Consider the following 55,779-nt stretch of genomic DNA (forward strand, 5'->3'; position numbering starts at 1 on the left):
CGCGGCTGGTCGTGAAGCCCAGTTTGCGTACAGCTTCCTGTTGCAGGGTGGAGGTCGTAAATGGTGCCGCAGGACTGCGGCTGCGTTGTTTTTTCTCAACGCGGGTCACCGTGGTTTTGCCTGCCGAGGCCAACAACAGTTTGCCGACAATGTCAGCCTGCTGGTCGTGATTGGTGACCGTGAATTGCTCTACTTTCTGGCCATTGAGTTGCACCAGTTTGGCATCAAACCCATGCGCATGCTTGAGCGCACTCATATGGATGCTCCAGTATTCCTGACTGGTAAACGCCTCGATTTCGAGCTCGCGTTCAACAATCAGACGCAAGGCCGGGCTTTGTACACGCCCTGCAGACAGGCCGCGGCGGATTTTTTTCCACAACAAAGGCGATAAATTAAACCCAACCAGATAATCCAGCGCACGGCGGGCTTGCTGCGCATTGACCAGGTCCATGGAAATATCGCGCGGATGGTCGATGGCATGCTTGACAGCGGTTTGTGTAATCTCGTTAAACTCTACCCGCTTAAGCAGTTTGTTTTTGATGAGTTTTTTCTCATTGAGAATCTCGGCAATATGCCAGGAGATGGCTTCGCCTTCGCGGTCCGGGTCGGTGGCCAGATAAATGCTGTCAGCACTTTTAACCGCTTTGGCAATCGCATCTACATGCTTGCTGTTGCGGTCTATGATGTCGTACTTCATGGCAAACTGCTGGGCCGGATCGACTGCGCCATTTTTCGGAATCAGGTCTCTTACATGCCCGTAAGAGGCCAAGACCTCAAAGTCGCCGCCCAAATACTTTTTTAGGGTTTTGGCTTTGGAAGGGGATTCTACAATCAGCAGTTTGGACATTGCGTAGTCTGTTTAAGCGTTGGCTAGATAATAGCAAGCGTTGCAACGGCTAGACAACCTTCCATGCAAGAAAGTGCCGTTTTATACGCTTGCCATCCTCAAAAGTTGTTTTATTCTTCAGTGGTCACCGCAACTGGAAACGGTTTGCGCGCAAAAGCAATGTGTTTTTCGTCCTGCGTGGCAATGGTGAGCGCCATCTCGTTGCTCGAAAATTTCTCATGATCAAACATCGGATCTTCATCCTCTTCCTTGGCTTGGCTCAAATGCTTGAAGTCATATAAGTCAAAATCTGCCAAATGGGAGGGTTCCACATTGCCAATGGCGCGGAAAATATTATTGATACGCCCGGGTTGCTCACGCTCCCAGTTGTTGAGCATGTCTTTTACTTTTTGACGTTGCAGGTTTTCCTGGCTGCCACATAAGTCACACGGAATAATCGGGAATTGCATCCCACGTGCATAGGAAGCAATGTCTTTCTCGGCGCAATAGGCCAGCGGGCGGATCACCATGAATTCGCCACGGTTAGTCGCCAGCTTGGGCGGCATGGCTTTCATTTTTGCGCCATAAAACATATTGAGGAACAAAGTCTGCACGATGTCATCGCGGTGATGGCCTAAGGCAATTTTGTTGGCGCCTAGCTGTTGGGCTGTCGTGTAAATAATGCCGCGGCGCAAGCGTGAACAGAGGCTGCACGTGGTTTTGCCTTCAGGAATTTTTTCCTTGACGATGGAATAGGTGTCGGCTTCGACAATGCGGTACTCTACGCCCAGCTTCTCAAAGTAGGTCGGTAGAATATCGGCTGGAAAGCCAGGTTGCTTCTGGTCGAGGTTCATCGCAATCAGTTTGAAGTTGATTGGTGCTCGCTCTTGCAGCGCCAGCAAAATCATCAGCATGGCATGGCTATCTTTACCGCCACTCATGCATACCAGCACGGTATCGCCATCCTCAATCATGTTGTAATCACCAATGGCTTTACCGGTGGCACTAATCAACTGGTTGCGCAGTTTTAAAAAATTCTGGCTGACATCGTCAGGATAATGTTTGATCTTCATAGGCGCGCATTATAGCGGAAAGCGGCGCTTTAAAATGGTAAGTGTTTGATTATTTGAGGTGATTTTGTTTTATTCCAGCGTAACATCCGCATCGCATCGCGTGTCTGCGGCAATCCAGCGCCTGAATAATCTGCTTGCCACAGGATTGAGCCGGGCTGGCAGCCAGCTTAAAAACTGCGCTGGCGCACTGACCATGCCGCAAAAATAACGTTTTTCCACCTCACTCCAAGTCAGGGCGCGACACGGCGTTTGGTGCGGCCAGAGCAAGGTGAGGCTGACCGGGCAGGGCTCAGCAGCACAACACACCCCGCAGCCGTTACAATTGGCACCTAATGCTGGTTTGCTTGGCGCGGCTGCGTGAATGGTGATTGTTTGCTCTTTTATCCGCATGGCTGAGTTACATACTTAAATGCCGGCCGCCATCCACAGCCAGCACATGCCCGGTGATGAAGGGAGCGTCATAGACTAAAAATTTGACCGCTTTGGCAATGTCAACGGGCTCGCCGGTGCGTTTGAGCAAGGTCTGGTTAATCACCTGCTGGCGGTAAGCTTCATCAAATTCCTGATTGTCTTCAGGCCATAAAACCGGCCCAGGGGCGACAGCATTGACGCGTACATTCGGCGCCAGCTCCTGCGCCAGTGATTTGGTCAGGCTGACCAAACCGGCTTTTGCCGCGCTGTAAACGATATAGTGTTTTTTGGGGCGTTCAATGTGCATGTCCGTAATGTTCACGATACAGCCCCGGCTGGCATACAGCGCATCGGCGGCTGCCTGGCTCAAAAACAGCGGTGCCTTGAGATTGCTACCGGTCAGTTCTTCCCATTGCTGTTCATCTATATTACCCAGTGCGGTGGGGTAGTAGCTTGACGCATTGTTAATCAGCACATCCAGCCGGCCGTAGGTCTCTAGTGTGGCATGGATCAGTTTGGGGAGTTGCGCCGTCTGCAATAAGTCCGCTTGCATAATCGCGAGGCTATCCGCCCGCGTGTGGTTGAGTTCACGCTGCAGTGCTTCGGCTTCGGCGCGGCTGGTGTTGTAGTGCAGCATGACGTCGGCCCCTTGCTGGTGCAAGGTGCGTGTGATCGCTGCGCCTACCCGCTTGGCACCGCCGGTAATCAATACGACTTTATTATTGGGGCTGAATTTCACGGTGTACTCTTTTCTAAACGGCTCACATTATAATGATTGAATGACTGTTCAACCCATTTCTTCCCGCCTGCCTGTGCCGGATGTGCATATGCAAGCGCACAGTGACGCCCTGCATCAGCAGATCAAAACACACATCGAGCAACAGGGCGGCTGGATCTCCTTTGCGGATTACATGCAGCAGGCCTTGTATACGCCGCACCTCGGATATTACAGCGGCGGCGGTAATAAGTTCGGCGTCGGTGGTGATTTTGTGACTGCACCCCAAATTTCGCCTTTGTTTGCGCAAGCCATGGCGAATCAACTCGCCCCTGTGTTAGCGGAAACGGGCGGAGCGATTCTAGAGCTGGGAGCAGGTACCGGAAAATTGGCGCACGGTTTGCTGCACGCACTGCATGCCCAGCAGCAGTTGCCACACTACTATATCTTAGAGGTGAGTGCCAACTTACGGATGCGCCAGCAACAATATTTGCAAAAAGACTTACCGGCCGCGCTTTATGCGCGTGTGCAATGGCTGGAAACATTGCCTGAACGTTTTACTGGCGTGGTGGTTGGCAATGAAGTGCTGGATGCGATCCCGGTGCAATTGGTGCAGTGGCAGGGTGGTCACTGGTGGGAACGCGGGGTGGGCTATGAAAATGGCTTTGTATGGCAAACACGCGCTTTGCAAAGCAGCGCCTGCGTTGCACATATTGATGTTAGCCAATTGCCTGAGGGCTATCTGACAGAAGTGAATCCTGCGGCACAAGCGCTGGTTGCCAGTCTTGCCGATCGCTTGCAGCAAGGGTTGATTCTGTTTCCTGATTACGGCTTTAGTGCCCGCGAGTACTACCATCCGCAACGCAACCAGGGCACCTTGATGTGCCATTACCAGCACTATGCGCAGGATAACCCTTTCATCTATCCTGGCTTGCAAGACATTACCGCCCATGTCGATTTTACTGCCATGGCCGAAACGGCCCTGGCGCATGGGCTTGATTGTGCCGGGTATACCAACCAAGCCCAGTTTTTGATCAATTGCAGCATTCTGCGATTGCTGCAGCAGGTCAACCCAGAAGACAGTGCCCATTATTTGCCGCAAGTGGCTGCCGTACAAAAGCTGCTGTCACCTGCCGAAATGGGGGAATTATTCAAGGTGTTGGCTTTGAGTAAGGGAATATCGTTGCCCCTGATAGGGTTCATGCAAGGGGATAAACGACATCAGCTTTGAATGACGGGCTGGTTGCAAGAACGAAAGTTTGAATGATAGGCGTTGTCCATTATTGAGGGCGTCGCTCTTAATTATGGTGGATTGCAGGCGCAAACTATTGCTGTGAGTGAGAAATCACAGACTGCAAAAATCACAAAATTAAAACTATCTGCTCAAGTATAATGCGGCCCATGAATGAATTAGATCAAAACCTTCCGATTGATGAAGCACCGTATCAACGCCGTATCCGTAGTTTTGTGCTGCGCCAGGGCCGGTTGACCAAGGGGCAGGAGCGGGCGTTGCAGACGGCCTGGCCGCAATTTGGCATTGAATATACGCCGCAACCGCTTGACCTGAACCAGGCATTCGCGCGTAGCGAGAGCAAAAAAATCCTTGAGATCGGCTTTGGCATGGGGGATGCGACGGCAAAAATTGCACAAACTTTGCCTGATTGCGACTTTCTGGCGGTGGAAGTGCATACGCCTGGTGTCGGCAGCCTGCTCAAATTAATGCAAGAAGGGGATATCCAGAATATCCGTATTATTCAGCATGATGCCGTTGAAGTATTGCAACACATGTTGGCAGATGGCGCGTTGGATGGGGTACACATTTTCTTTCCTGATCCGTGGCACAAAAAGCGCCATCATAAACGTCGCTTGATCCAGGCTGAATTTGTAAATTTATTGTGCTCAAAATTGAAAGCGGGCGCTTACATTCACGTGGCCACGGATTGGCAAGAATATGCTGAGTGGGTGCTTGAGGTGTTGCGTGCGGAGCCGCAATTGCAAAATACTGCGGTAGAGTATGCCGAGAAGCCGTCCTACCGCCCACTCACCAAGTTTGAAAATCGCGGCCTTAAACTAGGCCATGGGGTGTGGGATCTGGTATTCAAACGCATCTAGGATTAGCCGCGGCAACAAACACAGGCAGGCGTATCGCCTGCCTTTTTTATGCTCTGCCCGGGTTTATTCGTCTGCTGGCGGGTTCGCTTCAGCTGCTGATTCTCCACTGAAAAACCATTCGCCCAGCACTTTTTCGGCTTCATCCACCCCTTGCTTTTTCAGGCTGGAGAATAGCTGCACGGTAATGGCATTGCCCCAATTGGCCTGGAGCTCTTTGCGGACTTTGTTTAAAGTAATGGTGGATTCGCTACGGGACAATTTGTCACTTTTGGTCAGCAATACGTGCACCGGTTTGCCACTGGGGCAAAACCAATCCAGCATTTGGCGGTCTAGTGGCGTGAGCGGGTGTCGGCTGTCCATCACCAATACCAGGCCGGCCAGGCTGCTGCGTTCGCTCAGGTAGCGTGACAGCACGTTTTGCCAATGCATGCGCATGGCTTCCGGTACCTTGGCGTACCCGTAGCCAGGCAGGTCAACCAAATGTTTGTCATCGCCTAAGGTGAAAAAATTAATCAGTTGGGTGCGGCCGGGCTGCTTACTCACAAACGCCAGCCGGTTGTGGTTGGCCAAGGTGTTCAGTGCACTCGATTTTCCGGCATTCGACCGGCCAGCAAATGCCACCTCAATGCCACTGGCAGGCGGCAGGTCCCGCAGGTGGTGTGCGGAAAGGTGAAAGCGGGCATTTTGGAAAACAGGCATGGTGGTGTTGAGCTGACTCAAGATTTGTGGACTATTCAGGCTTGCATGCTATCACGAACAGGCTTTGTTTGATAAAATGCTGCAGAATAAAAACGTTGGGGCATTCAGATATGTTAAAGAGTTTTAAAGCGGGATTGTTTTTATTGCTGGCAACCGGATTGCAGCCTGTTTTTGCTGAGGAAGCGGCCCCTGCGGCGGCGGCACCAGCAGCGGCGCCAGCGGTGAATGGACCTGAAAAAATTGTGCAAAACGTCTGTGCGGCTTGTCATGGCGCGGATGGTAACAGTGTGATCACCACCAATCCTAAACTGGCGGGACAACACCCTGAGTATCTGGTGAAGCAGTTGACCAATTTTAAAGAAGGTACCCGCGCCAACGCGGTAATGTCAGGTATGGCAGGTGCGTTAAGCCAGGAAGACATGGAAGGCTTGGCCAAATACTTTTCCAACCAAAGCATCAAGCTCAATAAAGCGAAAAGTAATGGTAAGGGCTCACTGGGTGAAAAGATTTATCGTGGCGGGATTGCTGCCACGCAAGTGCCAGCCTGTGCGGCGTGCCACGGTGCGACTGGCGCTGGCTTACCCAAGCAGTTCCCTCGCCTGGCTGGGCAGCATGCAGATTACACCTTGCAGCAGCTGCGCACTTTCCGTACGGGTGAGCGTGCGAATGCGCCGATGATGATGACCATCGCTGGCAAAATGAGCGATGCAGAAATGCAAGCAGTTGCAGACTATATTCAAGGTTTGCGTTAATTTTTGACTGCTCAAAAAAGGTGGCTTTGGCCACCTTTTTTACTGTCGCCGTATGCAACCTTTGTTATTTTGTGTCGTCCACAACAGCGAGCCTTGCGTTAAGCTGACGAGTAGCTAACGTCCCACTTTATCTATCTTTTTGAAGAGAACGATTTGAAATCACCCGTTTCATTTTCTCAGCGTGTTTATGAGTTGCTCAGCTCCATGCGTTTTGCCGTGAGCTTGTTAACGCTGTTGGGGATTGCGTCGATTATTGGCACGGTGCTCAAGCAGAATGAGCCCTATACCAATTACATCGTCAAGTTTGGCCAGTTCTGGTTTGAATTGTTCGAATTGCTGGGCTTGCTGGATGTTTATCATGCGGCCTGGTTCTTGGTGATTTTACTGTTCTTGGTGATTTCAACCACCCTCTGTGTGCTGCGGAATACACCACTCATGCTCAAGGAGTGGAAAACCTATAAAGAGCATGCGACTGAAAAATCCTTGCGTTTATTTGAGCACCAGGCCAGCCTGGCGACCGCCTCAGCAGCGCCGGCCTTACAGTCACAGTTGTCCGGTTGGTTAACGGCAGAGCGTTACACGTTCAAAGCCACACCACAAAATAATGGCGACGTGTTAATTGCCGCCAAACTGGGGACACATCAGCGACTCGGTTATATTTTCACTCATGCCGCGATTGTGGTGATTTGTTTTGGCGGGCTGCTGGATGGCAATTTGCCATTCAAGGTTCAGGAGTTACTGGGGTATAAAAAAGTCGAAACGCGCGATATCCCCTCGCGCCAAGTGCCTGCCGAGAGCCGGTTGGGTGTAGGTAACCTGTCTTTCCGTGCCAATATGACCTTGCCTGAAGGCGAGCGTGATAATGTGTCTTTTTTGCGGGTGCGCGATGGCTATCTCGTCCAAGAATTACCGTTTACCGTCATGCTCAAGGACTTCCGTATCGAGCATTACCCGACCGGAATGCCTAAGTCCTTTGAAAGCGATATCCGCATTATCGATCCAGACCTGAAGCAACCGATTGACGCCACGGTCAGAGTGAATCATCCTTTTATTTACAAAGGCATTGCGATTTACCAGTCTGACTTTCAGGATGGCGGCTCGCAGCTCAAATTCAAACTGTGGGATTTGGCAGCAAACCAGCCCGATGGCTTTGACGTCGATGGCGTGATCTTGCAAAAAGGCTCGCTGGGTGAAGGTGCGCAAAAGCTGACCGTTGAGTTCAATGAGTTCAGGCAGTTTAATATCCTCAATCTCTCTGCAGACGGTAAAGGCAAGCCGCACAATGTGGGGCCGAATACCACCTTTAAACTGCGTAATGCCAGCGGCCAGGCGCGCGAGTATGTCAATTATATGCAGCCTCTGATGCTGGATGGCCGTGCTTACTTTGTCTCTGGCATGCGTGAAACGGTGCAGGAAGACTTCAAGTATTTGCGGATCCCGGCAGATGACGAAATGGAAATCACCGGCTTTATGCGTTTGCGTCAAACCTTGCGCGATGACAAGTCGATTCAGGCGATTGCGCAGCAGGTGGCCGCGCAAATGCCGGGCAACAACCCAACATTAAGAGCTCAGTTTGAACAAAGCTTGCAGCAATTGCTGCAGACCTTTAAGCGCGGCGGTTACACTGAGTTGTCACGAATTATTGAAAGTGCTGTGCCCAAAGACCAGCGCGAGCAGGCTGCGCAAACTTACCTCAAGTTATTAAACCGTGCAGCGATGCAGGCGTATCAAATGAGCCGTGAACAACGTCATTTAGCCCCCATCGCTGAGGACCAAGCAAGTGCCATTTTTATTCAGGATAGCCTGAATGCGATGAATGACTTATTCTTTTATGGCACGCCGTATTATTTTCAGCTTAAGAATTACACACTTAAACAAGCCAGTGGTTTCCAGTTAACGCGCTCACCTGGGCAGAATTGGGTGTACCTGGGCTCGGTGATGTTGGTGCTTGGCATCTTTGCCATGTTTTATATTAAGGAACGTCGCTTGTGGTTATTGATCAAACCCGCACAGCACGAAGTTCTGGTGGCCATGTCGTCTAACCGTAAAAATATGGATTTGGATCAGGACTTTGCGCGCGTGCGCCAGCAGCTTTCAACGCTGTTGCAAGCACCTTCAGCATAATGCGTCATTGAATCGGGGAATAAGATGAATTCGTCAACATTATCTAAGCCAGTGTCATTCTGGCAGTCGTTAAGCAAGTTTGATTGGGTATATGCCATTCTCCTGCTGGCAGGGGCTGTCTTTTCGTATCAGCGCTATGCAGGCTTCATGGATATCTATGAGGTCAGCTTTTTGTTTGGTGCGGTGGCGGTATTCAGTTATTTAGGTTGGCGCTGGTCAGCCATTGCGCGCCTGGTGTTGGGTGTGGCGGTGTTGAGCTTGATCGGTGTCTATGTTTATCAAGGCGACTTGAATAATGGCGGTCAGCGCTTTTGGCTCAAATTTCTATTGGCCAGCCAGTCTGCCATTATGTGGATGAATGTGCTGTTTGTGTTGGCCATGCTCACTTATTGGCTGGCCATGTTCCAGAAATCAGAATTCACCGCAAAAGTGGCCTCTGCCCTGACTTGGGCAGCAACTTTATTTGGGTTTGTTGGCCTGATGGTGCGTTGGTATGAGTCCTACCTGATTGCACCCGATATCGGGCATATTCCGATCAGTAATTTATATGAAGTCTTTATCCTGTTTTGCCTGATCACGGCCCTACTGTACTTGCATTATGAGCAGTTGTTTAAAACACGCCAGCTAGGCGGGTTCGTGCTGGTGGTGATTAATGCCGCGGTGGGCTTTATTCTCTGGTACACCTTTGACCGGCATGCTAACGAAATTCAGCCTCTGGTGCCGGCTTTGCAAAGCTACTGGATGAAGATCCATGTTCCGGCCAATTTTATTGGCTATGGCGCTTTCTCGCTGGCGGCCATGGTTGCCGGCGCTTATCTGCTGGCTAAGCGAGGCATTCTGGCAAGCCGGTTGCCCGCGCCACATGTGCTGGATGATTTGATGTACAAGGCGATTGCGGTGGGTTTTGCCTTTTTCACGATTGCGACGATTTTAGGTGCAATGTGGGCTGCAGAGGCTTGGGGCGGCTACTGGTCATGGGATCCTAAAGAGACTTGGGCGCTGATTGTCTGGTTGAATTATGCGGCATGGTTGCATTTGCGCCTCATGAAAGGCTTGCGTGGCAGCATGCTGGCCTGGTGGGCGTTGGTGGGGCTGCTGGTGACAACGTTTGCATTTTTGGGTGTGAATATGTTTTTGAGTGGCTTGCACTCTTACGGTACGCTCTGATTAGCGCCAGTCATCAAAACGGGCAGATGTGTAAACATCTGCCCGTTTTTTTTGTACCCCTCTTGTTTTATTTGTTAAATATATTTAATTGATGTTAAAGTTGATTCTGCGCAGCGCGAGATTCATAGGCCTGCGCAGCAACGCCTTAGGACATGCTTTTAAAAACGAATTTAAGCTATCAGGAGGATTTAACATGAAAACACAACAAGGGTTTACATTAATTGAATTGGCGATTGTGCTGGTAATCGCCGGATTGCTTTTGGCGGGGGTGATGCGAGGGCAGGAGCTCATTGCAAATGCCAAGGTAAAAAGTCTGGCCAGTGACTTCAGGAATGTCCCAACTTACTTTTATGGATACCAAGACCGCTTTCGTGTGTTACCAGGAGATGATCATGCGGCGGATATTCATGTCAACGGCACCAATGCCAGTACTAATGGGCAGTTGCAAAATGGCTTGATTCAGGGAGACTGGGATTCCAAGACCGCGACTGATGAATCGTTTTTAATCTGGCAACATTTGCGCTTGGCAGGGTTGGCGACTGGATCGACGGATACTACCAGTGCGCAGTATGCCCCGCGGAATAGTGAAGGTGGTCAAGTGGGTGTCAGCAGCGTGGCAGCGTTAACGGCGGTATCGGCAGGGGCTTTTAACAGCGCACACGCCATGTGTTCTGATGCGATTTTAGGGCGATATGCGGCGCAATTAGACACCATGCTTGATGATGGAGTCGGCAATACCGGAGCTATGCGCGTGGTGGTGAATGGTACGCCCAGTGCCGGTGTTGCAGCACCAGTAGCGGCTACGCCTTATTTAGTTTGCATGAGTTTTTAGTGTAGAATACAACACATTGCTGATACAAAAAGCCTGGTTTCTCAGGCTTTTTGTGTTATGTAGGATACATACATCATTTCAATTTGAATCTGTTTTAGAATAAGAGCCGATTTACAACTCCCACTTCCTATGGCGAACGCAATTGTAGAAATTCAAGACCTGTCTTTCGGTTATAAAGGCCGATTGTTGCATAAAGGCATCAACATGACGTTCCCCAAGGGTAAGGTGGTTGCCATCATGGGTGGCAGTGGGAGCGGCAAGACTACCTTATTGCGATTGATTGGCGGCCAATTAAAGCCAACCAAAGGTCAGGTGCAGGTGGCTGGTGAGGTGGTGCACCAGCAGGACAGAGAAGGCATTTACCGCTTGCGCCGGAAAATGGGCATGTTATTCCAACATGGCGCGTTATTCACCGATTTATCCGTCTACGAAAATGTCGCCTTTCCCATGCGTGAACATACCAGTTTGCCCGAAAGCATGATTCGCGACCTAGTGCTGATGAAGTTGAATGCGGTCGGTTTGCGTGGTGCGCATGCGTTAATGCCCACAGAATTGTCGGGCGGGATGGCTAGGCGCGTCGCACTGGCTCGCGCAATTGCACTGGACCCGAGCATTATCATGTATGACGAACCATTTGCCGGACTCGACCCGATTTCCATGGCGGTGATTTGCGACTTGATCCGCAGTCTGAACGATGTGCTGGGCGCGACCTCTATCATCGTCACGCATGATGTTGAAGAAACTTTCCAGTTTGCAGACTACGTTTATTTTGTCGCTGACGGCGTGGTGGCTGCTGAAGGGTCACCTGATGACTTGCGCCGGTCAGAGTTGCCATTTGTACATCAATTTGTCCATGGTGAAAAAGATGGTCCGGTTCCCTTCCATTACGCAGCACCTGAGTATCATGCCAGTTTGTTAAGAGGGGCGCGTTAATGATCGTACATAAAATTAAGCGTCTGCTGACTAAACTGGGAGCGGGTTTTATCAATAAAATCTGGCGTTTGGGTGCCGGTGGGCGCTTGTTGTGGCTAACGCTGATTTCATCCGGTGAGAGTTTCCGTCGTTTTCGCCTCACTATCCGCGAAGTTTATTTTACTGGCGTCCTCTCGCTGATCATTATTCTGGTCTCTGCTTTTTTTGTCGGGATGGTGCTTGCCTTGCAGGGCTATAACACGCTGCAAAAATATGGCTCGTCGGAGGCGATTGGCGTCTTGGTTGCCTTGGCCCTGGTGCGTGAACTGGGCCCGGTGGTCACCGCCTTGTTATTTGCCGGGCGTGCCGGTACAGCCATTACCGCTGAAATCGGCTTGATGAAAGCGACAGAGCAACTTTCTGCCATGGAAATGATGGCAGTCAGTCCCATCGCACGTGTTATTGCCCCACGGTTTTGGGCGGGCGTCATCGCCATGCCGGTCTTGGCTGCGTTGTTCTCGATGGTAGGTATTTTGGGCGGCTATTTGGTGGCTGTGCCGCTGATTGGCGTCGATGCCGGCGCATTCTGGTCACAGATGCAAGCCAATGTCGATTGGCAATTCGACATCCTGAACGGCGTGCTGAAGAGCCTGGTGTTTGGTGTCGCTTGTACCATGATTGCCTTGTTTGAAGGCTATGATGCGCCACCGACTGCTGAAGGCGTGAGCCGTGCGACCACGCGGACAGTGGTGACCTCATCGCTGGCAGTATTGGGCCTGGATTTTATATTAACCTCGTTCATGATCGCGGTTTAGTCAGACGGCGTACGAGATATTTGCGGGAGTAGCAATGGAAAGAACAACAATTGATTTATGGGTGGGGATATTTGTGGCGCTGGGGTTGGCAGCGTTGCTGGGGTTGGCCATGAAGGTGGGCAACCTGACGACCAGCAATATCGGCCAGACTTATACAGTGACTGCAAACTTTGAAAATATTGGTGGGTTGAAACCACGCGCGCCTGTCAAAAGTGCCGGGGTTGTGGTGGGGCGAGTCAACGATATTGTGTTTGATCCCAAAACTTATGAAGCGGTTGTGAGTCTGAACATTGACACGCGTTATGCTTTTCCTAAGGATACCTTTGCCAATATTTATACTGCTGGCTTGCTCGGCGAGCAATATATTGGCCTAGAGGCTGGTGGTGACGAAGTGAACCTGAAGAATGGCGACAAGATTACCCAGACACAAGACGCGGTTGTTCTGGAAAAACTGATTAGCCAGTTTTTGTATAGCAAGGCGACAGAAGGCGACAATGCAAATAAAACGGCAGCGGCATCAACCGAAACCACGGGAGATGCGTTAGATGCCAGTCCACTGGATAAAGTGGGCAAATAATTCAAACGATATAAAGGGATAGCGATGAAAAAATGGTGGATGGCAGTAGCCATGTGGCTGGTCAGTGGTGTAGCGCTGGCGGCAATGGCACCAGATCAACTGGTAAAAAAGACTGCCGATGATGTGATTGAAGTCATCAAGAGCGATAAGGATATTCAAGCAGGAAACCAGCAAAAGATTTTCAGCCTGGCCGAAGAAAAAATCTTGCCTAACTTTGATTTTGAGAAGGTCTCACGGCTGGTGCTGGGTAAAAACTGGACCAATGCAACGCCTGAACAAAAAACGGCTTTCCAGGCGGAATTCAAGACCTTGTTGTTACGTACCTATGCAACTGCTTTGTCCAAATACAAAAATCAGGTGATTGAATACAAACCTTTCCGCATGGAGCCAAATGCTGATACGGCATCGGTTAAAACTGCGATTCAGCAGCCAGGTGGTGATCCGATTGCGGTTGACTACACCTTGGGTAAAAAAGGCGATGAGTGGAAAGTCTTTGATATCGTGATTGAAGGTGTGAGCCTCGTCACTAACTACCGCAGCCAATTTGCGCAGGAAATTCGCCAAAATGGCCTGGATAGCCTGACGAAAAAATTAGCGGACAAGAACAAGGCGGCGACAGGCAAATAATTGCCTGATAGATACTGGGAGAAATCAGTGGCTCAAGTAACGCAACAGCAGAATACCTTGCACTTCAGTGGCAATTTACTGATTAATAACATCAGTGAAACGCTGGCTGATGTGCAAAAGTTGCACCTAGAACCGCCATTGACCTTGGATTTTTCCCAAGTGAACGAAGTGGATACGGTGGCCGTGAGCATGATTCTTGAAATACAGCGGCAACTCAAGCATGCGCATGAACAAGCGGGAGCCGTATCCGTGGTCGGGGTGCCAGACAATCTGCGAAGTTTAATGCAGTTATATGGTGTAGATGGATTCTTGTTGAATTAACTCTGCATATAGTCTAACAGCCCCAGCTCTGACGAGGTGGGGTTTCGTTTTTTGGGGATAGCGAAAGGAACTGCGTGGCTGCAGCCATAGAAATCACAGGTGTTACCAAGCGTTTTGGTCAGTTTGAAGCCTTAAAAGGCGTGGATTTGCAAATTGAACAAGGCGAGTTTTTTGCGCTCCTTGGCCCGAACGGCGCCGGAAAATCTACCTTGATCAACTTGATGGCGGGCTTGTTGCAACCGACCAGCGGCAGCATCCGGATTATGGGGCATGACGTGCAGTCCGATTATCAGCGTGCGCGTAATGCCTTGGGGGTGGTGCCGCAAGAGCTGGTGTTTGATCCGTTTTTTAATGTGCGTGAAATGTTGCGTTTTCAAGCGGGTTATTTTGGACATGGGCCCGAGAATGATGCCTGGGTCGATGAAATCATCGAAGGCTTGGGGCTCACCGATAAAGCGTACACCAATATGCGCAAATTATCGGGCGGCATGAAGCGGCGTGCCTTGATTGCACAGGCCCTGGCGCATAAACCCCCTGTGATTGTATTGGATGAGCCTACTGCAGGGGTCGATGTCGAGCTGCGGCAAATGCTGTGGGCTTTTATTCAAAAGCTGAATCAGCAAGGGCACACCATTATTTTAACCACGCACTACCTGGAAGAGGCAGAAACACTGTGTGAGCGAGTGGCGATGATGAAACAGGGCCGGATTGTGGCGCTGGATAGCACGCGTGCCTTGCTTAAGAGTCATGCCGCCAAGCAATTGTCATTGCGGCTGTCTTCGGCGTTGCCGGCGTCACTCCAGCCACTACTAAAGCAGCAAAATGGTGAGGAATGTATCTTGGCGATTGCTGAGTTGCCCCAAGTGGAAAGTGTGCTGACCACATTGCGTCAAGCAGGCGTAGAGGTGTTGGATATGCAGCTGCAAGAAGCGGATTTGGAAGATGTCTTTCTTAACTTGGTGGGGAATCAGCAAGGAGATCGCGCATGAAGTGGCTGAATCCTTTTTTCTGGCTGGACGACAAAATCAGCCCGCAACGGCGGGGCGTTTATACCCTATTTAAAAAGGAATTGCTGCGTTTTTGGCGTGTGGCATTTCAAACCATCGCTTCGCCCATCCTGACAGCGTTGTTATACCTGCTGATTTTTTCGCATGTGCTGGAGTCGCATGTGAAAGTCTACGATCAGGTGAGTTATACCGCTTTTCTGGTGCCCGGCCTGATGATGATGTCATTGTTGCAAAATGCATTTGCCAACAGCTCTTCCAGCCTGATTCAGTCCAAGGTCATGGGTAATATCGTCTTTTTGTTGCTGACACCGTTGACGACATTGGAGTTTTTTACCGCCTTCCTGGCGGCTTCCATGATCCGTGGTTTGCTGGTGGGACTCAGTATTTATCTGGTGGCGCTTTGCTTTGTTTCGGTGCCCACCGTGCACCCGGGCTGGATAATCACCTTTGCGTTTTGTGGCAGTGCATTACTGGGAACCTTTGGTGTCATTGCCGGGATCTGGGCGGACAAGTTTGACCAGATGGCAGCGTTCCAGAACTTCGTCATCATGCCGCTGACATTCCTATCCGGGGTATTTTATTCGATTCACTCGTTGCCACCTTTCTGGCAGGCGGTTTCGCAATTGAATCCGTTTTTTTACATGATAGATGGCTTTCGCTATGGCTTTTTTGGCCAGGGCGATGTTTCGCCATGGCTGAGCCTCGCAGTGGTGGTCAGCTTCTTGCTCGGATTAGCGTGGCTATGCCTAAAGATGTTAAAATCCGGTTATAAATTACGCAGTTAGCGTGTCATGTGACTGGCAGCTTGAAACTGCATTTTCCAGAGTAAGAGAGGTTTTGTGTTAACAGCAGCGCAATTAGAAGCATATATCCTGAGTGGTTTGGCGTGCGATTACCTGAAAGTGAATGGCGATGATGGGACGCATTTTGATGCGGTGATCGTGAGCCCGGCCTTTGAAGGCAAGCGCATGGTTCAGCAGCACCAACTGGTCTATGCTGCGTTGGGTGACCGCATGCGCGCTGAAATTCATGCGTTATCTATGCAAACCTATACCCCGGCGCAATGGCAGCAAATGCAGGCCTGATACGCAAATAATACAATTGGAGTGATGAATGATGGATGTACAAGCAAAAATCAAAGAGACAGTGAGCAACAACAAAGTGGTGTTGTATATGAAAGGCAGCCCCAAATTTCCACAATGTGGTTTTTCTAGTGTGGCTGCACAAATCCTCAATGCCTGTGGGGCCGAGTTTGTTGCTGTAGATGTGTTGCAGGATATGGACATTCGCGAAGGTATCAAACAGTATGCCAACTGGCCAACGATTCCACAGCTCTATGTGGACGGTGAGTTTATTGGTGGTGCGGACATCATGCGCAGTATGTACCAAAGTGGTGAATTGCAAGAACTGTTGGCGAAAGCGTAATTTTGGACAAACTGATTATTGAAGGCGGCGTGCCTTTGCACGGCGAAGTCGTCGTGTCCGGCGCCAAAAACGCAGCGCTGCCGATTTTGTGCGCAGGATTGCTGGCGGAGACACCCTTTACCCTGACCGGTGTGCCCGAGTTACGCGATGTGGCCTCTACCCTGAAGTTACTGGACACCATGGGCGTCAAGGTCAGCAAACAGGCTGACCAAGTGACGCTGGATGCCAGTGATGTCGCTTCGTTTGAGGCGACCTACGAGATGGTCAAAACCATGCGCGCCTCAATCCTGGTGCTGGGCCCGTTGCTGGCCCGTTTTGGCACGGCACGCGTGTCACTGCCTGGCGGTTGTGCGATTGGGTCAAGACCGGTCGATTTGCATATCAAGGGCCTGCAAGCCATGGGGGCTGCCATGCATATCACGCATGGTTACATCCAGGCCAGCACCTTGCACTTACCTAACCGTCGCTTGCAGGGCGCTAAATATTACATGGACTTGGTCACCGTAACCGGCACAGAAAATCTGATGATGGCTGCTGCACTCGCTCAAGGCACGACAGTGCTAGAGAATGCTGCCAAAGAGCCGGAAGTAGTTGATTTGGCGGAATGCCTGAATAAAATGGGTGCCAAAATCAAAGGCGCAGGCACAGACACCATTACCATCGAAGGCGTGGAGCGTTTGCTCGGTGCGCAGCACCATATTGTATGTGACCGTATTGAGGCGGGCACCTATATGGTGGCTGCAGCGATGACCGGTGGTGAAGTGACCTTGAAGAATGCGCGGCCTGATTTGCTTGAAGCGGTCATAGAGAAACTGCGCGAAGCTGGCGCACAAATTAGCCATGACGCGAATAGCATTACGGTGAAAAGTGATGGCAAGCTAAAAGCGGTCAATGTACGTACCGCACCACACCCGGCGTTTCCTACCGATATGCAGGCGCAGTTTATGGCGATGAATACGGTGGCAGAGGGCGTGTCTACCGTGATCGAAACCATTTTTGAAAACCGCTTTATGCATGTGCAAGAGTTGCAGCGCATGGGGGCCAATATTGATGTGCAGGGCAATACTGCACTGGTCAAAGGTGTTTCCGTGCTGGAAGGTGCGAACGTCATGGCTACCGATTTGCGCGCGTCTGCTGGTTTGGTGCTGGCAGGCTTGGTGGCGGAAGGTGAGACTGTGATCGACCGGATTTACCATCTTGATCGCGGCTACGAAAAGCTCGAAGAAAAATTGAATCAACTGGGCGCCAAAGTGCGCAGATCGAACTAAACATGATTACTATCGCACTCAGCAAGGGGCGTATTTTTGAGGAGACCACGCCATTGTTGGCCGCAGCAGGCATCCATGCGCTAGAGGATCCTGAGTCTTCACGTAAATTGATCTTGCCAACGAATCGCGAAGATGTGCGGCTGGTGATCGTCCGTGCCACAGATGTACCTACCTATGTTCAATACGGTGCAGCTGACTTGGGAATTGCCGGTAAAGATGTGCTGGATGAACATGGTGGTGAGGGCTTGTACCAGCCGCTGGACTTGAATATTGCGCGCTGCAAAATGATGGTGGCTGTACGGGATGACTTCGATTATGAAGCCAGTATCCGCCAAGGTGCGCGCCTCAAGGTGGTGACCAAGTATGTAAAAACGGCACGCGAGCATTTTGCCGCCAAGGGAATGCATGTGGATTTGATCAAGCTGTATGGCTCCATGGAGTTGGGCCCATTGGTCGGGTTGGCCGATGCCATTGTCGATTTGGTCAGTACGGGCGGAACTTTACGCGCCAACAAGCTCAAAGCTGTAGAAGAGATTGGTGCCATCAGTTCGCGTCTGGTGGTCAACCAGGCTTCTTATAAAGTGAACCGGCCTTTGTTGCAGCCGATTGTTGATAGCTTTGCGGGCGCGGTCCGCAAGGATTAATGTTTATAAAATGATGAAGATTAAACGCTTAAATACACAGGATCAGGACTTTAATGCGGAGTTAAAGGCATTACTGGCTTTTGAGACCGCACAAGATGACAGCATAGACCAAGTTGTTGCCAATATTCTCAAAGACGTCAAGGCGCGTGGCGATGCCGCCGTGCTTGAGTACACCAACCGTTTTGATAAAACCAATGCAAGTAGTCTTGCAGCATTGGAAATTCCACAAGCAGAACTGCAAGCAGCATTAACTGGCCTGCCTGCCGCGCAGCGGGAAGCCTTGCAAGCGGCGGCTGCACGAGTGCGTAGCTACCACGAAAAGCAGGTGATGCAGTCCTGGCAATATACCGAAGCAGATGGTACCTTGCTTGGTCAACAAGTCACTGCGCTGGATCGCGTTGGTTTGTATGTGCCTGGCGGCAAGGCAGCCTATCCTTCGTCTGTGTTGATGAATGCCATTCCTGCCAAAGTGGCGGGTGTGCAAGAGCTGGTGATGGTGGTGCCTACGCCAAATGGTGAGAAAAATCCCTTGGTGCTTGCCGCCGCCGCGGTTTGTGGGGTGGACAGGGTATTCTGTATTGGCGGAGCCCAGGCGGTGGGTGCGCTGGCATATGGTACCGAAACCGTGCCGCAGGTAGACAAGATTGTGGGGCCAGGCAATGCTTATGTCGCCGCCGCCAAGCGCCGGGTGTTTGGTGTGGTTGGCATAGACATGGTGGCTGGTCCATCTGAGATTCTGGTCATTAGCGATGGCAAGAGCAATCCCGATTGGACAGCGATGGATTTGTTCAGCCAGGCTGAGCACGATGAGTTGGCGCAGGCGATCTTGTTGTCTCCAAGTGCGGCGTTCCTGGATCAGGTGCAAGAGAGTATTGCCCGCCAGGTGGTTGATATGCCGCGTCAGGACATTATCCGCACTTCTCTGCAAAATCGCGGCGCACTGATACAGGTAAAAGACCTGGCTGAAGCCGCTGAGATTTGTAACTATATCGCGCCGGAACATCTGGAATTATCTATGGAGGATGCGCTGGCTTTTAGTAAGCAGATCAAGCATGCCGGGGCGATTTTTATGGGGCGCGATACTTGTGAGGCGCTTGGTGATTACTGCGCGGGTCCTAACCACGTATTACCGACTTCACGGACTGCGCGCTTCAGTTCGCCACTGGGCGTCTATGACTTTCAGAAGCGTTCCAGCCTGATTATGGTGTCTTCTGCCGGAGCGCAAACATTGGGCAAAATTGCTGCGACGCTGGCATATGGCGAAGGCCTGCAGGCGCATGCGCGTAGCGCTGAGTATCGCCTGAAATAAGAGGGAGCCATGAGTCAATATTGGAGCAAGATTGTTCATGAGCTGACCCCTTATGTGCCGGGTGAGCAGCCCAAGTTGCAAAATCTGGTCAAGCTGAATACCAATGAAAACCCTTATGGGCCTAGCCCCAAGGTGATTGCGGCTTTACAGGCTGAGGCGGCAGACAGTTTACGCCTGTATCCAGATCCTGACTCCAGTCGCTTGAAGGCGGCGTTGGCTGAGTATCATGGCGTGCAGTCAAATCAGGTGTTTGTTGGCAACGGTTCGGATGAAGTGTTGGCGCATGTGTTTCAGGCATTGCTCAAGCATGATTTGCCACTATTGTTCCCGGATATTAGCTACAGTTTCTATCCGGTCTATTGCGGTTTGTACGGCATCCGCTTTGAGACCACTCCGCTCAATGCACAGTTTGAAATTGCCATTGACGATTACTTGCGTCCAAACGGCGGGATTATTTTTCCGAATCCCAATGCACCGACCGGGATTCCGCTGCCCTTGCGTGAAATCGAGCGTTTGCTGCAGCACAATACACAGTCTGTGGTTGTGGTGGATGAAGCCTATGTGGATTTTGGTACCGAGTCGGCTGTGCAACTGATTGCACGCTATCCCAATTTGCTGGTGACGCACACTTATTCAAAATCACGCTCATTAGCTGGGTTGCGGGTGGGTTACGCCTTGGGCAACGCGACACTGATTGAAGCATTAATCCGGGTCAAAGATAGTTTTAATTCTTATCCGGTGGACCGTTTTGCTGAGGCGGGGGCAATTGCTGCCTTGGCGGATGAAGCTTACTTTCAACAGACCCGTCAGCAGGTGATTGCTTCGCGTGAGCAATTGGTGCAGTCGTTGCAAGGGCTGGGATTTGAGGTGTTACCCTCGGGCGCAAATTTCATTTTTGCCCGTCATCCCGATTATGCCGGAGAGCAGCTGGCAACCGGCTTGCGCGAACGTGCCGTGATCGTCCGTCATTTCAAAAAACCAGCCAGGATTTCTGAGTTTTTACGCATTACGATTGGGAACGAGCCGCAAAATCAGGCCTTGATAGCGGCGATCCGTGAGTTGCTGCGTGCTTGATGTTGCTAAAAGCGCGAGATTTGACCTAAATTAGCGGCGAATCGCTGGTAATTGATAGCCATCGCCTGTAAAAAAAATCCAGCGAATATTGTCATTGTGTGGCAAATCCGGTTATGATGCACGCTATTGTACATAATGTGCAGTGACGGTTGCGTTTGCATAATTGCTGCGCATAGATTCATTGGATTGAAAATAGAGCAAACTCGGAGGAAGAAAAATGGCACAAACCCAGATGGCATTGGACTCATTGGATTTTGACGCGACGATCGCTTTAGCAGCTAAAGTGGCGCCACACGTTGATATCTTGGAAATCGGTACCCCTTGCATCAAGCACAACGGTATCGAATTGTTGAAAGCATTGCGTTCAAAATTCCCTAACAACAAAATTCTTGTTGACCTGAAAACAATGGATGCCGGTTTCTACGAAGCCGAGCCTTTCTACAAAGCAGGTGCTGACATTTGTACCGTTTTGGGTACTGCTGACATCGGTACTATTAAAGGTGTGATCGATGCTGCCAACAAATATGGCAAAGAAGCGCAAATCGACCTGATCAACGTTAAAGACAAAAAAGCACGTACGCTGGAAGTTGTTAAGTTGGGCGCACACATCATCGGCGTGCACACTGGCTTGGATCAACAAGCAGCTGGTCAAACTCCGTTTGCTGACTTGGGTCTGGTGTCCGGTTTGAAAACTGGCGCTAAAGTGTCTGTTGCAGGTGGTGTTAAAGCTGCAACGACAAAGCAAGTTGTTGATGCTGGTGCTGACATCGTGGTTGCTGGTGCAGCGATCTACGGTGCTGCTGATCCAGCGGCAGCGGCGACTGAAATCACTAAAATTGCACACGGTGCAGGTACTGGTGCTGCTAAAGGTGGTAACAAGTTGCTGCCATGGATCATTGCTGCAGTAGCTGCAGTCTTGGTTTTCTCTTTGTTGGGCAAAAAATCTGAAGAAGCTGCGCCAGCTGCTGAAGCGCCTGCTGCTGAAGAAGCTGCACCTGCCGCTGAAGCACCAGCTGCCGAAGCGCCAGCCGCTGAAGAAGCTGCACCTGCCGCTGAAGCACCAGCTGCTGAAGCTGCTCCAGCAACTGAAGAAGCAAAATAATCGACCCCTCTCTTTAGAGGCATGATTCAAAAAAGCAGCCCGATGGGCTGCTTTTTTGTTTTTAACAACTGCTTTTGCCTGTCTGGCAAGACTTGCTGTAAAATGCTGATTACTTGCAAATTCTCAGTGATCACCTTTCTTCTCATATGTCACGTCAAGCCGAAGTTACGCGTAACACGCTAGAAACCCAAATTACTGTCTCCATTGATTTAGATGGGACAGGCCATTCAGACCTGAATAGTGGACTGGGTTTTCTGGATCACATGCTGGATCAAATTGCCCGTCATGGCATGATAGACCTGAAAATTCATGCCAAAGGCGATCTGCACATTGACGCCCATCATACGGTGGAGGATATCGGCATTACTTTGGGTCAGGCCTTCAACAAGGCCGTGGGCGATAAGAAAGGCTTGACCCGTTACGGGCACAGCTATGTGCCGCTTGACGAAGCATTAAGCCGCGTCGCACTGGATTTGTCTGGCCGTCCTGGACTTGAGTTTGACTGCACTTTTACGCGCGCCATGATCGGCGAGTTTGATGTGGATCTCATTCATGAGTTCTTCCAGGGCTTTGTCAATCATGCGTTGGTCACGCTGCATGTAGATAACCTTAAAGGTAACAATGCGCATCACCAAGCTGAAACGATTTTTAAGGCGTTTGGCCGTGCCTTGCGTATGGCGGCGACGCCAGACTCACGCATGGCAGGCTTGATGCCTTCCACCAAAGGCACGCTATAGCCTCTGTTTATGATGAATCGTTTACACATTGCCATCGTTGATTATGGCATGGGGAATCTCAGGTCTGTTGCCAATGCTTTCAAAGCCGTTGCCCCCGATACAACCATTGCCGTCACCAGTGACCCGGCCGAGATCGCTCGGGCGGAGCGGGTGGTTTTTCCCGGTCAGGGGGCCATGCCCGATTGTATCCGCGAGTTGGATGCACGCAATTTGCGCCATGCCGTCATTGATGCAACGCAGCAAAAGCCTTTTCTCGGCATTTGTATCGGGTTGCAAATGTTGTTTGAGCATTCCGAAGAAGGCAATGTGCCTGGCCTTGGAGTGTATTCTGGTGAAGTCAAACGTTTTCCGCATGCACAAATGATTGATGCGCAGGGTGAGAAACTCAAAGTCCCACATATGGGGTGGAGTCAGGTGCATCAAACCCAGTCGCATCCCTTGTGGCAAGACATCTCCGATCAGGCGCGGTTTTATTATGTGCATAGCTATTATGTGGCTCCCGCTGAGCCAAGATTGACCGCCGCAACCACTGCCTATCCTTTTGATTTTACCGGGGCGATAGCACGTGATAACGTGTTTGCTGTGCAGTTTCATCCGGAAAAGAGCGCCAGCGCAGGCTTGCAACTTTTACGTAATTTTGTAAACTGGAAGCCCTGATAGGGCTTGCAGTCGTTTTAGTCACTACTCGTTATTTATCTACTGAAAACAACATGTTAATCATTCCAGCAATTGATTTAAAAGATGGCCACTGCGTGCGTTTGAAACAGGGACTGATGGAAGAGTCCACTGTATTTTCCGAAGATCCTGCAGCCATGGCCAGGCATTGGGTAGATAAAGGTGGTAAGCGTTTGCACCTGGTGGACTTGAATGGTGCTTTTGCGGGCAAGCCCGTCAATGAAGGGGCGATCAAGTCGATTGTGGCTGCCGTGGGTGGAGATATCCCGATTCAGCTCGGTGGCGGCATCCGCGATCTGGATACCATTGAGCGGTATCTTGATGATGGGATCAGTTACGTCATCATTGGTACCGCAGCTGTCAAAAATCCAGGCTTTTTGCATGAGGCTTGTTATGCTTTCCCTGGCCAGATCATGGTCGGCCTGGATGCCAAGGATGGTAAAGTCGCTGTGGATGGTTGGTCGAAGTTGACGGGCCATGACGTCATCGACCTGGCAAAGAAGTTTGAAGATTACGGTGTGGAAAGTATTGTGTATACCGATATCGGCCGTGATGGCATGTTGACTGGCGTCAATATTGAAGCGACAGTGGCATTGGCGCAGGCATTAACGATTCCAGTAATCGCCAGTGGCGGTGTGACTAATCTGGATGATGTGCGAAACTTGTGTGCAGTTCAGAGCGAAGGCATCATGGGCACCATTACCGGCCGCGCTATTTACGAAGGTACCCTGGATTTTGCCGCTGCGCAGCAGTTGGCGGATGAATTGTCCGCATAATGGGTTGCGCTAAGCGTATCATTCCCTGTCTGGACGTGACTGATGGCCGCGTCGTCAAGGGCGTCAACTTTCTTGAGCTGCGCGATGCCGGTGATCCGGTGGAAATTGCACAGCGCTACAACGACCAAGGTGCGGATGAACTGACGTTTTTGGATATTACCGCCAGCTCAGATAACCGCGACCTGATCCTGCACATTATTGAACGTGTCGCCGAGCAGATTTTTATTCCATTAACGGTTGGCGGCGGTGTGCGTAAGGTAGAAGACGTCCGGCGACTGCTCAATGCAGGTGCCGACAAAGTCAGCATCAATACAACTGCTGTGGTCAATCCGCAAGTGGTTGAAGATGCCGCTGGCCGTTTTGGATCACAATGTATTGTGGTCGCGATTGATGCCAAGAAAGTCGATAACCAGCCATTTGAGTGGGAAGTGTTTACTCACGGTGGACGTAATCCGACCGGCCTGGATGCTGTCAAATGGGCGCAAAAAATGGTCAGCCTGGGGGCTGGCGAGTTGCTGGTTACCAGTATGGACCGTGATGGAACCAAGATTGGCTTCAATAACCCGCTCAATAAAGCCATCAGTGAAGCTGTCGATGTGCCCCTGATTGCTTCTGGTGGCGTCGGGAATCTGCAGCATTTGGTGGATGGTGTCACTGTGGGTGGCGCTGACGCCGTTCTGGCCGCCAGCATTTTTCACTATGGTGAGTTTACTGTGCAGCAAGCGAAAGACTATATGCGCGAACATGGGATAGAAGTGCGATGAGCTGGCTGGATCAAGTTGCCTGGACTGCAGAAGGCTTGGTGCCGGTCATCGCCCAGGAAAAAGACACGGGCAAAATTCTTATGTTTGCCTGGATGAACCGCGAAGCCTTGCAATTGACCAAAGATTCCGGCCATGCGGTTTATTATTCACGCTCCCGTAACAAACTATGGCACAAAGGTGAAGAGTCTGGCCATACACAGATCGTGCATGATATCCGCCTTGATTGTGATAATGATGTCGTGCTGATCACGGTCGAACAATTGGGTGGCATTGCCTGTCACACCGGAAGGCACAATTGTTTTTTCCAGCAATTGCAGGATGATCGCTGGGTAACCATAGAGCCTATCCTTAAAGACCCGAAAGCGATCTATCATGAGTGATGACGTATTAAGCCGCTTGTCGGAGTTGCTGGAAGCCCGTAAGGCTGCCGACCCTGCCAGCTCTTATGTCGCCAAACTCTATGCCAAAGGCATGGATAGTATTCTCAAAAAGGTGGGAGAAGAGGCGACGGAGACGGTGATTGCGGCCAAAGGCGGCAACAGAGAGGAACTGATTTATGAAACTGCAGATTTGTGGTTTCATACCTTGGTGATGTTAAGTCATGCGGGCTTGCAGGCGCAGGATGTGCTCAATGAACTTGCACGCCGTGAAGGATTATCTGGCATCGTTGAGAAAGCGAGCAGGAAAGAATGAGTGCGGATTGCATTTTTTGCAAAATAGTGGCTGGTAGTATCCCGGCGAAAACGTTATATGAAGATGATGAAGTCATCGCTTTTCATGATATTCGGCCATTGGCACGTGTGCATTTTTTGATTGTGCCTAAAGCGCATATTGAGACATTGAAAGAATGTACCGCTGAGCATCAGGCCCTGCTTGGGAAAATGATGTTGCTGGCAGCGAGATTGGCCGCAGAGCAGGGACTGGTTGGCTATAAAACCGTGGTGAATGTCGGGCGTGAAGGTGGTCAGGAAGTGTTCCATATCCATCTGCATGTGTTTGGTGGCGGCCCTGCCGCTTAAAGAAGTGGGCGCTTAAGGAGATTGCAATGGGTTCATTTAGTTTATGGCATTGGCTGATTGTATTGTTGATTGTGGTGCTGGTATTCGGCACCAAAAAACTGCGTAATATTGGCGGTGACGTGGGCGGCGCGGTCAATGAGTTCAAGAAAGCAATGAATGAGGGTAAGGATAGCTCCAAACCTGACGAGATTTCTGACAAGAGTAAGTAAGCACTGACTGATTGTGTTTGATATTTCCTTTTCAGAATTACTGGTGATTGCCCTGGTTGCCCTGGTGGTGATTGGGCCCGAAAAGCTGCCTAAAGTCGCCCGCACTGCGGGCGCTTTTTTTGGCCGTATGCAGCGCTTTGTTACCCAGGTGAAAGACGAAGTTAACAGGGAGGCTCGCTTCGCTGAATTGCAGCAGTTGCAAGATGAGGTAAAGTCTGGTCTGCAGTCGGTGTATGATGAGGCGGCGAACACGATTCTGCCCACCACTCAAGAAGCGACGGCAGAGCCCGAGATTCAAGAAGTGGAACCAGTTAAAAAACCACGCAAGCCACGACAACGTCAGTCAGCCACTAAAAACAACATCGTTAATGAACATGCGATTGAGGACAGTGCAACTGCGCAGCAATCACCGCTAGTGATGATGCAGGCGCCTACCCCTCAAGCAGAATTATTTGCAGAAGCCACTGCACCAACGCCAACAAAACGTCGCGTCCGTAAAGCAGTGAAATCACCCAACGACGCACCATCTTCCTAGCCCAGGCGCTCAGTCTTTGCGGCCGCATTAAATATGACACCCACAGAAAGCTTTATTTCCCACCTGATTGAATTGCGTAACCGTTTATTGCGCGCTGTTGCGGGCTGGCTGGTGGTTTTTGTATGCTTGTTCCCGTTTGCTGACCGCATTTACCATTTGCTGGCGGCGCCGCTGCTGGCAAAGTTGCCACAAGGGGCGCAAATGATTGCTACTGCGGTGACCACGCCGTTTTTTGTGCCGATGAAGGTGACCATGATGGCTGCCTTTCTGATAGCCTTACCCTGGATGATCTATCAATGTTGGGCGTTTATTGCGCCCGGCTTGTACGCGCATGAAAAACGATTGATTCGGCCTTTGCTGGCTGCAGCCATTGTTTTATTCTTTATGGGCATGGCATTTGCCTATATTGCGGTGTTTCCCGTCGTATTTGGCTTTTTGGTGGGCAGCGCTCCGGCAGGTGTGGCGGTGATGACTGATATCGCTGAATATCTGGACTTTGTCATCGGTATGTTCTTGGCGTTCGGCTTTGCCTTTGAAGTGCCTATCGCTGTCATCCTGCTTGCCTTGATGGGCTGGGTGAATTTGGCGCAACTGAAAGAAGCACGCTCTTATGTGATTGTAGGTGCTTTTGTATTGGGTGCCGTTTTCACGCCGCCAGACATTGTTTCCCAATGTATGTTGGCCATCCCGCTATGGTTGCTTTATGAATTGGGCTTGCTGGTTGTCCGTTGGTTGCCGCAATCGCCAGCAGACAGTGCACCCACTGCTTGATGAATTAATCCAAACTATTGCGGCAGTTTGCTTGGGAGTGGGCGCTTACCTACTGTTAGGCTAATTTCCATTTTCTTACCAGCGCGCAAGATCGCCAGTGTGGCCTTGTCTCTTGGTTTCAGCATCGCAATCAGATTCAGCATTGCCTGGCTATCCGTCACAGGTTTGTTATCGATGGCAATCAGGATGTCGCCAGGACGTAATCCGGCGCGATCAGCCGGGCTGTCTAGCAAGACGCCGGCAATTAATGAGCCATTCACATTTTTGAGGTTAAAGGATTCTGCCAATTCCGGCGTAATGTCTTGCGCTTCTATGCCTATCCAGCCACGTGTCACTGAGCCGTTAAAGGTTATTTGCTCCATGACTTGTTTGGCAATACTGACCGGAATGGCAAAGCCTATCCCCATGCTGCCGCCGTTGCGCGAATAGATGGCGCTGTTAATACCTATCAGGTTGCCGTTAACGTCGATAAGTGCGCCACCAGAGTTGCCTGGGTTGATCGAAGCATCGGTTTGAATAAAGTTTTCAAAGGTATTGATGCCTAGATGATTGCGGCCCAATGCGCTAATAATGCCTTGGGTGACGGTTTGACCGACGCCAAACGGGTTACCGATTGCCAGTACGACATCACCGACCTTCATTTGATCGCTATTGCTAAACGTGATTGCAGGCAATTGTTTGCGGTCAATTTTAAGCACTGCCAGATCTGTCTCAGGATCGGTACCAACCACCGTCGCAGAGGATTTGCTACCGTCACTCAGTGCCACTTCAATTTGGTCGGCTGAACTGATGACGTGGTTGTTCGTGAGGATCAGGCCATCTGCACTCACAATGACGCCACTGCCAAGACTGTTTTCAGGTTGTTCATCCTCTTCTTCTATTTCATCGCCGAAAAAATGACGAAACAAGGGGTCATTTTTTAATGCATGATGTGGGTCCTGGCTAATCCTGGCAGTGGTGAAAATATTAACCACCGATGGCATGGCTTTACTCACGGCATTGCGGTAGCCGGATTTTGCCACCATGGCTTGGCTATTGGCGACGGTTTCCTTGATGACCAGCGTTTTGTTTGCAGGTTGTGTGAGCAGGTTAGGATAAAAAAGTTTTAAGACAAACAAAATGCCCAGACAAACGGTGACTGCTTGTGAGAAGATAGACCAGAGATGTCGCATAGATGCCAAAAGTTAAATGTGCAATAAAGTGAATGTCTTAACCAACGACTAGTATATGAGACTCAGAGATGGAATTGAATCTTCTTGTCAGTGAATTGGCTAATTTTTTGCAACTTGGCAAATTTCAGGACTATTGCCCCAATGGTTTGCAAGTGGAGGGGCGGCCGCAAGTGCAGCGGATTGTGAGTGGGGTGACTGCCAGTCAGGCCCTGATTGAGGCAGCTATTGATCTAAAGGCTGATGCTATTCTGGTGCATCATGGCTATTTCTGGCGTGGCGAGGCGGCTGAGGTAACGGGAATGAAGCGACAGCGCCTTAAACACTTGCTCACACATGATATCAGCCTGCTGGCGTATCACTTGCCGCTCGATGCGCATCCGCAGGTTGGAAACAATGTGCAGTTAGGACAAGTGTTCGGCTGGCCTGTGACGCACTATCTTGATGATAAAAATATGCTGCCTGTCACAAAATTAACACAGCCGATGACGGTGGCACAGGTGGCAGAGCATGTCGGGCAACGATTGGGTCGGCAGCCGCAATTGCTTGGGGTGCAGAATAAGTTAGTACACACTGTCTCTTGGTGTACTGGTGCCGCTCAATCCTATATTCAGCAAGCTGTGAATGCTGGCGTGGATTTGTTTATCAGTGGTGAAGTTTCTGAGCAAACCTGGCATACCGTCTGCGAATCGGGTACGGCTTACCTCAGCGCGGGGCATCATGCCACAGAACGCTATGGTGTACAGGCGCTCGGGCAGTGGCTCGCGCAAACGCATGGATTTGACCACGTTTATGTGGAGTTGGATAACCCGGTTTAATTGATTAATATCAATGACTTATTGAAATAAATTTGGCTTGTTTCTGCGAAAAATGTATAATCGCGACTCAAGTTTTATACTCACTGTTACCTCAAAAGGGTAGATTAAGGAAGCCAATGTCAGAAAACAAAATTGACAACAACTGTTTGTCGTTTTGCCAGCCATCTGAGGTGGATTTGCAAAAACGCGATTTTTTGGTGAAAGCGACTGCCGCCACCGGCGCTGTCGGGGTGGCTGCAGTAGCGGTGCCGTTTGTTGGTAGCATGCTACCAAGTGAACGTGCCAAAGCAGCGGGTGCACCTGTCGAAGTGGATATCAGCAAGTTGAAGCCAGGTGAAAAAATGACGGCTGAATGGCGCGGTCAACCAGTCTGGATTGTCCGTCGTACGCCGGAAATGCTGGATAAGCTGGTCAAACATGACGACCAGTTGTCGGATCCAAATCTGGAGGTGCCACAACAGCCGGAGTATTGCAAAAACAAGGATCGTTCGATCAAGCCGGAGTTTGGGGTCATGTTGGGGACCTGTACGCATCTGGGTTGTTCACCAAATGACAACTTTGCAATGACGGCTGACTGGGATGGTGGTTTTGTCTGCCCTTGCCACGGCTCTAAATTTGACTTGGCTGGCCGTGTGTTCAAAGGCTCTCCGGCGCCAAAAAACTTGCTGGTGCCGCCACATCAATATCTCACTGAAACGACCTTGCTGATCGGCGAAGACAAGAAGGCGGAGGCTTAATTATCATGGCAACGAATAAAAAAACAACAGCTGCCGCTGGTTTGTTGGGCTGGTTTGATGCCAGATTCCCGCTGACCAGTACCATCAAGGGACACCTTACCGAGTATTACGCACCGAAAAATTTCAACTTCTGGTATTTCTTCGGTTCATTGGCTTTATTGGTGCTGGTGCTGCAAATAGTCACTGGTATCTTCCTGACCATGAACTACAAGCCGGATGCTGAGTTAGCTTTTGCTTCGGTGGAATACATCATGCGGGATGTATTTGGCGGCAATATCATCCGTTACATGCACTCTACCGGTGCTTCCATGTTCTTCGTGGTGGTCTACCTGCATATGTTCCGTGGCTTGATTTACGGTTCTTACCGGACCCCACGTGAACTGATCTGGTTGTTTGGTGTAGGCATTTTCCTGGTGTTGATGGGTGAAGCTTTCTTTGGTTATCTGCTGCCATGGGGCCAAATGTCTTACTGGGGTGCACAGGTGATTGTGAACCTGTTCTCAACCGTGCCGTTTATTGGTCCTGACTTGTCAGAATGGTTGCGCGGCGACTACCTGGTTTCCGATGCTACCCTGAACCGTTTCTTTGCTTTCCACGTGATTGCTTTGCCACTGGTTTTGCTGGGCTTGGTTGCTGTGCATATTGTGGCTTTGCATGAGGTTGGTTCTAACAACCCGGATGGCGTTGAGATCAAGGCGCACAAAGACAAGACAACCGGTATTCCATTGGATGGTATTCCTTTCCACCCTTACTACTCTGTGAAAGATCTGGTCGGCGTGGTTGTGTTCCTGATGGTGTTTTTTGCCATTGTGTTCTTTATGCCTGAAATGGGTGGTTACTTCCTCGAAGCGAATAACTTTATTCCCGCTGACCCGTTGAAGACGCCTCCGCATATTGCACCGGTTTGGTATTTCACACCTTATTACTCCATCTTGCGTGCAGTACCGCCTATTGGTATTTCGCAATTCCCGGGTGTGGTCGCCATGGGCTTGTCAGTCGTTGCCTTTGCATTCTTGCCCTGGTTGGACAAGAGTCCGGTGAAGTCTATTCGCTACCGTGGCAAGCTTTACAAGCGCTGGCTGACCGCGTTTGTGATCAGCTTTGTGATCTTGGGTTACCTGGGAACCGTGCCGGGTGATGTATGGGGTCAGTTTGGACCGTGGATGGGTCGTGCAGACCGCGCAACTGTACTGGCGCGTATTTGTTCAGTTGTGTACTTTGCATTCTTTGCCTTGATGCCTTGGTATACCAAAAAAGATCAAACCAAGCCTGTGCCAGAAAGGGTGACATACTAATGATGAAGAAATTGTTTTTGCAGGCCTTTACAGGCTTGGCCCTCTTGGCGTCAGCGATGGCGTTTGCAAATGAGGTGCATATTGACGTCAAGGCGCCAATCAAAATGACGGATAAAGCGTCATTGCAGCGTGGTGCCAAGATTTTTGTAAACTACTGCCTCAACTGCCACAGTGCCAACTACATGCGCTACAACCGCTTGCAGGATATTGGCCTGACCGACAAGGAGATCAAGGAGAATCTGCTGTTTGCCGGTGAGAAGGTGGGCGAGACCATGCGAATTAGCATGAATCCTAAAGATGCGAAAAAATGGTTTGGTGCTGCACCGCCTGATTTGAGCGTTGAGGTGCGTGCGCGTGGTGCGGATTGGGTGTATGCCTATCTGCGTAGTTTCTACAAGGATGAGTCCCGTCCTACTGGCTGGAATAACTTGGTCTTTGACAAGGTTGCCATGCCGCATGTGTTGTACGAGTTGCAAGGTGTGCAGCTGTTGGATCACGAAACGCACACCCTTAAGTTGGATAAAGCCGGTAAGCTCAACCCACAAGAGTATGACCAGTTTGTCGGTGACCTGACCAACTTCCTCGCATTTATGGCGGAGCCAGCCAAACAATCACGTTTGTGGATTGGTGTGGTGGTGTTGCTGTTCCTGGCAGTGTTGTTCTTCTTGGTGAAAAAAATCAAAGCCGAATACTGGAAAGATATTCGCTAATTGCCAACCAAGTCTGACACCAAGGCGTGAGGCCTTGGTGTCTTTTTTTATAGGGAAAATAAATTATGATGAGATTGTATTCGGGTACCGTTGATCCTTACAGTCACCGTTGCCGTATCGTGCTGTTCGAGAAAGGCATGGACTTTGAAGTCATTGATGTGGATTTAACCAATAAAACAGAAGATCTGGCGATTTTGAACCCATATGGGGAAGTGCCAGTGTTGGTTGAGCGTGACTTGGTCTTGTCGGAAGCTAATATTATCAATGAATATATTGATGAGCGTTTCCCACATCCGCAGCTTATGCCAGCAGACCCTGTCATGCGTGCCCGTGCAAGATTGTTCTTGTATAACTTTGAGAAAGATTTATTTAGTCACATCAAAGATATCGAGTCTGGTAATGACGAAGCGGCTGACCGCGCGCGCAAAGTGATTCGTGATAATTTGACCCAGTTGGTGCCTATCTTCGGTAAACAAAATTACCTGATGGGGGATGAATACTCCATGCTGGATGTGGCGATTACGCCGTTACTCTGGCGTTTGGGGCACTATGGCATTGAGTTGCCGAATCAGGCTTCGCCTTTGCTCAAATATGCAGAGCGTTTGTTCTCCCGTCCGATGTATGCAGAAGCGATGACGCCGTCTGAAAAGGCAATGCGTAAGTAATTCTTGAGTTATGCATAAGCAGCGCGAATCAATATTCGCGCTGTTTTTTTAAGGAAGTTCGATATGAGCACATTAATCCCAACGACGGCATATTTGATTCGCGCCATTCATGAATGGTGTATCGACAATAATCTGACGCCGCATTTGCTGGTTAAAGTGGATGCGCACACGCGAGTACCGATGGCGTATGTGAAAAATGGTGAGATCGTGCTCAACGTCAACTACACCGCAGTGAAAGATTTGCATATCGATAACGATGCGGTGGTGTTCTCTGCGCGGTTTAATGGCGTTGCGCAGCATATCTATGTCCCTATCAATCGGGTGGGTGGGGTGTTCGCGCGCGAAAATGGCCAAGGCATGTTCTTTGAGGTGGTTGATGGTGTGCCGCCAGTCCCAGAAAAGCGGGAGTCTGCTGAAACTGAACCGGCTACCGAGATGCAAGCGAAAAAAAATCACCTCAAAGTCGTGAAGTAAATTGGCTTGTCCTGCTTGGGTGCATGTTGTTTTATCGGTCCCGCAGCTTAAAACCAAATTTTTAAACAAAAAATAAAAAAATTCATAAAAGCACTAGATCACATCGCAAAAAAAGTGATATAGTTGCGCCTTCCTGAAATGCCGGGTTAGCTCAGTTGGTAGAGCAGCGCACTTGTAATGCGAAGGTCATCAGTTCGATTCCGATACCCGGCACCAAATTTATGTCAGTTGACGTTGACGTCAATGAGATAAACCGCGATAATCGCGGTCGATTTTTTGGAGGGGTGGCCGAGTGGTTAAAGGCGACGGACTGTAAATCCGTTCTCTCTGAGTACGCTGGTTCGAATCCAGCCCCCTCCACCAAAAAAAGATTGCCTGTAGGTGTTGCTGTAAAGCGGGTCGGTGAGAGCCTTCCTTGGGTGTTCTGCATAGTGCGGGTGTAGCTCAGTTGGTAGAGCACTTGCCTTCCAAGCAAGATGTCGCGAGTTCGAACCTCGTCGCCCGCTCCAACAATAACAAAAGGCAAAACGCCCATGTGGCTCAGTGGTAGAGCACTCCCTTGGTAAGGGAGAGGTCGCGGGTCCGATTCCCGCCATGGGCACCAGATTCGCTCTGTAGTGATATGGGGCTTGGTAAGTAGTCGCGCAAGGGTGCTGTCATCCGCGTCGCATAATTTGTGAAAACAATATTATTGGCTTTATTTAGTACTAATAAAGGAAAAACATCATGGCAAAAGGCAAATTTGAACGTACCAAGCCACACGTGAACGTTGGTACGATTGGTCACGTTGACCACGGTAAGACAACATTGACAGCGGCGATCACTACTGTGTTGACGAAGAAATTTGGTGGCGAAGCAAAAGCTTACGACCAAATTGACGCAGCACCAGAAGAAAAAGCACGTGGTATTACTATTAACACTGCGCACGTTGAATATGAGACAGCTACTCGTCACTATGCACACGTTGACTGCCCAGGCCACGCTGACTACGTTAAAAACATGATTACCGGTGCTGCCCAGATGGACGGCGCGATCTTGGTATGTTCCGCTGCTGACGGTCCTATGCCACAAACACGTGAGCACATCCTGTTGGCCCGTCAGGTTGGCGTACCATACATCGTTGTGTTCCTGAACAAAGCAGACATGGTTGACGATGCTGAATTGCTGGAACTGGTTGAAATGGAAGTGCGTGACTTGCTGAGCAAGTATGACTTCCCAGGTGACGACACTCCAATCATCAAAGGTTCTGCTAAATTGGCCCTTGAAGGCGACCAATCAGAAATCGGCGAACCAGCCATCTTCGCATTGGCTGACGCATTGGACAGCTACATCCCAACCCCAGAGCGTGCTATCGACGGTACATTCCTGATGCCAGTAGAAGACGTGTTCTCTATCTCTGGTCGTGGTACTGTGGTAACAGGCCGTGTTGAGCGTGGTATCGTTAAAGTCGGCGACGAAATCGAAATCGTTGGTCTGAAGCCAACACTGAAAACCACCTGTACTGGTGTTGAAATGTTCCGTAAACTGCTGGACCAAGGTCAAGCAGGTGACAACGTAGGTGTACTGCTGCGTGGTACTAAGCGTGAAGAAGTAGAACGTGGTCAAGTATTGGCTAAATCCGGTTCTATCAAGCCACACACCAAGTTCACCGCTGAGATCTACGTGTTGGGTAAAGATGAAGGTGGTCGTCATACACCATTCTTCAACGGCTACCGTCCACAGTTCTACTTCCGTACCACTGACGTGACTGGTGCAGTTGAGTTGCCAGCAGGTACAGAAATGGTGATGCCAGGTGATAACGTATCTATCACTGTGACATTGATCGCTCCGATCGCGATGGAAGACGGTCTGCGTTTTGCGATCCGTGAAGGTGGTCGTACCGTTGGTGCTGGCGTTGTTGCCAAAATCATCGAGTAATTGTTGATGTAAATGAAAGCTGCGCTACAACCCGTGCAGCTTTCACTTTAAAGAGTACAGGCCAATAGCTCAATTGGTAGAGTATCGGTCTCCAAAACCGAGGGTTGGGGGTTCGAGACCCTCTTGGCCTGCCAAACACCCAGAATAGTCTGAGGTGTAAATCATAAAGTTAAGTATATGATCGATAAAATCAAACTGGCTTTATCCCTGTTGTTGCTTGCTTTGGGGATTGCCGGTTTTTATCTTTTTGAAGATAAAGCAATGGTTATCAGGATACTTGCCGTCTTGGCAGGTATTGTCGCATCTGTGGCAGTCGCGTGGACTGCGCCGCAAGGTAAGCAGGCGCTGGTATTTTTTAATGAGTCTGTTGCTGAAGCCAAGCGTGTGGTGTGGCCAACGCGTCAGGAAACCATGCAAACAACACTGGCTGTGGTCGTGTTGGTTGTGATCATGGCGGCTTTTCTGGCCTTGGTAGACATCAGTTTTGCCTACATGGTGCAATGGATTATGGGTAGGGGTGCTTAATGGCTATGCGTTGGTATGCAGTTCAGGCCTTCTCCGGCATGGAGAAATCCGTTAAAGCTGGTTTGGAAGAGCGCGTCGCAAGATCGAATTTACAAGACCAATTCGGTGACATTCTGGTCCCGGTTGAGGAAGTGATTGAATTAAAGAATGGTCAGAAGACCATTTCGGAGCGGCGTCTGTATCCTGGCTATGTGCTGGTACAAATGGAAATGACCGACGAAAGCTGGCATTTGGTCAGAAGTACACCGCGCGTGACTTCCTTTATCGGTGGTACAGCACAGCGCCCGACACCGATCAAAGATAAAGAAGTAGAGATTATTCTGCGCCGTATGGATGACAGTAAGTCTAATCCAACACAGAAAATGACCTTCGAGAAAGGTGAGAGTGTCCGTGTGATTGATGGTCCTTTCAAAGATTTCTCAGGTAGCGTAGAGGAAGTGAACTACGACAAGAACAAACTGCGTGTTTCTGTGGTCATTTTTGGCCGTGCGACACCAGTTGAGCTGGATTTTGCACAGGTAGAAAAAGAAGTCTAGTTGTGCACTTGTCGGCTGCTATTGCTGGCAGTCGATTTTTTCAACGGGGAGCCTGCTAAAGGCGTTATTACCCATTTTAGGAGTCAAACATGGCAAAGAAAGTCATTGGCTACATCAAGCTGCAGATCCCTGCAGGTAAAGCCAACCCAAGCCCACCAGTTGGTCCAGCACTGGGTCAACGTGGTCTGAACATCATGGAATTCTGTAAAGCGTTTAACGCGGCAACACAAGGCGTTGAACCAGGTCTGCCTATCCCAGTGGTGATCACTGCGTTTGCAGACAAGAGCTTCACTTTTGTGATGAAAACCCCACCAGCAACCGTGCTGATCAAAAAAGCGGCCAAGCTGGAAAAAGGTTCTGCACGTCCACATACCGACAAGGTTGGCAAGATTACTCGTGCGCAAGCTGAAGAAATTGCTAAAACAAAACAGCCTGACCTGACGGCTGCTGACCTGGATGCCGCCGTACGTACCATCGCTGGTAGCGCACGCAGCATGGGTATCGAAGTGGAGGGTGTATAACATGGCAAAAAGAATTGATGCGTTGCGCGCGAAAATCGACCGCAACAAATTGTACCCAGTGGCTGATGCCCTGAACCTGGTTAAAGAAGGCGCCACTGCCAAATTTAACGAGTCTGTAGATGCGGTGATTAACTTGGGTATCGACCCACGTAAATCTGACCAGCTGGTGCGTGGTGCGATTGTATTGCCTAACGGTACTGGTAAATCTGTACGCGTAGCCGTATTTGCACAAGGTGCACAAGCTGAAGCGGCTAAAGCGGCAGGTGCTGACATCGTTGGTTTTGAAGATCTGGCAGAGCAAGTTAAAGGCGGCATGCTGGACTTCGACGTAGCGATTGCAACCCCAGATGCGATGCGTATCGTGGGTGCGCTGGGTCAAGTATTGGGTCCACGTGGTTTGATGCCAAACCCTAAAGTGGGTACCGTGACACCTGACGCTGCGACTGCAGTTAAAAACGCTAAAGCCGGTCAAGTACAATACCGTACTGACAAAGGCGGTATCGTACACTGCACGATTGGCCGTGCTTCATTCACAGTTGAACAATTGCAAGGCAACCTGTCTGCATTGCTCGAAGCTTTGAACAAAGCCAAGCCAGCCAGCTCCAAAGGCGTATACCTGAAGAAGTTGTCCGTTTCCAGCACCATGGGTCCTGGCGTACGTGTTGACCAAGCTTCAGTAGCAGCTTAAGCATTAAAGTCCCGATCCATCGCTGGGTCGGGCAAGTACTTTGGGCTTGAGTGTTTATGCAGTTTCAATAAGCACTCAAGAGCATCAAAGACCGTTGGTGGTAACTTAATTGAAAGTTGAATGCAGATGGGCGAGCAATCCTCTGTTTGCAGCAATTTGAAACCAACGCAGATGGCGATCCCCAACACAGGATATATCCATGCCCTGCACAAGGACGCCGTGAGTGGCCCGGGATTTTTCCGGGCTTTCATTAACGGAAGGAGAATAGACCTTGAGTCTTAATCTTACAGAGAAAAAAGAAGTCGTTGCCGAGGTTGCTGCACAAGTAGCAAACGCACAAGCAATCGTACTTGCTGAGTATCGTGGTATTGGCGTGGCCAATATGACGAAACTGCGTGCAGAAGCACGTAATGCAGGTGTGTATCTGCGTGTGTTGAAAAACACCTTGGTTCGTCGTGCAGTAGAAGGTACGCCTTTTGCAGCATTGGCTGACGACATGGTTGGGCCGCTGGTTTACGGTATTTCTACCGATCCAGTTGCAGCCGCCAAAGTCATGAACAATTTCGCTAAAGAAAACGAGTTGTTCGTACTGAAAGCGGGCGCTATGCCTAATGAGCGTCTTGATGCGGCTGGCGTGCAAGCCTTGGCCTCTACATTGAGCCGTGATGAGTTGCTGTCCAAACTGGCTGGCATGCTCAACGAAATCCCAACCAAGTTTGCTCGTGCCGTTGCAGCAGTACGCGACGAAAAAGAAAAGCAAGCGGCTTAATTTTTAATCAAATATTTTAGGAAATTTATATCATGGCAATTTCTAATGCTGACATCTTAGATGCAATCGGTGGCATGACCGTATTGGAACTGACTGCATTCATCAAAGAAATCGAAGAGAAGTTTGGTGTTTCTGCTGCTGCGGTTGCAGTGGCTGCTGGCGGCGCTGCTGCTGGTGGTGCTGCTCCAGCTGCTGCTGAGCAAACTGAGTTCAACGTCATCTTGAACGGCGCTGGCGACAACAAAGTGAGCGTGATTAAAGCAGTTCGCGAACTGACTGGCTTGGGCTTGAAAGAAGCTAAAGACCTGGTAGACGGCGCACCTAAAGCTGTTAAAGAAGGCGTAAGCAAAGCTGACGCTGAAGCAGCTGTGAAGAAATTGATCGAAGCGGGCGCGACTGCTGAGATGAAATAATTCACAATTGTGAATCTGGCTGGGCTGACGGGAGACCGTCGGCCTTCGCCATTTCTGGCGTTGCAGATTGTAAATAAACTGTAATTGTCCAGAAGCCTGTTGTAAAAGCGGTATTGTGGCCACATATAGATAAGCCAACCGGCTAATTAAGTGGCTGATTTTAAATGCGAAGTTAGATGTCAAAACATTGCAGTGGATGAAAAGTGTTTTGTCTTCTACCCTCAAAAAATTTCAGGAGACGCTATGAGCTATTCCTTTACCGAAAAGAAACGTATCCGCAAGAGCTTTGCCAAGCGTGACAGCGTTCAAGAGGTGCCTTACCTGCTGGCCATGCAGCTGGAGTCCTACAAATCATTTTTGCAGGAAAATGTTCCAGTTGATCAGCGTAAAAATGAAGGTCTGGAATCTACTTTCCGTTCAATTTTCCCTATCGTTAGCCATTCCGAGAATGCACGTCTGGATTATGTGAGCTACCAATTAGGCGCAGAGCCGTTTGACGTCAAAGAATGTCAGCAACGTGGCCTGACTTATGCTGTGCCACTTCGTGTCAAAGTCCGTTTGACCATCATGGACCGTGAAGCGTCCAAACCCACCGTGAAAGAAGTGAAAGAGCAAGAAGTGTACATGGGTGAATTGCCACTTATGACCGAAAACGGCTCTTTCATTATTAACGGTACCGAGCGTGTCATCGTGTCCCAGTTGCATCGTAGCCCAGGTGTGTTCTTTGAACATGACCGTGGTAAAACCCACAGCTCCGGTAAACTGTTGTTCTCCGCGCGTATCATTCCTTACCGTGGTTCATGGTTAGACTTTGAGTTTGACCCTAAAGATTACTTGTACTTCCGTGTAGACCGTCGCCGCAAAATGCCAGTGACCATCTTGCTGAAAGCATTGGGCTACACTCCAGAACAAATCCTGGAAACATTCCACGACACTGACACTTTCCACATTGGTCCTAAAGGCGTGGAGTTTGAGTTAGTGGCTGACCGCCTGCGTGGTGAAGTGGCCAAATTTGATATCACGGACAAAGATGGTAACGTGCTGGTCGCCAAAGATAAGCGCATCACCGTAAAACACATCCGTGATATCGAAAAAGCCGGTGTGAAAACCATGGCGGTGCCGACCGACTTTATGATGGGTCGTGCCGTTGCCAGAAATATTATTGATACGGAAACTGGTGAGCTGATTGCCAATGCCAATGATGAATTGACTCCTTCATTGTTGGAAAAGCTGGTGGCTGCCAAGATCTCTGAAGTCGATACGATTTATACCAACGACCTGGATCACGGTAACTTCATCTCACAAACCTTGCGTACAGATGAGATTCCTGACCAGTACAGCGCACGTGTTGCGATTTACCGCATGATGCGCCCTGGTGAACCACCTACCGAAGAGGCTGTAGAAGCCTTGTTCAATGGTTTGTTCTTCTCTGAAGATCGTTATGACCTGTCTGTGGTAGGCCGCATGAAGTTCAACCGCCGTGCTTACCCAAGCAAGCTGGAAGACCGTACTGCCGCCTGGATGCGCCGTTTCTACGAAAACGTCGGTCCACAAGGCGACACCGGTAGTAACGTGCTGTCTAACGAAGACATCCTGGCCGTGATTGGCGTGCTGATCGAGTTGCGTAATGGCCGCGGTGAAATCGACGATATTGATCACTTGGGTAACCGTCGTATCCGTTCCGTGGGTGAATTGGCAGAGAACCAGTTCCGTGCCGGCTTGGTACGTGTTGAGCGTGCTGTGAAAGAGCGTTTGTCTCAGGCTGAGTCTGAGAACTTGATGCCGCATGACCTGATCAATGCGAAACCAGTGTCCAGCGCGATCCGTGAGTTCTTCGGTTCCAGCCAGCTGTCACAGTTTATGGACCAGACTAACCCGCTGTCTGAGATTACGCACAAGCGTCGTATCTCTGCCTTGGGCCCTGGCGGTTTGACCCGTGAACGTGCCGGTTTTGAGGTGCGTGACGTACATACGACCCACTATGGCCGTGTCTGTCCAATTGAAACGCCTGAAGGTCCAAACATTGGTTTGATCAACTCTTTGGCGCTGTATGCCCGTACCAACGAATATGGTTTCCTCGAGACCCCATACCGTTTGGTGGAAGGCAATAAAGTCACTGGCAAGATTGATTATCTGTCTGCGATTGAAGAAAGCCAGTACGTGATTGCCCAGGCAAACACTGAGATTTCTTCAGACGGTGGCTTCAAGGAGGATTTGGTTTCTGCGCGTTTCCATAACGAATTCACCATGACACAACCTGACCGCGTACAGTATATGGACGTGGCGCCAGGGCAGATCGTGTCTGTGGCGGCTTCATTGATTCCGTTCCTGGAGCACGATGACGCGAACCGTGCCTTGATGGGTGCCAACATGCAACGTCAAGCCGTACCATGTCTGCGTGCTGAAAAAGCCGTGGTTGGTACCGGTATCGAGCGTACCGTGGCAGTTGACTCCGGTACTGTGGTAACAGCACGCCGCGGTGGCGTGGTTGATTATGTGGATTCTGGCCGTATTGTGATCCGTGTTCACGATGCTGAAGCGCAAGCAGGCGAAGTGGGTGTGGATATCTACAATCTGACCAAGTACACACGTTCTAACCAGAACACCAATATCAACCAGCGTCCGCTGGTCAAAGTGGGCGATATCATTGCCCGCGGTGACGTAGTGGCTGACGGTGCGTCGACTGATATGGGCGAATTGGCACTGGGTCAGAACATGCTGGTAGGCTTTATGCCTTGGAACGGTTACAACTACGAAGACTCGATTTTGATTTCTGAGCGCGTGGTGGCTGATGACCGTTACACTTCAATTCACATTGAAGAACTGTCAGTAGTCGCACGTGATACTAAGTTGGGACCTGAAGAGATTACCCGCGATATTTCGAACTTGTCTGAGCGTATGCTGGGCCGTTTGGATGACTCCGGTATTATCTACATCGGTGCTGAGGTGGAAGCGGGCGACGTACTGGTGGGTAAAGTGACACCAAAAGGTGAAACCACTTTGACGCCAGAAGAAAAATTGCTGCGTGCGATTTTTGGTGAAAAAGCGTCTGACGTGAAAGACACCTCACTGCGCGTGCCATCTGGCATGACAGGTACTGTGATCGACGTACAAGTGTTCACGCGTGAAGGCATAGACCGTGATGCACGTGCGCAACAGATCATTGACGACCAGTTGTCTCACTACAAGAAGGATCTGGGCGACCAGATGCGTATTGTGGAAGACGATACATTCGGCCGTATCAGCCGTCTGCTGGTTGGTAAAGCAGCGACCGGTGGTCCTAACAAGCTGAAAAAAGGCGATACGCTCACCCAGGAATACCTGGAAAGCGTGGGTCGTTATGACTGGTTTGACATCCGTTTGAGCGATGAAGAAGCAGCACGCCAGCTGGAGCAATTAAAAGACAGCCTGAGCCAGGCACGCGTTGAATTTGACAACAAGTTCGAAGAGAAAAAGCGTAAACTGACTCAAGGTGACGAATTGCCACCAGGTGTGCAGAAAATGGTCAAGGTTTACCTGGCGGTGAAACGTCGCATTCAGCCTGGTGACAAGATGGCGGGTCGTCACGGTAACAAGGGTGTAATCTCCAAGATTTGCCCGGTGGAAGACATGCCACACATGGCTGACGGTACACCGCTGGACATCGTGTTGAACCCGCTGGGCGTTCCATCACGTATGAACATTGGTCAGATTCTGGAAACCCACTTAGGTTGGGCTGCTAAAGGTTTGGGAAAGCGCTTGGGCGATATGCTGCAAGCAGAAGCAAAAGTGGCTGAAATCCGTAGCTTCCTAGACAAGATCTACAACAGCAGCACTGGCAAGAAAGAAGATATTGCCGGCCTGACAGATGTAGAAGTGATCGACCTGGCAACCAACTTGAAACATGGCGTGCCATTTGCAACACCAGTGTTTGACGGTGCCGCTGAGTCTGACATTCGTGCCATGCTGGATCTGGCTTTCCCGGATGATGACGAGCACACCAAGAAACTGCAGTTCCACGCAGGTAAAACACAGGTCAAACTGTTTGACGGCCGTACAGGTGATGCATTCGAGCGTCCAGTGACAGTGGGTTACATGCACGTACTGAAACTGCACCACTTGGTCGATGACAAGATGCACGCACGTTCTACCGGTCCTTACAGCCTGGTGACACAGCAGCCATTGGGTGGTAAAGCCCAGTTCGGTGGCCAGCGCTTCGGTGAGATGGAAGTGTGGGCACTGGAAGCTTATGGTGCGTCATACACCTTGCAAGAGATGTTGACCGTGAAATCAGATGACGTGAATGGCCGTACCAAGGTGTACGAAAATATCGTCAAAGGTGAGCACAAAATTGATGCGGGTATGCCTGAATCATTCAACGTGTTAGTGAAAGAAATCCGTTCACTGGCCATTGATATTGATTTGGACCGTAACTAAGCCCCGCCATTAGGAGAGTCTCTATGAAAGCGTTATTAGATTTATTTAAACAGGTTACGCAAGAAGAAGAGTTCGACGCGATCAAGATCGCGCTGGCTTCACCTGAAAAAATCCGTTCATGGTCCTATGGCGAGGTGAAAAAGCCAGAAACCATCAACTACCGTACCTTCAAACCAGAGCGGGACGGTCTGTTCTGCTCTAAGATCTTTGGCCCGATCAAAGACTATGAGTGCTTGTGCGGTAAATACAAGCGTTTGAAACACCGCGGTGTGATTTGTGAGAAGTGTGGCGTTGAAGTCACCTTGAGCAAAGTGCGTCGTGAGCGTATGGGCCACATTGAGCTGGCTTCACCAGTGGCGCACATCTGGTTCCTGAAATCCTTGCCTAGCCGTTTGGGTATGGTGCTGGATATCGCCCTGCGTGACATCGAACGCGTGTTGTACTTTGAAGCATTCATCGTCATTGATCCAGGCATGACCCCCCTGACCCGTGGTCAGTTGTTGACTGAAGACGACTACCTGGCCAAGGTTGAAGAGTACGGTGACGAATTCAACGCCGTGATGGGTGCAGAAGCTGTGCGTGAATTGTTGCGCACCATGGATATCGAGCGCGAAATCGAGAAATTGCGTAGCGAACTGTCTGCGACCAGCTCAGAAGCCAAGATCAAGAAGATCGCCAAACGCCTGAAAGTACTTGAAGCCTTCCAGAAATCCGGCATTAAGCCTGAGTGGATGATCCTGGAAATCTTGCCAGTATTGCCACCAGAGTTGCGTCCATTAGTGCCACTGGATGGCGGCCGTTTTGCCACTTCTGATTTGAACGACCTGTATCGCCGCGTGATCAACCGTAACAACCGCTTGAAGCGTTTGTTAGAGCTGAAAGCCCCGGAAATCATCGTCCGTAACGAAAAGCGTATGCTGCAAGAAGCGGTAGACTCACTGCTGGATAACGGTAGACGCGGTAAAGTGATGACGGGTGCCAACAAGCGTCCGCTGAAGTCACTGGCTGACATGATCAAAGGTAAAGGCGGTCGTTTCCGTCAAAACCTGTTGGGTAAACGTGTGGACTACTCCGGGCGTTCCGTGATTGTGGTGGGTCCTCAGCTGAAACTGCATCAGTGCGGTCTGCCTAAGAAAATGGCACTGGAACTGTTCAAGCCTTTTATTTTCCACAAGCTGGAAGTATTAGGCCTGGCAACCACTATTAAAGCTGCGAAGAAAAAAGTGGAAGAGGAAGGACCAGAAGTTTGGGATATCCTGGAAGACGTGATCCGCGAGCATCCGGTGTTGTTGAACCGTGCGCCTACGCTGCACCGTCTGGGTATCCAGGCCTTTGAACCTGTCCTGATCGAAGGTAAAGCGATCCAGTTGCACCCATTGGTGTGTTCAGCCTTTAACGCCGACTTTGACGGTGACCAGATGGCGGTACACGTTCCATTGAGCCTGGAAGCGCAGATGGAAGCACGCACATTGATGCTGGCCTCCAACAACGTGCTGTCTCCAGCCAACGGCGAACCAATTATTGTGCCGTCACAGGATATCGTATTGGGTCTGTACTACATGACCCGCGAGAAAGTGGCTGCACGCGGCGAAGGCATGATCTTCAGCGACATCAAGGAAGTACAACGTGTGTACGACCAAGGCCTGATCGATTTGCACGCCAAGATTACGGTGCGTATCCGTGAGTTCGAGATGGATGTAACCGGTCAAAAAACCGAGAAATTCAATCGTTACAACACCACCGTTGGCCGTGCCTTGCTGTCAGAAATTCTGCCACCTGGCATGCCATATAGCTACATTGACAAGGCATTGAAGAAAAAAGAAATTTCACGCCTGATCAACGCCAGCTTCCGTAAGGTGGGCATCCGTGAGACCGTGATTTTTGCGGACAAACTGATGTACACAGGTTACTCCTACGCGACTAAAGCCGGTATCTCTATCAGCATTAACGATATGTTGGTGCCACCAGAGAAAGAGCAATTGATTGCTGCTGCCGATGCAGAAGTGAAAGAAATTGAAGACCAGTATGTTTCCGGTCTGGTGACACAAGGTGAGCGTTATAACAAGGTGGTCGACATCTGGGGCCGCGCGGGTGACAAAGTGGCTGAGGCCATGATGAAGCAGTTGCGTGAAGAGGATGTGAAAGACGCTGATGGTAATGTGGTGACTAAAGATGGTAAAACTGTCCGCCAAGAATCATTCAACGCAATCTACATGATGGCTGACTCTGGTGCGCGGGGTTCCGCAGCACAGGTGCGTCAGCTGGCCGGTATGCGTGGCCTGATGGCGAAACCGGATGGTTCCATTATTGAAACGCCGATTAAAGCGAACTTCCGTGATGGCCTGAACGTGTTGCAGTATTTTATTTCTACCCACGGTGCGCGTAAGGGTCTGGCCGATACGGCGCTGAAAACAGCGAACTCCGGTTACCTGACACGTCGTCTGGTCGACGTCACGCAAGACTTGGTTGTGACTGAGACCGATTGCGGTACGACAGAAGGTTTGGTCACTAAAGCGCTGGTTAAAGGCGGTGAAGTGGTTGAGCCATTGCATGACCGTATCCTGGGCCGTACCTCTGCTTTGGATATCCTGCATCCTGAAACTCAGGAAGTGGTGTATGAAGCGGGTACCTTGCTGGGTGAAGACGAAGTCGAAAAAATCGATGCCCTGGGCATTGATGAAGTCAAAGTGCGTACTGCCCTGACTTGCGATACCCGTTACGGGATTTGTGCCAAGTGTTATGGCCGTGACTTGGGTCGCGGCAAGCTGATCAGCATCGGTGAATCTGTTGGTGTGATTGCTGCGCAGTCTATCGGTGAACCTGGTACACAGTTGACCATGCGTACGTTCCACATCGGTGGTGCGGTATCGCGTGCAGCGTCCGTGTCACAAGTAGAAAGCAAGTCCAACGGTACTGCTGGCTTTACTTCGACCATGCGTTACGTGACTAACTCACGTGGTGAGCAGATCGTGATTTCCCGTAACGGTGAAGTGGTGATTTCTGACGACAATGGCCGTGAGCGTGAGCGTCATAAAGTACCTTACGGCGCGACACTGACCATCAACGATGGTAAAACAGTGAAAGCCGGTCAGGCATTGGCGACATGGGATCCACATACCCGTCCGATTATTACCGAGTACGCGGGTCGCGTGAAGTTCGAGAACGTTGAAGAAGGTGTCACCGTTGCTAAACAGGTGGATGAAGTCACAGGCTTGTCCTCACTGGTGGTGATTGATCCTAAACAGCGTGCTGGTTCATCCAAAGGCTTGCGCCCACAGGTGAAATTGCTGGATGCCAATGGCGTGGAAGTGAAAATTGCCGGGACTGAAACACCCGTTAACGTGACCTTCCAGCTGGGTTGTATCATTACCGTGAAAGATGGTCAGGAAGTGGGCGTGGGTGAAGTGCTGGCACGTATCCCGCAAGAATCTTCCAAAACACGGGATATTACCGGGGGTCTGCCACGTGTGGCTGAGCTGTTCGAAGCGCGTTCACCAAAAGATGCCGGTATGCTGGCTGAAGTGACGGGTACTGTGTCCTTCGGTAAGGACACCAAAGGTAAACAACGTCTGGTGATTACTGACCTCGACGGTGTGACCAGCGAGTTCCTGATTGCCAAAGACAAGCACGTCACCGCGCATGACGGTCAAGTGGTGACCAAAGGTGAAACCATCGTTGACGGCCCAGCTGATCCGCAAGATATCTTGCGCCTGCAAGGCCGTGAAGCACTGGCCCGTTACATCATCGACGAAGTGCAAGACGTTTACCGCTTGCAGGGCGTGAAGATTAACGACAAGCACATTGAAGTGATTGTGCGTCAGATGCTGCGCCGTGTGAAAGTACAAGATGCCGGTGACACCAGCTTCATTCCTGGTGAGCAGGTAGAACGTGCGGATCTGTTGACAGAAAACGAACGCGTGATTGCCGAAGATAAACGTCCGGCAACCTTCGAGTACGTGTTGCTGGGTATTACTAAAGCATCGCTGTCTACCGATTCGTTCATCTCTGCCGCGTCCTTCCAGGAAACCACACGCGTGTTGACCGAAGCGGCGATTTTGGGCAAACGCGACGATCTGCGTGGCCTGAAAGAAAACGTCATTGTGGGTCGCTTGATTCCAGCCGGTACCGGTTTGGCTTATCACGAGTCCCGCAAGCGTGCAGCGATTGCGTCCCTGACGCCAAATGCTGCTGAACCTTCAGAAGCGATGTTGGCTGCTGAAGCGATGTTTGCGCCAGAAGAAGTGGTTGAAGAAACCGCAACGGACGACAACGCAACCGAGTAATTTTCTGCGTTAGCGGTCGTCAGGCCGGGTAATAAAACAAGGGGTGTCAAGTATGAATAATGCTTGACACCCCTTGACTCGTTTATTAGAATGCTGGGTTTCTCAGAATAGCCTTATTGTCTCAATAAGGCGTTATTGTTGATATGCCGCCAGTCCTGAGTTTCCTGCTTAGTTGGTGGATTTTTAAAGGTGAAGAGGTTAAGGCAATGCCAACCATTAATCAGTTAGTACGTAAACCACGCGTTAAAGTGGTAACCAAGAGCAAGGTTCCAGCCCTGGAATCCTGCCCGCAAAAGCGTGGTGTATGTACACGTGTATATACAACGACTCCTAAAAAGCCAAACTCAGCGTTGCGTAAGGTTGCCAAAGTGCGCCTGACTAACGGCTACGAAGTCATTAGCTACATCGGTGGTGAAGGCCACAACTTGCAAGAGCACTCTGTGGTGCTGTTGCGTGGCGGTCGTGTAAAAGACTTGCCAGGTGTGCGTTACCACATGGTGCGCGGTAGCTTGGATACGGCTGGTGTGAAAGACCGTAAACAGTCCCGTTCCAAATACGGTGCTAAGCGTCCTAAAGAAGCAAAAGCTTAATTTTTTAAGTGTTTGCCGGACAATCGTCCAATTTTTATAGCGGCTGAAATGCCTTTGCTGTGTGTTTGCTAGCAAAATTTAAATGAAAGAGAATAGTTATGCCTAGACGTAGAGAAGTCCCCAAACGTAATATCTTGCCGGATCCAAAATTTGGTAGTCAGGAAGTATCCAAATTCGTAAACGTATTGATGACTGGTGGTAAAAAATCAGTTGCTGAACGTATCGTTTACGGTGCATTTGATCAAGTAGCCAGCAAGAGTGGCAAAGATCCGCTGGAATTATTCACCACAGCGTTGAACAATCTGCGCCCTATCGTTGAAGTAAAGAGTCGCCGCGTCGGTGGTGCTAACTATCAGGTTCCTGTTGAAGTGCGTCCAAGCCGCCGTAGCGCGTTGGCGATGCGTTGGTTGCGTGATGCAGCGCGTAAGCGTGGCGAAAAGTCCATGGGTCTGCGCCTGGCTGCTGAGTTGCTTGAGGCCTCCGAAGGCCGTGGCGCCGCAATGAAGAAACGTGAAGAAGTTCACCGTATGGCAGAAGCCAACAAGGCTTTCTCACACTTCCGTTTTTAATTAAACGACCTCGTTCTTTAATAATTAGTTGAATTGATAGCAAAGGTAAAGCATCGTGGCACGTAAAACCCCTATTGAACGCTACCGTAATATTGGTATTTCTGCGCACATTGACGCAGGTAAAACAACCACGACAGAACGTATTCTGTTCTACACTGGTGTGAACCATAAAATTGGTGAGGTGCACGATGGTGCAGCGACCATGGACTGGATGGAGCAAGAGCAGGAGCGTGGGATTACCATTACTTCTGCGGCAACCACCTGTTTCTGGAAAGGCATGGACCTGTCTTTGCCTGAGCATCGATTCAACATTATTGATACCCCAGGGCACGTAGACTTCACGATTGAAGTTGAGCGTTCCATGCGCGTGCTTGACGGCGCCTGTATGGTGTACTGTGCCGTGGGTGGTGTGCAACCACAATCCGAAACTGTTTGGCGCCAAGCCAATAAATACAAAGTGCCACGTCTGGCCTTTGTGAACAAAATGGACCGTTCCGGTGCCGATTTCTTCAAAGTTGTAGAGCAGATGAAAACACGTCTGCGCGCAAGCCCGGTGCCAGTGGTGATCCCAATTGGCCGTGAAGATACTTTCACTGGCGTCGTTGATCTCATGAAAATGAAAGCCATCATCTGGGATGAGGCTTCTCAAGGCATGAAATTTACTTATGGTGAGATTCCGGCTGATCTGGTTGAGACTGCTAAAAAATGGCGCGAGCAGATGGTTGAATCTGCAGCTGAAGCCAGCGAAGATTTGATGAACAAATACCTGGAAAACGGTGATTTGGAAGAGAAAGACATCGTGTTTGGTCTGCGTACGCGTACCATTGCGGGTGAAATTCAGCCGATGCTGTGCGGTTCTGCCTTTAAAAACAAAGGCGTGCAACGTATGTTGGATGCGGTGATTCAGTTCCTGCCATCTCCAGTAGATATTCCTGATGTGACCGGTGAAGATGATGATGGCAAACCAGCCAGCCGTAAAGCCGATGATAAAGAAGGGTTCTCTGCGCTGGCATTTAAATTAATGACAGACCCGTTTGTTGGTCAGCTGACATTTATCCGCGTTTACTCAGGTGTATTGAATAAAGGTGATACCGTGCTCAACTCTGTGAAGGGTAAAAAAGAGCGTATCGGTCGTATCGTTCAGATGCACGCGAATAACCGTGAAGAAGTGGATGAAGTGTTGGCAGGCGACATTGCAGCCTGTATCGGTTTGAAAGAAGTGACCACAGGTGAATCTCTGTGCTCTCCAGACAAGCCTATCATCCTTGAGCGCATGGTATTCCCTGAGCCAGTGATTCACGTGGCTGTTGAGCCAAAAACTAAGAGCGACCAGGAAAAAATGGGCTTGGCATTGGGCCGTTTGGCACAAGAAGACCCTTCTTTCCGCGTGCGTTCCGACGAAGAATCTGGCCAAACCATTATTTCCGGTATGGGTGAATTGCACCTGGAAATTCTGGTTGACCGTATGAAGCGTGAATTCAACGTTGAAGCCAACGTAGGTGCGCCACAAGTGGCTTACCGTGAGGCTATCCGCAAAGCGGTTGAGGTTGAAGGTAAATTCGTTAAACAGTCCGGTGGTAAAGGTCAGTACGGTCACGTATGGCTCAAAATGGAGCCAAATGAGGCTGGTAAAGGCTACGAGTTCGTGGATGCCATTAAAGGCGGTACTGTGCCACGTGAATTTATCCCTGCAGTGGATAAAGGTCTGCGTGAAACGATTCCAGCAGGTGTTCTGGCAGGCTTCCCAGTGGTTGACGTAAAAGTGACCCTGTTTGATGGTTCCTACCATGACGTTGACTCGAACGAAAACGCGTTCAAGATGGCAGCTTCTATCGGCTTCAAAGACGGTATGCGTAAAGCAGATCCAGTGTTGTTGGAGCCTATGATGGCGGTGGAAGTTGAAACGCCTGAAGAGTACATGGGTGATGTGATGGGTGACTTGTCATCTCGTCGCGGTATCATCCAGGGCATGGATGACATGCCTGGCGGTGGTAAAGCAATTAAAGCTGAAGTGCCACTGTCTGAAATGTTTGGTTACTCCACTGTGGTTCGCTCCTTGTCACAAGGTCGCGCAACTTACAGCATGGAATTCAAGCATTACGCTGATGCGCCGAAAAACGTTGCTGATGCAATCATCAACAAAAAATAATTGATTTATCAAATCACTGATATTTAAAGTATTGAATTAAAGGAAAACAATCATGGCAAAAGGCAAATTTGAACGTACCAAGCCACACGTGAACGTTGGTACGATTGGTCACGTTGACCACGGTAAGACAACATTGACAGCGGCGATCACTACTGTGTTGACGAAGAAATTTGGTGGCGAAGCAAAAGCTTACGACCAAATTGACGCAGCACCAGAAGAAAAAGCACGTGGTATTACTATTAACACTGCGCACGTTGAATATGAGACAGCTACTCGTCACTATGCACACGTTGACTGCCCAGGCCACGCTGACTACGTTAAAAACATGATTACCGGTGCTGCCCAGATGGACGGCGCGATCTTGGTATGTTCCGCTGCTGACGGTCCTATGCCACAAACACGTGAGCACATCCTGTTGGCCCGTCAGGTTGGCGTACCATACATCGTTGTGTTCCTGAACAAAGCAGACATGGTTGACGATGCTGAATTGCTGGAACTGGTTGAAATGGAAGTGCGTGACTTGCTGAGCAAGTATGACTTCCCAGGTGACGACACTCCAATCATCAAAGGTTCTGCTAAATTGGCCCTTGAAGGCGACCAATCAGAAATCGGCGAACCAGCCATCTTCGCATTGGCTGACGCATTGGACAGCTACATCCCAACCCCAGAGCGTGCTATCGACGGTACATTCCTGATGCCAGTAGAAGACGTGTTCTCTATCTCTGGTCGTGGTACTGTGGTAACAGGCCGTGTTGAGCGTGGTATCGTTAAAGTCGGCGACGAAATCGAAATCGTTGGTCTGAAGCCAACACTGAAAACCACCTGTACTGGTGTTGAAATGTTCCGTAAACTGCTGGACCAAGGTCAAGCAGGTGACAACGTAGGTGTACTGCTGCGTGGTACTAAGCGTGAAGAAGTAGAACGTGGTCAAGTATTGGCTAAATCCGGTTCTATCAAGCCACACACCAAGTTCACCGCTGAGATCTACGTGTTGGGTAAAGATGAAGGTGGTCGTCATACACCATTCTTCAACGGCTACCGTCCACAGTTCTACTTCCGTACCACTGACGTGACTGGTGCAGTTGAGTTGCCAGCAGGTACAGAAATGGTGATGCCAGGTGATAACGTATCTATCACTGTGACATTGATCGCTCCGATCGCGATGGAAGACGGTCTGCGTTTTGCGATCCGTGAAGGTGGTCGTACCGTTGGTGCTGGCGTTGTTGCCAAAATCATCGAGTAATTCTTTTTATGAGCGGCAGGATGATCCTGCCGCTTTTTGCTCTTTTTAAGGAAAAAACATGGCAGCTCAAAAAATTCGTATCCGTTTGAAAGCATTTGATTATCGTTTGATCGACCAATCAGCTTTGGAAATCGTTGATACTGCTAAACGTACTGGTGCAGTTGTTAAAGGTCCAGTGCCATTGCCAACACGTATCGAGCGTTTTGATATTCTGCGCTCACCACACGTGAACAAAACTTCCCGTGACCAGTTTGAAATCCGTACCCATCAACGTTTGATGGACATCGTGGATCCTACAGATAAAACGGTAGATGCATTGATGAAATTGGATTTGCCAGCTGGTGTGGATGTAGAGATCAAGCTTTAATTTTTAAAGTTGTCATCACAAATAACCTTTTTGAAAGAAAAGGTTATTGTCAAATCAAGAATAGTTCGGTATAATCCGCGCTCTTCGGTGGACGGTCAATTGTAATCGTCCACTTTAACTATTATAAGGAACTGATCATGAGCTTAGGGCTTATTGGTCGCAAGGTGGGCATGACCCGCATTTTTACAGAAGAAGGCGCAAGCGTTCCTGTAACAGTGCTGGAAGTGATTCCTAACCGCGTGACACAAGTAAAGACAGTCGCAACTGATGGCTATACAGGTCTTCAGGTTGCTTACGGTGAGCGTCGTGCCAGCCGTATCAACAAAGCGCTGACTGGTCATTATGCCAAGGCTGGCGTTACTGCTGGTGCTGGTATCAAAGAATTCAATGTGGCTGAAGATGTATTGGCTAACTTCCAAGTGGGTGGCAATGTCACTGTAGACATTTTCTCCGTTGGTCAGTTGGTTGATGTGACGGGTACATCCATTGGTAAAGGTTTTGCCGGTGCGATCAAGCGTCATAACTTCTCCTCTAACCGTGCATCCCACGGTAACTCACGTTCACATAACGTACCAGGTTCTATCGGTATGGCGCAGGATCCAGGTCGAGTATTCCCTGGTAAGCGCATGCCTGGTCATTTGGGTGATGCTAAAGTCACTACCCAAAACCTGGAAATCGTACGTGTAGACGTAGAGCGTAACCTGTTGTTGATTAAAGGTTCCGTACCTGGCTCCAAAGGTGGCAATGTTGTAGTTCGTCCAGCCATCAAGTCGAAAGGGGCTAAATAATGGAATTGAAACTTATCGATCAAAACGGCAAAGTGGCAAAAAAAGGCGTGGATGCGTCTGATGTTACTTTCGGTCGTGAATTTAACGAGTCTCTGGTGCATGAAGTGGTTGTGGCTTACCTGGCGAACGCCCGTACAGCGACCCGCGCTCAAAAGACACGTGCAACAGTTGCCCACACTACCCATAAGCCATTTGCGCAAAAGGGTACTGGTAACGCCCGTGCTGGTATGGCATCGAGCCCTATCTGGCGTGGAGGTGGTCGTGCCTTCCCAAATAGCCCTAACGAAAACTACAGCCACAAAGTAAACCGTAAGGCTTACCGTGCTGGTATGCAGACTATTTTGTCTGAGTTGGTGCGTCAGGACCGTTTGAAAGTGGTAGATAACTTTACTGTTGATACCCCTAAAACAAAACAATTCGTACAAAAAATCAATGCCCTGGGCATCGACGGTGGCGTGCTGCTGTTGACTGACGGCTTTGATGAGAATTTGTACTTGTCTTCCCGTAACCTGCCAAACGTATTGGTAGTTGAAGCGCAATATGCTGACCCAGTAAGTCTGGTGCGTTTCCCTAACGTTTTGGTCACAGCGAATGCTGTGAAAAAACTAGAGGAGATCTTGGCATGATTACCGCAGCTACAAAAACACAAGATCGTTTGTTGCAAGTGATTTTGGCTCCACAAATTACTGAAAAGGCAACATTCATTGCTGACAAGCATCAGCAAATTGCTTTTAAAGTGCGTACCGATGCAACCAAGCCAGAAATTAAGGCGGCTGTTGAATTGGTGTTCAAGGTTGAAGTGGCTTCTGTGTCTGTGATTAATGTTGCAGGTAAAGTGAAGCGCGCTGGCCGTCGCATGGGTAAGCGTAGCGACTGGAAAAAAGCTTATGTGAGCTTGAAGCCAGGTCAAGAAATTAACTTTGCAGCTGGCGAATAAGGAGAGAAGACATGGCATTAGTTAAAGTCAAACCAACTTCCCCCGGTCGTCGCGGTGTATTGAAAGTTGTTACACCAGATTTGCATAAAGGCAAGCCTTACGCGCCGCTGTTGGAAAGTCAAAGCAAGAATGCAGGTCGTAACAACAACGGTCGCATCACGACCCGTCACCAAGGTGGTGGTCATAAACAGCATTACCGTATTGTTGACTTCCGTCGTAACAAGGATGGTATTCCTGCAACTGTTGAGCGTATTGAGTACGATCCAAACCGTACAGCTAACATTGCATTGTTGTGCTATGCGGATGGTGAACGTCGTTACATCATTGCACCACGCGGCATTGCTGCCGGTGCACAATTGATCAGTGGTTCAGAAGCGCCTATCCGTGCTGGTAATGCCTTGCCATTGCGCAACATTCCAGTGGGTAGCACGATTCACTGCATCGAAATTCAACCTGGTAAAGGTGCGCAGATTGCCCGTTCAGCTGGTACTTCAGTACAACTGTTGGCGCGTGAAGGCTCTTACGCTCAGTTGCGTTTGCGTTCAGGTGAAGTTCGTCGTGTGCATGTAGACTGCAAGGCCACTTTGGGTGAAGTCGGTAATGAAGAGCATTCCTTGCGTTCTATCGGTAAAGCCGGTGCAATGCGTTGGCGCGGTGTTCGTCCAACCGTTCGCGGTGTGGTAATGAACCCGATCGACCACCCGCACGGTGGTGGTGAAGGCCGTACTGCTGCTGGTATGAGCCCAGTCTCTCCATGGGGTCAGAAAACTAAGGGTTATCGTACTCGTAAGAACAAGCGTACCGATAACATGCGCGTAAGTCGTCGTCCGAGAAATGTAAGGTAATCGCTATGGCACGTTCTATTAAAAAAGGTCCATTTGTGGATGCACATTTGGCGAAGAAAGTCGAAACCGCTGTAGCGGGTCGCGACCGTAAACCAATCAAAACTTGGTCACGTCGCTCGACTGTATTGCCAAACTTTATTGGTTTAACCATCGCAGTGCACAACGGCAGACAGCATGTGCCTGTGTTGATTTCTGAAAACATGGTTGGTCACAAGCTCGGTGAATTTGCGTTGACTCGCACATTCAAGGGTCACGCGGCTGATAAAAAAGCGAAGAAGTAAGGGGCTGATAATGCAAGTTACTGCAGTTTTAAAAGGCGTACACCTTTCTCCGCAAAAAGCGCGTTTGGTGGCTGACCTTGTGCGTGGCAAAAAAGTAGATCAAGCACTGAACATCTTGGCGTTCACCCCTAAGCGTGGTGCCGAGATTATCAAAAAAGTGGTTGAGTCTGCGATTGCTAACGCCGAACACAACAATGGTGCTGATATCGACACATTGAAGGTAACTTCAATCTATGTGGATAAAGGCTTGGTGATGAAGCGTATCCGTGCACGTGCAAAAGGTCGCGCTGGTCGTATTACGAAACCAACCTGTCATATTCATGTGACAGTCGGTGACTCAAAGGAATAATATGGGACAGAAAATTCATCCAATTGGGTTCCGTTTGAGCGTTCAGAAAAACTGGGCCTCACGTTGGTACTCTAATAGCCAGAACTTCCCTGCGATGTTGCAAGGTGACATCAAAGTACGTGAGTTCTTGAACAAAAAACTGGCTAGCGCTGCTGTGAGCCGCATCGTGATTGAGCGTCCTGCTAAGAACGCTAAAATTACGATTCACAGTGCACGCCCAGGCGTTGTCATCGGTAAAAAAGGTGAGGACATCGAATCCTTGCGTTCTAGCCTGCAAGGCCTAATGGGTGTGCCAGTGCACCTGAACATTGAAGAAGTACGCAAGCCAGAATTGGACGCGACTTTGATTGCACAATCTATTGCACAGCAATTGGAAAAACGTGTGATGTTCCGTCGTGCCATGAAGCGTGCGATGCAAAACGCAATGCGTTTGGGCGCACAAGGCAT

General features: G+C 49.9%; 63 protein-coding genes and 5 tRNA genes (2 of these 68 only partly in view). 62 read left to right on the top strand and 6 right to left on the bottom strand.

Annotated features, from left to right (window positions below; genetic code table 11):
* The 4 genes from topA to ACIDF8_RS00790 all read right to left on the bottom strand — a co-directional run.
* Positions 1-847, bottom strand: the 5' end (the start) of a protein-coding gene (gene topA, locus ACIDF8_RS00775; protein WP_412008751.1) for a type I DNA topoisomerase. 1,706 nt of this gene lie to the left of the window's left edge; only the first 847 of its 2,553 coding nucleotides appear in the window; it begins with the start codon at positions 845-847; its stop codon lies off the left edge, out of view.
* A 110-nt stretch (positions 848-957) separates the two neighbouring features.
* A complete protein-coding gene (gene ttcA / locus ACIDF8_RS00780) occupies positions 958-1,899 on the bottom strand; it encodes a tRNA 2-thiocytidine(32) synthetase TtcA (RefSeq protein ID WP_412008752.1) in 942 nt (313 codons plus the stop codon).
* A gap of 69 nt (positions 1,900-1,968) precedes the next feature.
* Positions 1,969-2,289: a hypothetical protein gene (locus ACIDF8_RS00785; protein WP_412008753.1), complete on the bottom strand. Its 321-nt coding sequence runs from the start codon at positions 2,287-2,289 to the stop codon at positions 1,969-1,971.
* Positions 2,290-2,296: 7 nt separating this feature from the next.
* Positions 2,297-3,049, bottom strand: coding sequence for a pteridine reductase (locus ACIDF8_RS00790; RefSeq protein WP_412008754.1), 753 nt, complete (start codon positions 3,047-3,049; stop codon positions 2,297-2,299).
* Between the two features lie 40 nt (positions 3,050-3,089).
* Between ACIDF8_RS00790 and ACIDF8_RS00795 the strand changes: the two genes are divergently transcribed.
* Both ACIDF8_RS00795 and trmB read left to right on the top strand, forming a co-directional pair.
* Positions 3,090-4,256 carry a class I SAM-dependent methyltransferase gene (locus tag ACIDF8_RS00795; RefSeq protein ID WP_412008755.1) on the top strand — a complete coding sequence of 389 codons (1,167 nt, stop codon included), beginning with the start codon at positions 3,090-3,092 and terminating at the stop codon, positions 4,254-4,256.
* A 161-nt stretch (positions 4,257-4,417) separates the two neighbouring features.
* Complete coding sequence (gene trmB, locus ACIDF8_RS00800) at positions 4,418-5,137, top strand: tRNA (guanosine(46)-N7)-methyltransferase TrmB (protein ID WP_412008756.1); 720 nt, start codon at positions 4,418-4,420, stop codon at positions 5,135-5,137.
* A 63-nt stretch (positions 5,138-5,200) separates the two neighbouring features.
* Here the strand turns inward: trmB and yihA are convergent, their stop codons facing one another.
* Complete coding sequence (gene yihA, locus ACIDF8_RS00805; RefSeq protein ID WP_412009624.1) at positions 5,201-5,836, bottom strand: ribosome biogenesis GTP-binding protein YihA/YsxC; 636 nt, start codon at positions 5,834-5,836, stop codon at positions 5,201-5,203.
* Positions 5,837-5,946: 110 nt separating this feature from the next.
* Here yihA and ACIDF8_RS00810 point away from each other — a divergent pair, with 110 nt between their 5' ends.
* From ACIDF8_RS00810 to tatC, 28 genes are all read left to right on the top strand, one after another.
* Entirely contained in the window at positions 5,947-6,588 is a 642-nt protein-coding gene (locus tag ACIDF8_RS00810) for a c-type cytochrome (protein ID WP_412008757.1), read from the top strand.
* Positions 6,589-6,792: 204 nt separating this feature from the next.
* Positions 6,793-8,712 (top strand): cytochrome c biogenesis protein ResB, encoded by a 1,920-nt coding sequence (locus tag ACIDF8_RS00815; RefSeq protein ID WP_412009625.1) that lies wholly within the window; start codon positions 6,793-6,795, stop codon positions 8,710-8,712.
* Between the two features lie 24 nt (positions 8,713-8,736).
* Positions 8,737-9,879, top strand: a complete 1,143-nt coding sequence (gene ccsB, locus ACIDF8_RS00820; protein WP_412008758.1) for a c-type cytochrome biogenesis protein CcsB — start codon at positions 8,737-8,739, stop codon at positions 9,877-9,879.
* Between the two features lie 193 nt (positions 9,880-10,072).
* Positions 10,073-10,711: a type II secretion system protein gene (locus tag ACIDF8_RS00825; protein WP_412008759.1), complete on the top strand. Its 639-nt coding sequence runs from the start codon at positions 10,073-10,075 to the stop codon at positions 10,709-10,711.
* Between the two features lie 129 nt (positions 10,712-10,840).
* On the top strand, positions 10,841-11,644 hold the full coding sequence (locus ACIDF8_RS00830) for an ABC transporter ATP-binding protein (protein WP_412008760.1): 804 nt from the start codon (positions 10,841-10,843) through the stop codon (positions 11,642-11,644).
* Positions 11,644-12,438 carry a lipid asymmetry maintenance ABC transporter permease subunit MlaE gene (gene mlaE, locus ACIDF8_RS00835; RefSeq protein WP_412008761.1) on the top strand — a complete coding sequence of 265 codons (795 nt, stop codon included), beginning with the start codon at positions 11,644-11,646 and terminating at the stop codon, positions 12,436-12,438. The genes ACIDF8_RS00830 and mlaE overlap by 1 nt, the downstream gene beginning before the upstream one ends.
* A 34-nt stretch (positions 12,439-12,472) precedes the next feature.
* On the top strand, positions 12,473-13,015 hold the full coding sequence (gene mlaD, locus ACIDF8_RS00840) for an outer membrane lipid asymmetry maintenance protein MlaD (RefSeq protein WP_412008762.1): 543 nt from the start codon (positions 12,473-12,475) through the stop codon (positions 13,013-13,015).
* A gap of 24 nt (positions 13,016-13,039) precedes the next feature.
* Positions 13,040-13,642, top strand: a complete 603-nt coding sequence (locus ACIDF8_RS00845; RefSeq protein ID WP_412008763.1) for an MlaC/ttg2D family ABC transporter substrate-binding protein — start codon at positions 13,040-13,042, stop codon at positions 13,640-13,642.
* Between the two features lie 27 nt (positions 13,643-13,669).
* Positions 13,670-13,963 carry an STAS domain-containing protein gene (locus ACIDF8_RS00850; protein WP_412008764.1) on the top strand — a complete coding sequence of 98 codons (294 nt, stop codon included), beginning with the start codon at positions 13,670-13,672 and terminating at the stop codon, positions 13,961-13,963.
* 74 nt (positions 13,964-14,037) lie between these two features.
* Positions 14,038-14,952, top strand: a complete 915-nt coding sequence (locus ACIDF8_RS00855; RefSeq protein ID WP_412008765.1) for an ABC transporter ATP-binding protein — start codon at positions 14,038-14,040, stop codon at positions 14,950-14,952.
* Positions 14,949-15,755 (top strand): ABC transporter permease, encoded by an 807-nt coding sequence (locus tag ACIDF8_RS00860; RefSeq protein WP_412008766.1) that lies wholly within the window; start codon positions 14,949-14,951, stop codon positions 15,753-15,755. Before ACIDF8_RS00855 ends, ACIDF8_RS00860 begins: the two co-directional genes overlap by 4 nt.
* 54 nt (positions 15,756-15,809) lie before the next feature.
* Positions 15,810-16,055 (top strand): BolA family protein, encoded by a 246-nt coding sequence (locus tag ACIDF8_RS00865; RefSeq protein WP_412008767.1) that lies wholly within the window; start codon positions 15,810-15,812, stop codon positions 16,053-16,055.
* Between the two features lie 31 nt (positions 16,056-16,086).
* Complete coding sequence (gene grxD / locus ACIDF8_RS00870; protein ID WP_412009626.1) at positions 16,087-16,395, top strand: Grx4 family monothiol glutaredoxin; 309 nt, start codon at positions 16,087-16,089, stop codon at positions 16,393-16,395.
* Positions 16,396-16,397: 2 nt separating this feature from the next.
* Positions 16,398-17,663 carry a UDP-N-acetylglucosamine 1-carboxyvinyltransferase gene (murA, locus tag ACIDF8_RS00875; RefSeq protein ID WP_412008768.1) on the top strand — a complete coding sequence of 422 codons (1,266 nt, stop codon included), beginning with the start codon at positions 16,398-16,400 and terminating at the stop codon, positions 17,661-17,663.
* 2 nt (positions 17,664-17,665) lie between these two features.
* Entirely contained in the window at positions 17,666-18,307 is a 642-nt protein-coding gene (gene hisG, locus ACIDF8_RS00880) for an ATP phosphoribosyltransferase (protein WP_412008769.1), read from the top strand.
* A 13-nt stretch (positions 18,308-18,320) separates the two neighbouring features.
* A complete protein-coding gene (hisD, locus tag ACIDF8_RS00885; protein WP_412009627.1) occupies positions 18,321-19,616 on the top strand; it encodes a histidinol dehydrogenase in 1,296 nt (431 codons plus the stop codon).
* A 9-nt stretch (positions 19,617-19,625) separates the two neighbouring features.
* Positions 19,626-20,690 (top strand): histidinol-phosphate transaminase, encoded by a 1,065-nt coding sequence (gene hisC / locus ACIDF8_RS00890; RefSeq protein ID WP_412008770.1) that lies wholly within the window; start codon positions 19,626-19,628, stop codon positions 20,688-20,690.
* A 217-nt stretch (positions 20,691-20,907) separates the two neighbouring features.
* A complete protein-coding gene (gene hxlA / locus ACIDF8_RS00895) occupies positions 20,908-21,792 on the top strand; it encodes a 3-hexulose-6-phosphate synthase (RefSeq protein ID WP_412008771.1) in 885 nt (294 codons plus the stop codon).
* Between the two features lie 146 nt (positions 21,793-21,938).
* On the top strand, positions 21,939-22,529 hold the full coding sequence (gene hisB, locus ACIDF8_RS00900) for an imidazoleglycerol-phosphate dehydratase HisB (protein WP_412008772.1): 591 nt from the start codon (positions 21,939-21,941) through the stop codon (positions 22,527-22,529).
* 12 nt (positions 22,530-22,541) lie between these two features.
* Complete coding sequence (gene hisH / locus ACIDF8_RS00905; protein WP_412009628.1) at positions 22,542-23,186, top strand: imidazole glycerol phosphate synthase subunit HisH; 645 nt, start codon at positions 22,542-22,544, stop codon at positions 23,184-23,186.
* 53 nt (positions 23,187-23,239) lie between these two features.
* On the top strand, positions 23,240-23,980 hold the full coding sequence (hisA, locus tag ACIDF8_RS00910) for a 1-(5-phosphoribosyl)-5-[(5-phosphoribosylamino)methylideneamino]imidazole-4-carboxamide isomerase (protein ID WP_412008773.1): 741 nt from the start codon (positions 23,240-23,242) through the stop codon (positions 23,978-23,980).
* Complete coding sequence (gene hisF / locus ACIDF8_RS00915) at positions 23,980-24,744, top strand: imidazole glycerol phosphate synthase subunit HisF (RefSeq protein WP_412008774.1); 765 nt, start codon at positions 23,980-23,982, stop codon at positions 24,742-24,744. Before hisA ends, hisF begins: the two co-directional genes overlap by 1 nt.
* Positions 24,741-25,124 carry a phosphoribosyl-AMP cyclohydrolase gene (gene hisI, locus ACIDF8_RS00920; protein ID WP_412008775.1) on the top strand — a complete coding sequence of 128 codons (384 nt, stop codon included), beginning with the start codon at positions 24,741-24,743 and terminating at the stop codon, positions 25,122-25,124. The genes hisF and hisI overlap by 4 nt, the downstream gene beginning before the upstream one ends.
* Complete coding sequence (locus ACIDF8_RS00925; RefSeq protein WP_412008776.1) at positions 25,117-25,437, top strand: phosphoribosyl-ATP diphosphatase; 321 nt, start codon at positions 25,117-25,119, stop codon at positions 25,435-25,437. Before hisI ends, ACIDF8_RS00925 begins: the two co-directional genes overlap by 8 nt.
* Complete coding sequence (locus ACIDF8_RS00930; protein ID WP_412008777.1) at positions 25,434-25,763, top strand: histidine triad nucleotide-binding protein; 330 nt, start codon at positions 25,434-25,436, stop codon at positions 25,761-25,763. The genes ACIDF8_RS00925 and ACIDF8_RS00930 overlap by 4 nt, the downstream gene beginning before the upstream one ends.
* Before the next feature lie 26 nt (positions 25,764-25,789).
* The gene (gene tatA / locus ACIDF8_RS00935) at positions 25,790-25,972 is read left to right on the top strand and encodes a Sec-independent protein translocase subunit TatA (protein ID WP_412008778.1); all 183 of its coding nucleotides are present in this window, start codon (positions 25,790-25,792) and stop codon (positions 25,970-25,972) included.
* Between the two features lie 13 nt (positions 25,973-25,985).
* A complete protein-coding gene (gene tatB / locus ACIDF8_RS00940; RefSeq protein WP_412008779.1) occupies positions 25,986-26,507 on the top strand; it encodes a Sec-independent protein translocase protein TatB in 522 nt (173 codons plus the stop codon).
* A gap of 33 nt (positions 26,508-26,540) precedes the next feature.
* Entirely contained in the window at positions 26,541-27,278 is a 738-nt protein-coding gene (gene tatC / locus ACIDF8_RS00945) for a twin-arginine translocase subunit TatC (RefSeq protein ID WP_412008780.1), read from the top strand.
* Positions 27,279-27,292: 14 nt separating this feature from the next.
* On the opposite strand, the gene ACIDF8_RS00950 is transcribed toward tatC, so the two are convergent.
* Positions 27,293-28,450 (bottom strand): S1C family serine protease, encoded by a 1,158-nt coding sequence (locus ACIDF8_RS00950; protein WP_412008781.1) that lies wholly within the window; start codon positions 28,448-28,450, stop codon positions 27,293-27,295.
* A 68-nt stretch (positions 28,451-28,518) separates the two neighbouring features.
* On the opposite strand from ACIDF8_RS00950, the gene ACIDF8_RS00955 reads away from it, so the two are divergent.
* The 32 genes from ACIDF8_RS00955 to rpsC all read left to right on the top strand — a co-directional run.
* Positions 28,519-29,265, top strand: coding sequence for a Nif3-like dinuclear metal center hexameric protein (locus ACIDF8_RS00955; RefSeq protein ID WP_412008782.1), 747 nt, complete (start codon positions 28,519-28,521; stop codon positions 29,263-29,265).
* 116 nt (positions 29,266-29,381) lie between these two features.
* Positions 29,382-30,002 carry a ubiquinol-cytochrome c reductase iron-sulfur subunit gene (petA, locus tag ACIDF8_RS00960; RefSeq protein ID WP_412008783.1) on the top strand — a complete coding sequence of 207 codons (621 nt, stop codon included), beginning with the start codon at positions 29,382-29,384 and terminating at the stop codon, positions 30,000-30,002.
* A gap of 5 nt (positions 30,003-30,007) precedes the next feature.
* Positions 30,008-31,297 (top strand): cytochrome b, encoded by a 1,290-nt coding sequence (locus ACIDF8_RS00965; protein ID WP_412008784.1) that lies wholly within the window; start codon positions 30,008-30,010, stop codon positions 31,295-31,297.
* Positions 31,297-32,007: a cytochrome c1 gene (locus tag ACIDF8_RS00970; protein ID WP_412008785.1), complete on the top strand. Its 711-nt coding sequence runs from the start codon at positions 31,297-31,299 to the stop codon at positions 32,005-32,007. The genes ACIDF8_RS00965 and ACIDF8_RS00970 overlap by 1 nt, the downstream gene beginning before the upstream one ends.
* Positions 32,008-32,072: 65 nt before the next feature.
* Positions 32,073-32,672, top strand: a complete 600-nt coding sequence (locus tag ACIDF8_RS00975) for a glutathione S-transferase N-terminal domain-containing protein (protein WP_412008786.1) — start codon at positions 32,073-32,075, stop codon at positions 32,670-32,672.
* 63 nt (positions 32,673-32,735) lie between these two features.
* Entirely contained in the window at positions 32,736-33,146 is a 411-nt protein-coding gene (locus ACIDF8_RS00980) for a ClpXP protease specificity-enhancing factor (RefSeq protein ID WP_412008787.1), read from the top strand.
* A 140-nt stretch (positions 33,147-33,286) separates the two neighbouring features.
* Positions 33,287-33,362, top strand: a tRNA-Thr gene (locus tag ACIDF8_RS00985).
* A gap of 62 nt (positions 33,363-33,424) precedes the next feature.
* Positions 33,425-33,509 (top strand) — tRNA-Tyr (locus ACIDF8_RS00990).
* Between the two features lie 70 nt (positions 33,510-33,579).
* Positions 33,580-33,655: transfer RNA gene (locus ACIDF8_RS00995), tRNA-Gly, on the top strand.
* Between the two features lie 20 nt (positions 33,656-33,675).
* A tRNA-Thr gene (locus tag ACIDF8_RS01000) sits at positions 33,676-33,750 on the top strand.
* A gap of 122 nt (positions 33,751-33,872) precedes the next feature.
* Positions 33,873-35,063: an elongation factor Tu gene (gene tuf / locus ACIDF8_RS01005; protein WP_026295380.1), complete on the top strand. Its 1,191-nt coding sequence runs from the start codon at positions 33,873-33,875 to the stop codon at positions 35,061-35,063.
* Positions 35,064-35,121: 58 nt separating this feature from the next.
* Positions 35,122-35,197: transfer RNA gene (locus ACIDF8_RS01010), tRNA-Trp, on the top strand.
* 43 nt (positions 35,198-35,240) lie between these two features.
* Positions 35,241-35,588, top strand: a complete 348-nt coding sequence (gene secE, locus ACIDF8_RS01015; protein ID WP_275357986.1) for a preprotein translocase subunit SecE — start codon at positions 35,241-35,243, stop codon at positions 35,586-35,588.
* Entirely contained in the window at positions 35,588-36,124 is a 537-nt protein-coding gene (nusG, locus tag ACIDF8_RS01020) for a transcription termination/antitermination protein NusG (protein WP_412008788.1), read from the top strand. Before secE ends, nusG begins: the two co-directional genes overlap by 1 nt.
* 89 nt (positions 36,125-36,213) lie before the next feature.
* Positions 36,214-36,645, top strand: coding sequence for a 50S ribosomal protein L11 (gene rplK, locus ACIDF8_RS01025; RefSeq protein ID WP_018987686.1), 432 nt, complete (start codon positions 36,214-36,216; stop codon positions 36,643-36,645).
* Position 36,646: 1 nt separating this feature from the next.
* Positions 36,647-37,333, top strand: coding sequence for a 50S ribosomal protein L1 (gene rplA, locus ACIDF8_RS01030; RefSeq protein ID WP_412008789.1), 687 nt, complete (start codon positions 36,647-36,649; stop codon positions 37,331-37,333).
* Positions 37,334-37,604: 271 nt separating this feature from the next.
* A complete protein-coding gene (gene rplJ, locus ACIDF8_RS01035; RefSeq protein WP_412008790.1) occupies positions 37,605-38,102 on the top strand; it encodes a 50S ribosomal protein L10 in 498 nt (165 codons plus the stop codon).
* Positions 38,103-38,134: 32 nt separating this feature from the next.
* Positions 38,135-38,515 (top strand): 50S ribosomal protein L7/L12, encoded by a 381-nt coding sequence (rplL, locus tag ACIDF8_RS01040; RefSeq protein WP_049637759.1) that lies wholly within the window; start codon positions 38,135-38,137, stop codon positions 38,513-38,515.
* A gap of 243 nt (positions 38,516-38,758) precedes the next feature.
* Complete coding sequence (gene rpoB / locus ACIDF8_RS01045; protein ID WP_412008791.1) at positions 38,759-42,931, top strand: DNA-directed RNA polymerase subunit beta; 4,173 nt, start codon at positions 38,759-38,761, stop codon at positions 42,929-42,931.
* Between the two features lie 23 nt (positions 42,932-42,954).
* Positions 42,955-47,214, top strand: a complete 4,260-nt coding sequence (gene rpoC, locus ACIDF8_RS01050) for a DNA-directed RNA polymerase subunit beta' (protein ID WP_412008792.1) — start codon at positions 42,955-42,957, stop codon at positions 47,212-47,214.
* 206 nt (positions 47,215-47,420) lie between these two features.
* Complete coding sequence (rpsL, locus tag ACIDF8_RS01055; RefSeq protein WP_091473213.1) at positions 47,421-47,804, top strand: 30S ribosomal protein S12; 384 nt, start codon at positions 47,421-47,423, stop codon at positions 47,802-47,804.
* A gap of 98 nt (positions 47,805-47,902) precedes the next feature.
* Positions 47,903-48,373, top strand: coding sequence for a 30S ribosomal protein S7 (rpsG, locus tag ACIDF8_RS01060; RefSeq protein WP_194748736.1), 471 nt, complete (start codon positions 47,903-47,905; stop codon positions 48,371-48,373).
* Between the two features lie 55 nt (positions 48,374-48,428).
* A complete protein-coding gene (gene fusA, locus ACIDF8_RS01065; RefSeq protein ID WP_194748735.1) occupies positions 48,429-50,522 on the top strand; it encodes an elongation factor G in 2,094 nt (697 codons plus the stop codon).
* Positions 50,523-50,574: 52 nt separating this feature from the next.
* Positions 50,575-51,765, top strand: coding sequence for an elongation factor Tu (gene tuf, locus ACIDF8_RS01070; RefSeq protein WP_026295380.1), 1,191 nt, complete (start codon positions 50,575-50,577; stop codon positions 51,763-51,765).
* Positions 51,766-51,823: 58 nt separating this feature from the next.
* The gene (gene rpsJ, locus ACIDF8_RS01075) at positions 51,824-52,132 is read left to right on the top strand and encodes a 30S ribosomal protein S10 (RefSeq protein WP_018986280.1); all 309 of its coding nucleotides are present in this window, start codon (positions 51,824-51,826) and stop codon (positions 52,130-52,132) included.
* 137 nt (positions 52,133-52,269) lie between these two features.
* Positions 52,270-52,920, top strand: a complete 651-nt coding sequence (gene rplC, locus ACIDF8_RS01080; protein ID WP_412008793.1) for a 50S ribosomal protein L3 — start codon at positions 52,270-52,272, stop codon at positions 52,918-52,920.
* Entirely contained in the window at positions 52,920-53,546 is a 627-nt protein-coding gene (gene rplD / locus ACIDF8_RS01085) for a 50S ribosomal protein L4 (RefSeq protein WP_412008794.1), read from the top strand. The genes rplC and rplD overlap by 1 nt, the downstream gene beginning before the upstream one ends.
* Positions 53,543-53,857 (top strand): 50S ribosomal protein L23, encoded by a 315-nt coding sequence (gene rplW / locus ACIDF8_RS01090; RefSeq protein ID WP_018986277.1) that lies wholly within the window; start codon positions 53,543-53,545, stop codon positions 53,855-53,857. Before rplD ends, rplW begins: the two co-directional genes overlap by 4 nt.
* Positions 53,858-53,868: 11 nt before the next feature.
* Complete coding sequence (rplB, locus tag ACIDF8_RS01095; protein ID WP_018986276.1) at positions 53,869-54,702, top strand: 50S ribosomal protein L2; 834 nt, start codon at positions 53,869-53,871, stop codon at positions 54,700-54,702.
* A 5-nt stretch (positions 54,703-54,707) separates the two neighbouring features.
* A complete protein-coding gene (gene rpsS / locus ACIDF8_RS01100; RefSeq protein ID WP_018986275.1) occupies positions 54,708-54,983 on the top strand; it encodes a 30S ribosomal protein S19 in 276 nt (91 codons plus the stop codon).
* Positions 54,984-54,993: 10 nt separating this feature from the next.
* Entirely contained in the window at positions 54,994-55,332 is a 339-nt protein-coding gene (gene rplV / locus ACIDF8_RS01105) for a 50S ribosomal protein L22 (RefSeq protein WP_194748731.1), read from the top strand.
* A 1-nt stretch (position 55,333) separates the two neighbouring features.
* Positions 55,334-55,779 carry the 5' portion of a 30S ribosomal protein S3 gene (gene rpsC / locus ACIDF8_RS01110; RefSeq protein ID WP_412008795.1) on the top strand. The gene runs 271 nt beyond the window's last position, so only the first 446 of its 717 coding nucleotides appear in the window; its start codon is at positions 55,334-55,336; its stop codon lies off the right edge, out of view.

It is taken from the genome of Methylophilus sp. 3sh_L, from assembly GCF_046766015.1.
Classification (GTDB): Bacteria; Pseudomonadota; Gammaproteobacteria; order Burkholderiales; family Methylophilaceae; genus Methylophilus.

Coding starts and splice junctions, on each gene's coding strand:
- ttcA (WP_412008752.1), bottom strand. CDS start 1,899: ATGAAGATCAAACATTATCCTGACGATGTCAGCCAGAATTTTTTAAAA.
- ACIDF8_RS00785 (WP_412008753.1), bottom strand. CDS start 2,289: ATGCGGATAAAAGAGCAAACAATCACCATTCACGCAGCCGCGCCAAGC.
- ACIDF8_RS00795 (WP_412008755.1), top strand. CDS start 3,090: ATGACTGTTCAACCCATTTCTTCCCGCCTGCCTGTGCCGGATGTGCAT.
- trmB (WP_412008756.1), top strand. CDS start 4,418: ATGCGGCCCATGAATGAATTAGATCAAAACCTTCCGATTGATGAAGCA.
- yihA (WP_412009624.1), bottom strand. CDS start 5,836: ATGCCTGTTTTCCAAAATGCCCGCTTTCACCTTTCCGCACACCACCTG.
- ACIDF8_RS00810 (WP_412008757.1), top strand. CDS start 5,947: ATGTTAAAGAGTTTTAAAGCGGGATTGTTTTTATTGCTGGCAACCGGA.
- ACIDF8_RS00815 (WP_412009625.1), top strand. CDS start 6,793: ATGCGTTTTGCCGTGAGCTTGTTAACGCTGTTGGGGATTGCGTCGATT.
- ccsB (WP_412008758.1), top strand. CDS start 8,737: ATGAATTCGTCAACATTATCTAAGCCAGTGTCATTCTGGCAGTCGTTA.
- ACIDF8_RS00825 (WP_412008759.1), top strand. CDS start 10,073: ATGAAAACACAACAAGGGTTTACATTAATTGAATTGGCGATTGTGCTG.
- ACIDF8_RS00830 (WP_412008760.1), top strand. CDS start 10,841: ATGGCGAACGCAATTGTAGAAATTCAAGACCTGTCTTTCGGTTATAAA.
- mlaE (WP_412008761.1), top strand. CDS start 11,644: ATGATCGTACATAAAATTAAGCGTCTGCTGACTAAACTGGGAGCGGGT.
- mlaD (WP_412008762.1), top strand. CDS start 12,473: ATGGAAAGAACAACAATTGATTTATGGGTGGGGATATTTGTGGCGCTG.
- ACIDF8_RS00845 (WP_412008763.1), top strand. CDS start 13,040: ATGAAAAAATGGTGGATGGCAGTAGCCATGTGGCTGGTCAGTGGTGTA.
- ACIDF8_RS00860 (WP_412008766.1), top strand. CDS start 14,949: ATGAAGTGGCTGAATCCTTTTTTCTGGCTGGACGACAAAATCAGCCCG.
- grxD (WP_412009626.1), top strand. CDS start 16,087: ATGGATGTACAAGCAAAAATCAAAGAGACAGTGAGCAACAACAAAGTG.
- hisG (WP_412008769.1), top strand. CDS start 17,666: ATGATTACTATCGCACTCAGCAAGGGGCGTATTTTTGAGGAGACCACG.
- hisD (WP_412009627.1), top strand. CDS start 18,321: ATGAAGATTAAACGCTTAAATACACAGGATCAGGACTTTAATGCGGAG.
- hisC (WP_412008770.1), top strand. CDS start 19,626: ATGAGTCAATATTGGAGCAAGATTGTTCATGAGCTGACCCCTTATGTG.
- hxlA (WP_412008771.1), top strand. CDS start 20,908: ATGGCACAAACCCAGATGGCATTGGACTCATTGGATTTTGACGCGACG.
- hisB (WP_412008772.1), top strand. CDS start 21,939: ATGTCACGTCAAGCCGAAGTTACGCGTAACACGCTAGAAACCCAAATT.
- hisH (WP_412009628.1), top strand. CDS start 22,542: ATGAATCGTTTACACATTGCCATCGTTGATTATGGCATGGGGAATCTC.
- hisA (WP_412008773.1), top strand. CDS start 23,240: ATGTTAATCATTCCAGCAATTGATTTAAAAGATGGCCACTGCGTGCGT.
- hisF (WP_412008774.1), top strand. CDS start 23,980: ATGGGTTGCGCTAAGCGTATCATTCCCTGTCTGGACGTGACTGATGGC.
- hisI (WP_412008775.1), top strand. CDS start 24,741: ATGAGCTGGCTGGATCAAGTTGCCTGGACTGCAGAAGGCTTGGTGCCG.
- ACIDF8_RS00925 (WP_412008776.1), top strand. CDS start 25,117: ATGAGTGATGACGTATTAAGCCGCTTGTCGGAGTTGCTGGAAGCCCGT.
- ACIDF8_RS00930 (WP_412008777.1), top strand. CDS start 25,434: ATGAGTGCGGATTGCATTTTTTGCAAAATAGTGGCTGGTAGTATCCCG.
- tatA (WP_412008778.1), top strand. CDS start 25,790: ATGGGTTCATTTAGTTTATGGCATTGGCTGATTGTATTGTTGATTGTG.
- tatC (WP_412008780.1), top strand. CDS start 26,541: ATGACACCCACAGAAAGCTTTATTTCCCACCTGATTGAATTGCGTAAC.
- ACIDF8_RS00950 (WP_412008781.1), bottom strand. CDS start 28,450: ATGCGACATCTCTGGTCTATCTTCTCACAAGCAGTCACCGTTTGTCTG.
- ACIDF8_RS00955 (WP_412008782.1), top strand. CDS start 28,519: ATGGAATTGAATCTTCTTGTCAGTGAATTGGCTAATTTTTTGCAACTT.
- petA (WP_412008783.1), top strand. CDS start 29,382: ATGTCAGAAAACAAAATTGACAACAACTGTTTGTCGTTTTGCCAGCCA.
- ACIDF8_RS00965 (WP_412008784.1), top strand. CDS start 30,008: ATGGCAACGAATAAAAAAACAACAGCTGCCGCTGGTTTGTTGGGCTGG.
- ACIDF8_RS00970 (WP_412008785.1), top strand. CDS start 31,297: ATGATGAAGAAATTGTTTTTGCAGGCCTTTACAGGCTTGGCCCTCTTG.
- ACIDF8_RS00975 (WP_412008786.1), top strand. CDS start 32,073: ATGATGAGATTGTATTCGGGTACCGTTGATCCTTACAGTCACCGTTGC.
- ACIDF8_RS00980 (WP_412008787.1), top strand. CDS start 32,736: ATGAGCACATTAATCCCAACGACGGCATATTTGATTCGCGCCATTCAT.
- tuf (WP_026295380.1), top strand. CDS start 33,873: ATGGCAAAAGGCAAATTTGAACGTACCAAGCCACACGTGAACGTTGGT.
- secE (WP_275357986.1), top strand. CDS start 35,241: ATGATCGATAAAATCAAACTGGCTTTATCCCTGTTGTTGCTTGCTTTG.
- nusG (WP_412008788.1), top strand. CDS start 35,588: ATGGCTATGCGTTGGTATGCAGTTCAGGCCTTCTCCGGCATGGAGAAA.
- rplK (WP_018987686.1), top strand. CDS start 36,214: ATGGCAAAGAAAGTCATTGGCTACATCAAGCTGCAGATCCCTGCAGGT.
- rplA (WP_412008789.1), top strand. CDS start 36,647: ATGGCAAAAAGAATTGATGCGTTGCGCGCGAAAATCGACCGCAACAAA.
- rplL (WP_049637759.1), top strand. CDS start 38,135: ATGGCAATTTCTAATGCTGACATCTTAGATGCAATCGGTGGCATGACC.
- rpoB (WP_412008791.1), top strand. CDS start 38,759: ATGAGCTATTCCTTTACCGAAAAGAAACGTATCCGCAAGAGCTTTGCC.
- rpoC (WP_412008792.1), top strand. CDS start 42,955: ATGAAAGCGTTATTAGATTTATTTAAACAGGTTACGCAAGAAGAAGAG.
- rpsL (WP_091473213.1), top strand. CDS start 47,421: ATGCCAACCATTAATCAGTTAGTACGTAAACCACGCGTTAAAGTGGTA.
- rpsG (WP_194748736.1), top strand. CDS start 47,903: ATGCCTAGACGTAGAGAAGTCCCCAAACGTAATATCTTGCCGGATCCA.
- tuf (WP_026295380.1), top strand. CDS start 50,575: ATGGCAAAAGGCAAATTTGAACGTACCAAGCCACACGTGAACGTTGGT.
- rpsJ (WP_018986280.1), top strand. CDS start 51,824: ATGGCAGCTCAAAAAATTCGTATCCGTTTGAAAGCATTTGATTATCGT.
- rplC (WP_412008793.1), top strand. CDS start 52,270: ATGAGCTTAGGGCTTATTGGTCGCAAGGTGGGCATGACCCGCATTTTT.
- rplD (WP_412008794.1), top strand. CDS start 52,920: ATGGAATTGAAACTTATCGATCAAAACGGCAAAGTGGCAAAAAAAGGC.
- rplW (WP_018986277.1), top strand. CDS start 53,543: ATGATTACCGCAGCTACAAAAACACAAGATCGTTTGTTGCAAGTGATT.
- rplB (WP_018986276.1), top strand. CDS start 53,869: ATGGCATTAGTTAAAGTCAAACCAACTTCCCCCGGTCGTCGCGGTGTA.
- rpsS (WP_018986275.1), top strand. CDS start 54,708: ATGGCACGTTCTATTAAAAAAGGTCCATTTGTGGATGCACATTTGGCG.
- rplV (WP_194748731.1), top strand. CDS start 54,994: ATGCAAGTTACTGCAGTTTTAAAAGGCGTACACCTTTCTCCGCAAAAA.